50 protein-coding genes (1 of these 50 running past the window's edge) are annotated in these 57,671 nt (G+C 30.3%); 40 read left to right on the forward strand and 10 right to left on the reverse strand.

What is annotated here, in order from left to right:
- Positions 1 to 121 precede the first annotated feature (121 nt).
- A complete protein-coding gene (gene tsaD / locus ACTG3V_RS08145; protein ID WP_439131663.1) occupies positions 122 to 1,147 on the reverse strand; it encodes a tRNA (adenosine(37)-N6)-threonylcarbamoyltransferase complex transferase subunit TsaD in 1,026 nt (341 codons plus the stop codon).
- Positions 1,148 to 1,400: 253 nt separating this feature from the next.
- Between tsaD and ACTG3V_RS08150 the strand changes: the two genes are divergently transcribed.
- From ACTG3V_RS08150 to ACTG3V_RS08165, 4 genes are all read left to right on the forward strand, one after another.
- The gene (locus ACTG3V_RS08150) at positions 1,401 to 5,765 is read left to right on the forward strand and encodes a translocation/assembly module TamB domain-containing protein (protein WP_439131664.1); all 4,365 of its coding nucleotides are present in this window, start codon (positions 1,401 to 1,403) and stop codon (positions 5,763 to 5,765) included.
- A 153-nt stretch (positions 5,766 to 5,918) separates the two neighbouring features.
- The gene (gene pfkA / locus ACTG3V_RS08155; protein WP_439131712.1) at positions 5,919 to 6,905 is read left to right on the forward strand and encodes a 6-phosphofructokinase; all 987 of its coding nucleotides are present in this window, start codon (positions 5,919 to 5,921) and stop codon (positions 6,903 to 6,905) included.
- A 20-nt stretch (positions 6,906 to 6,925) separates the two neighbouring features.
- Positions 6,926 to 7,927 carry a type I glyceraldehyde-3-phosphate dehydrogenase gene (gene gap / locus ACTG3V_RS08160; RefSeq protein ID WP_439131665.1) on the forward strand — a complete coding sequence of 334 codons (1,002 nt, stop codon included), beginning with the start codon at positions 6,926 to 6,928 and terminating at the stop codon, positions 7,925 to 7,927.
- An 84-nt stretch (positions 7,928 to 8,011) separates the two neighbouring features.
- A complete protein-coding gene (locus ACTG3V_RS08165; RefSeq protein WP_439131666.1) occupies positions 8,012 to 8,374 on the forward strand; it encodes a methylglyoxal synthase in 363 nt (120 codons plus the stop codon).
- Here the strand turns inward: ACTG3V_RS08165 and ACTG3V_RS08170 are convergent.
- Together ACTG3V_RS08170 and ACTG3V_RS08175 are read right to left on the reverse strand one after the other, a co-directional pair.
- Entirely contained in the window at positions 8,367 to 8,750 is a 384-nt protein-coding gene (locus ACTG3V_RS08170) for a Rid family detoxifying hydrolase (RefSeq protein ID WP_439131667.1), read from the reverse strand. The two genes, ACTG3V_RS08165 and ACTG3V_RS08170, sit on opposite strands and share 8 nt — an antisense overlap.
- Positions 8,751 to 8,790: 40 nt before the next feature.
- Entirely contained in the window at positions 8,791 to 11,427 is a 2,637-nt protein-coding gene (locus tag ACTG3V_RS08175) for a putative LPS assembly protein LptD (protein WP_439131668.1), read from the reverse strand.
- Between the two features lie 140 nt (positions 11,428 to 11,567).
- Here ACTG3V_RS08175 and ACTG3V_RS08180 point away from each other — a divergent pair, with 140 nt between their 5' ends.
- The 13 genes from ACTG3V_RS08180 (at position 11,568) to ACTG3V_RS08240 (ending at position 25,090) form a co-directional block, all read left to right on the forward strand.
- On the forward strand, positions 11,568 to 12,668 hold the full coding sequence (locus ACTG3V_RS08180) for an N-acetylmuramoyl-L-alanine amidase family protein (protein WP_439131669.1): 1,101 nt from the start codon (positions 11,568 to 11,570) through the stop codon (positions 12,666 to 12,668).
- A 54-nt stretch (positions 12,669 to 12,722) separates the two neighbouring features.
- The gene (locus tag ACTG3V_RS08185) at positions 12,723 to 13,691 is read left to right on the forward strand and encodes an MlaD family protein (RefSeq protein ID WP_439131670.1); all 969 of its coding nucleotides are present in this window, start codon (positions 12,723 to 12,725) and stop codon (positions 13,689 to 13,691) included.
- 24 nt (positions 13,692 to 13,715) lie between these two features.
- The gene (locus tag ACTG3V_RS08190) at positions 13,716 to 15,032 is read left to right on the forward strand and encodes a 4Fe-4S dicluster domain-containing protein (protein ID WP_439131671.1); all 1,317 of its coding nucleotides are present in this window, start codon (positions 13,716 to 13,718) and stop codon (positions 15,030 to 15,032) included.
- Positions 15,033 to 15,115: 83 nt separating this feature from the next.
- On the forward strand, positions 15,116 to 15,895 hold the full coding sequence (locus ACTG3V_RS08195; protein ID WP_439131672.1) for a (Fe-S)-binding protein: 780 nt from the start codon (positions 15,116 to 15,118) through the stop codon (positions 15,893 to 15,895).
- A 3-nt stretch (positions 15,896 to 15,898) separates the two neighbouring features.
- Complete coding sequence (locus ACTG3V_RS08200; protein ID WP_439131673.1) at positions 15,899 to 16,306, forward strand: SPOR domain-containing protein; 408 nt, start codon at positions 15,899 to 15,901, stop codon at positions 16,304 to 16,306.
- A 1-nt stretch (position 16,307) separates the two neighbouring features.
- Positions 16,308 to 16,820 (forward strand): PH domain-containing protein, encoded by a 513-nt coding sequence (locus tag ACTG3V_RS08205; RefSeq protein WP_439131674.1) that lies wholly within the window; start codon positions 16,308 to 16,310, stop codon positions 16,818 to 16,820.
- A complete protein-coding gene (locus ACTG3V_RS08210; protein WP_439131675.1) occupies positions 16,813 to 18,315 on the forward strand; it encodes a PH domain-containing protein in 1,503 nt (500 codons plus the stop codon). Before ACTG3V_RS08205 ends, ACTG3V_RS08210 begins: the two co-directional genes overlap by 8 nt.
- On the forward strand, positions 18,306 to 19,238 hold the full coding sequence (gene menA, locus ACTG3V_RS08215; RefSeq protein ID WP_439131676.1) for a 1,4-dihydroxy-2-naphthoate octaprenyltransferase: 933 nt from the start codon (positions 18,306 to 18,308) through the stop codon (positions 19,236 to 19,238). Before ACTG3V_RS08210 ends, menA begins: the two co-directional genes overlap by 10 nt.
- A 23-nt stretch (positions 19,239 to 19,261) precedes the next feature.
- Positions 19,262 to 19,774 carry an SRPBCC family protein gene (locus tag ACTG3V_RS08220; protein ID WP_439131677.1) on the forward strand — a complete coding sequence of 171 codons (513 nt, stop codon included), beginning with the start codon at positions 19,262 to 19,264 and terminating at the stop codon, positions 19,772 to 19,774.
- 9 nt (positions 19,775 to 19,783) lie between these two features.
- Positions 19,784 to 20,821 carry an o-succinylbenzoate synthase gene (locus tag ACTG3V_RS08225; protein ID WP_439131678.1) on the forward strand — a complete coding sequence of 346 codons (1,038 nt, stop codon included), beginning with the start codon at positions 19,784 to 19,786 and terminating at the stop codon, positions 20,819 to 20,821.
- A 30-nt stretch (positions 20,822 to 20,851) separates the two neighbouring features.
- On the forward strand, positions 20,852 to 21,814 hold the full coding sequence (locus ACTG3V_RS08230) for a lysostaphin resistance A-like protein (protein ID WP_439131679.1): 963 nt from the start codon (positions 20,852 to 20,854) through the stop codon (positions 21,812 to 21,814).
- On the forward strand, positions 21,801 to 22,904 hold the full coding sequence (locus ACTG3V_RS08235) for an AMP-binding protein (RefSeq protein WP_439131680.1): 1,104 nt from the start codon (positions 21,801 to 21,803) through the stop codon (positions 22,902 to 22,904). The genes ACTG3V_RS08230 and ACTG3V_RS08235 overlap by 14 nt, the downstream gene beginning before the upstream one ends.
- A gap of 98 nt (positions 22,905 to 23,002) precedes the next feature.
- On the forward strand, positions 23,003 to 25,090 hold the full coding sequence (locus ACTG3V_RS08240) for a YfbK domain-containing protein (protein ID WP_439131681.1): 2,088 nt from the start codon (positions 23,003 to 23,005) through the stop codon (positions 25,088 to 25,090).
- Between the two features lie 87 nt (positions 25,091 to 25,177).
- On the opposite strand, the gene ACTG3V_RS08245 is transcribed toward ACTG3V_RS08240, so the two are convergent.
- Together ACTG3V_RS08245 and ACTG3V_RS08250 are read right to left on the reverse strand one after the other, a co-directional pair.
- Positions 25,178 to 27,220, reverse strand: coding sequence for an LruC domain-containing protein (locus tag ACTG3V_RS08245; RefSeq protein WP_439131682.1), 2,043 nt, complete (start codon positions 27,218 to 27,220; stop codon positions 25,178 to 25,180).
- 266 nt (positions 27,221 to 27,486) lie between these two features.
- Positions 27,487 to 27,882, reverse strand: coding sequence for a response regulator (locus tag ACTG3V_RS08250; RefSeq protein WP_439131683.1), 396 nt, complete (start codon positions 27,880 to 27,882; stop codon positions 27,487 to 27,489).
- A gap of 531 nt (positions 27,883 to 28,413) precedes the next feature.
- Between ACTG3V_RS08250 and ACTG3V_RS08255 the strand changes: the two genes are divergently transcribed.
- From ACTG3V_RS08255 to ACTG3V_RS08340, 18 genes are all read left to right on the forward strand, one after another.
- Positions 28,414 to 28,791, forward strand: coding sequence for an Hpt domain-containing protein (locus ACTG3V_RS08255; protein WP_439131684.1), 378 nt, complete (start codon positions 28,414 to 28,416; stop codon positions 28,789 to 28,791).
- Between the two features lie 2 nt (positions 28,792 to 28,793).
- The gene (locus ACTG3V_RS08260) at positions 28,794 to 29,180 is read left to right on the forward strand and encodes a response regulator (protein WP_439131685.1); all 387 of its coding nucleotides are present in this window, start codon (positions 28,794 to 28,796) and stop codon (positions 29,178 to 29,180) included.
- Between the two features lie 36 nt (positions 29,181 to 29,216).
- Entirely contained in the window at positions 29,217 to 30,416 is a 1,200-nt protein-coding gene (locus tag ACTG3V_RS08265) for a sugar transferase (protein ID WP_439131686.1), read from the forward strand.
- 18 nt (positions 30,417 to 30,434) lie between these two features.
- A complete protein-coding gene (locus ACTG3V_RS08270) occupies positions 30,435 to 31,181 on the forward strand; it encodes a TolC family protein (RefSeq protein ID WP_439131687.1) in 747 nt (248 codons plus the stop codon).
- A gap of 10 nt (positions 31,182 to 31,191) precedes the next feature.
- Positions 31,192 to 33,573, forward strand: a complete 2,382-nt coding sequence (locus tag ACTG3V_RS08275; RefSeq protein WP_439131688.1) for a GumC family protein — start codon at positions 31,192 to 31,194, stop codon at positions 33,571 to 33,573.
- A 10-nt stretch (positions 33,574 to 33,583) separates the two neighbouring features.
- The gene (locus ACTG3V_RS08280; RefSeq protein WP_439131689.1) at positions 33,584 to 34,942 is read left to right on the forward strand and encodes a lipopolysaccharide biosynthesis protein; all 1,359 of its coding nucleotides are present in this window, start codon (positions 33,584 to 33,586) and stop codon (positions 34,940 to 34,942) included.
- Between the two features lie 72 nt (positions 34,943 to 35,014).
- Entirely contained in the window at positions 35,015 to 36,451 is a 1,437-nt protein-coding gene (locus ACTG3V_RS08285; RefSeq protein ID WP_439131690.1) for an O-antigen ligase family protein, read from the forward strand.
- A 68-nt stretch (positions 36,452 to 36,519) separates the two neighbouring features.
- Positions 36,520 to 37,464 carry a phosphoribosyltransferase gene (locus ACTG3V_RS08290; protein ID WP_439131691.1) on the forward strand — a complete coding sequence of 315 codons (945 nt, stop codon included), beginning with the start codon at positions 36,520 to 36,522 and terminating at the stop codon, positions 37,462 to 37,464.
- Between the two features lie 46 nt (positions 37,465 to 37,510).
- On the forward strand, positions 37,511 to 38,716 hold the full coding sequence (locus ACTG3V_RS08295) for a glycosyltransferase (protein ID WP_439131692.1): 1,206 nt from the start codon (positions 37,511 to 37,513) through the stop codon (positions 38,714 to 38,716).
- 25 nt (positions 38,717 to 38,741) lie between these two features.
- Positions 38,742 to 39,815, forward strand: coding sequence for an acyltransferase family protein (locus ACTG3V_RS08300; RefSeq protein ID WP_439131693.1), 1,074 nt, complete (start codon positions 38,742 to 38,744; stop codon positions 39,813 to 39,815).
- 11 nt (positions 39,816 to 39,826) lie between these two features.
- Positions 39,827 to 40,987, forward strand: coding sequence for a glycosyltransferase family 4 protein (locus tag ACTG3V_RS08305; RefSeq protein ID WP_439131694.1), 1,161 nt, complete (start codon positions 39,827 to 39,829; stop codon positions 40,985 to 40,987).
- 4 nt (positions 40,988 to 40,991) lie between these two features.
- A complete protein-coding gene (locus tag ACTG3V_RS08310) occupies positions 40,992 to 42,206 on the forward strand; it encodes a glycosyltransferase (RefSeq protein ID WP_439131695.1) in 1,215 nt (404 codons plus the stop codon).
- The gene (locus ACTG3V_RS08315; RefSeq protein WP_439131696.1) at positions 42,197 to 42,814 is read left to right on the forward strand and encodes an acyltransferase; all 618 of its coding nucleotides are present in this window, start codon (positions 42,197 to 42,199) and stop codon (positions 42,812 to 42,814) included. Before ACTG3V_RS08310 ends, ACTG3V_RS08315 begins: the two co-directional genes overlap by 10 nt.
- A 1-nt stretch (position 42,815) precedes the next feature.
- Positions 42,816 to 44,006, forward strand: a complete 1,191-nt coding sequence (locus ACTG3V_RS08320; protein WP_439131697.1) for a glycosyltransferase family 2 protein — start codon at positions 42,816 to 42,818, stop codon at positions 44,004 to 44,006.
- A 33-nt stretch (positions 44,007 to 44,039) separates the two neighbouring features.
- The gene (locus ACTG3V_RS08325; protein ID WP_439131698.1) at positions 44,040 to 44,606 is read left to right on the forward strand and encodes a gluconate 2-dehydrogenase subunit 3 family protein; all 567 of its coding nucleotides are present in this window, start codon (positions 44,040 to 44,042) and stop codon (positions 44,604 to 44,606) included.
- A gap of 4 nt (positions 44,607 to 44,610) precedes the next feature.
- Positions 44,611 to 46,287: a GMC oxidoreductase gene (locus ACTG3V_RS08330; RefSeq protein ID WP_439131699.1), complete on the forward strand. Its 1,677-nt coding sequence runs from the start codon at positions 44,611 to 44,613 to the stop codon at positions 46,285 to 46,287.
- Positions 46,284 to 47,327 carry a cytochrome D1 domain-containing protein gene (locus ACTG3V_RS08335; RefSeq protein ID WP_439131700.1) on the forward strand — a complete coding sequence of 348 codons (1,044 nt, stop codon included), beginning with the start codon at positions 46,284 to 46,286 and terminating at the stop codon, positions 47,325 to 47,327. Before ACTG3V_RS08330 ends, ACTG3V_RS08335 begins: the two co-directional genes overlap by 4 nt.
- 36 nt (positions 47,328 to 47,363) lie before the next feature.
- Positions 47,364 to 48,404, forward strand: a complete 1,041-nt coding sequence (locus ACTG3V_RS08340; protein WP_439131701.1) for a YncE family protein — start codon at positions 47,364 to 47,366, stop codon at positions 48,402 to 48,404.
- A gap of 253 nt (positions 48,405 to 48,657) precedes the next feature.
- On the opposite strand, the gene ACTG3V_RS08345 is transcribed toward ACTG3V_RS08340, so the two are convergent.
- From ACTG3V_RS08345 to ACTG3V_RS08365, 5 genes are all read right to left on the reverse strand, one after another.
- Entirely contained in the window at positions 48,658 to 48,924 is a 267-nt protein-coding gene (locus ACTG3V_RS08345; RefSeq protein WP_439131702.1) for a heavy-metal-associated domain-containing protein, read from the reverse strand.
- A gap of 91 nt (positions 48,925 to 49,015) precedes the next feature.
- Positions 49,016 to 49,726, reverse strand: a complete 711-nt coding sequence (locus ACTG3V_RS08350; RefSeq protein ID WP_439131703.1) for a Crp/Fnr family transcriptional regulator — start codon at positions 49,724 to 49,726, stop codon at positions 49,016 to 49,018.
- Positions 49,727 to 49,805: 79 nt separating this feature from the next.
- A complete protein-coding gene (locus ACTG3V_RS08355; protein WP_439131704.1) occupies positions 49,806 to 50,498 on the reverse strand; it encodes a Crp/Fnr family transcriptional regulator in 693 nt (230 codons plus the stop codon).
- Positions 50,499 to 50,607: 109 nt separating this feature from the next.
- Positions 50,608 to 52,824 (reverse strand): molybdopterin cofactor-binding domain-containing protein, encoded by a 2,217-nt coding sequence (locus ACTG3V_RS08360; protein WP_439131705.1) that lies wholly within the window; start codon positions 52,822 to 52,824, stop codon positions 50,608 to 50,610.
- A gap of 20 nt (positions 52,825 to 52,844) precedes the next feature.
- Complete coding sequence (locus tag ACTG3V_RS08365; RefSeq protein WP_439131706.1) at positions 52,845 to 53,306, reverse strand: (2Fe-2S)-binding protein; 462 nt, start codon at positions 53,304 to 53,306, stop codon at positions 52,845 to 52,847.
- 559 nt (positions 53,307 to 53,865) lie between these two features.
- On the opposite strand from ACTG3V_RS08365, the gene ccoS reads away from it, so the two are divergent.
- The 5 genes from ccoS to ACTG3V_RS08390 form a co-directional block, all read left to right on the forward strand.
- Positions 53,866 to 54,033 (forward strand): cbb3-type cytochrome oxidase assembly protein CcoS, encoded by a 168-nt coding sequence (gene ccoS / locus ACTG3V_RS08370; RefSeq protein WP_439131707.1) that lies wholly within the window; start codon positions 53,866 to 53,868, stop codon positions 54,031 to 54,033.
- 16 nt (positions 54,034 to 54,049) lie between these two features.
- On the forward strand, positions 54,050 to 56,245 hold the full coding sequence (gene ccoN / locus ACTG3V_RS08375; RefSeq protein WP_439131708.1) for a cytochrome-c oxidase, cbb3-type subunit I: 2,196 nt from the start codon (positions 54,050 to 54,052) through the stop codon (positions 56,243 to 56,245).
- 4 nt (positions 56,246 to 56,249) lie between these two features.
- Positions 56,250 to 56,417, forward strand: coding sequence for a CcoQ/FixQ family Cbb3-type cytochrome c oxidase assembly chaperone (locus ACTG3V_RS08380; RefSeq protein ID WP_439131709.1), 168 nt, complete (start codon positions 56,250 to 56,252; stop codon positions 56,415 to 56,417).
- A gap of 11 nt (positions 56,418 to 56,428) precedes the next feature.
- On the forward strand, positions 56,429 to 57,283 hold the full coding sequence (locus ACTG3V_RS08385) for a cbb3-type cytochrome c oxidase N-terminal domain-containing protein (RefSeq protein ID WP_439131710.1): 855 nt from the start codon (positions 56,429 to 56,431) through the stop codon (positions 57,281 to 57,283).
- 33 nt (positions 57,284 to 57,316) lie between these two features.
- The coding region annotated (locus tag ACTG3V_RS08390) for a 4Fe-4S binding protein (RefSeq protein ID WP_439131711.1) crosses the window boundary (this coding region is incomplete at its 3' end): on the forward strand, positions 57,317 to 57,671 show 355 of its 474 nt. Its footprint extends 119 nt past the window's final position.

Consider the following 57,671-nt stretch of genomic DNA (forward strand, 5'->3'; position numbering starts at 1 on the left):
AACAGGCGAGCAAAAACGAAATATACAATCCAAAATAAATAATATTGGAAGTTGAAAAAGAATCTGTTTCTAAAATTTTTCAAGGGTATAAAAATTAATTGCAATTGTATTTTTGCATAAACTATTCAACTACTTTTAAGCGTGCTTGTGCAGTTACAGAAACATCAGCATAAGTGTTGTTTAAATATTTTAAATAACCAGTTATGGCAATCATAGCAGCATTATCTGTAGTATACTCAAATTTGGGTATGTAGGTTGTCCAACCAAAATGCTTTTCTGCCAATAATAGTCGTTCTCTAATCGCTGAATTTGCAGACACCCCACCAGCAATGGCAATTTGTTTAATTCCAGTTTCTTTAACGGCATTTTTGAGTTTATCCATCAAAATTTCAACAATGGTATATTGTATTGATGCACAAATGTCATTTAAGTTCTCATTTATGAAATTAGGATTGATGCGTTGTTGTTTTTGAATAAAATACAAAATTCCTGTTTTTAATCCACTAAAACTAAAATCTAAATCGCCTACTTTTGGTTTGGTAAACTGGTACGCTTTCGGGTTTCCTAATTGCGCATATTTATCAATTAAAGGTCCTCCTGGATAAGGTAGTCCTAAAATTTTAGCAGATTTATCGAAAGCCTCACCAACTGCATCATCAATAGTTTCACCTAAAACTTCCATTTCAAAATGATTTGTAACTTTTACAATTTGAGTATGGCCACCACTTATGGTTAAACAGATAAAAGGAAAAGTGGGTTTTTTGCTATTTTTGTCATCAATAAAATGCGCTAAAATATGAGCTTGCATGTGGTTTACATCAATTAAAGGTATAGCTAAACCTAAGGCTAAAGACTTGGCAAACGAAGTACCTACTAAAAGTGAACCCATTAATCCAGGGCCACGTGTAAATGCAATTGCAGATAATTGCTCTTTGCCAACATTGGCTTGCTCTAAAGCTTGCTGCACAACTGGTACAATATTTTGTTGATGTGCTCTAGAAGCCAATTCAGGCACAACACCACCATATTTAGCATGCACCTCTTGATTGGCAACAACATTACTCAATACTTTACCATTAAAAATTACAGCAGCACTTGTGTCATCGCAAGAAGATTCTATGCCTAAAATGTAAATTGATTCACTCATCATAAAAGTTAAAGAATCGCAAAATTAAGTATAAATTTAGCGATGCTTCTAATTTTTAAGAATAGATATTTAATAGTTTGTTAAATTTGCACGTTCTTTGTAAGAATTGGCAATATTTTTGATTCTTATTAAGAAATATTCAATTTCTATTAACATACATCTTATCAAAAAAACTAGAAAGAAAATACTAAAATGGCTAGGGTACTTTGTGCTCTTTTTGCTGTTGATTAGTATTTTGCTTTCTGTCTCTGCTGTGCAAACTAAAATAGGGAGTTTTTATACCAATAAAATTAACAAAGATTTTGGCACAGATTTAACCATAGAAAAAGTTGATTTTTCCCTTTTAGGGAGTGTTGAATTAAAAGGAGTTCAAATTAGAGATCATCATAAAGACACTTTAATCTTTGTGCAAAAATTAAGAACTTCGCTACTAAATGCTAAGCGAATTTTAAATAAAGAAGTTAATTTAGAAAGCATTTATTTAGAAGATGCATCGTTTTATATGAAAAAATATAAAGATGAAGATGATGACAATTTAGGGGTGTTTATTGCCTCGTTTGATTCTGGAAAACCTAAAGACTCTCTTGCAAATCCGTTTATTTTAAATGCATCAAATGTTTATGTAAATAATTTACATTATAGAATTACCAATGCCAATAGTAAAGATTCTGTAAATTACGAAGTAAAAAATGCAGGTGGAAACTTACAAGATTTAGCAATCTTTGGCCCTAATTTTTCTTCAAAAATAAGAGGGTTACATTTTACGGATAAATATGGCTTACAAGTTTCTAATCTAACCACTGATTTTTCATATTCTAAGGTAGCCATGCATTTTGTGAAAACTACCTTGCAAACTAAAGAAACCAATATTAAAGCTGATATTCATTTTACGTATGAAAGAGAAGATTTGGCAGATTTTAATAATAAAGTGCAAATAGATGCTAATTTTAAAAAGAGTAATGTTGCCATACAAGATATTAAAAAGTATTACAAAGAGTTAAATGGTAATGATTTGCTTACGCTTAAAGGAAAACTAAGTGGTAAATTAAATAATTTTGGAGTAGGTAAACTCGATTTATATTCTAAAAAAGGACTTCAAGTTAAAGGAGATTTATCTTTTGTAAACGCCGTAAACACAGAAAGAGGTTTTATTTTTGAAGGAGATTTTGATAATTTAAGAGCTACCTACAAAGAATTAATCGGTGTTTTACCTAATGTTTTGGGTAAAAATTTACCATCCGAATTTGATAAGTTGGGGAAGTTTAATATTAAGGGACTTGTAAAAGTAACGCCAGAGCAAATACAAGCAAACATTAAAGTAAATTCAGCTATTGGTAATGCTATTTCAGATTTACAAATCTCTAATATCGATAATATTGATTATGCCAAATATAATGGTGAAATTAAGTTTCAAAATTTTGACATTGGTACATTTTTTAACGATCCGTTGTTTGGAAAAATATCTTTAGTGGGCGATGTTGACGGAAGTGGTTTTAAGCTAGATAATGTCAATACTAAATTTATTGGTGATATTTCACAGTTTCAATTCAAAAATTATACTTACAAGAATATTGCCGCGAATGGAGAATATCAAAATAATAAGTTTGATGGCGAGTTAACTATAGATGATGAAAATTTTAAAATGAAATTTAATGGTTTGGCAGACTTGTCTTCTAAAATCCACAAATTTGATTTTAAATCAAACATTGCCTATTTAAATTTAAAAGAAACCAACCTTTTTACTAGAGATAGTATTGCTGATTTAAAAGGATTAATTGAGCTAGATATTGAAGGAAATACCTTTGATGATATTATTGGAAATGCTACGTTTAAAGATGTTTTTTACACCAACCAAAAAGAAGAATTTAGTTTTAAGGAGTTTAAAGTTGCTTCATCTCTTAAAGACAGCATAAAAACCATAGAATTAGTATCAGAAGATATTGCCAAAGGCTATGTAACAGGTAAATTTACTTTTTCAGAAGTTTCTAAAGTTGCCCAAAACGCTTTGGGTAGTATTTATACCAACTATCAACCTTATAAAGTAGCACCCAATCAATTTTTAGATTTTAATTTTACAATTTATAATCAAGTAGTAAATGTGTTTTTTCCTGAAGTTTATATTGATGATAATACTAAAATAAAAGGAAAAATTGCTTCCAATAAAAATCAATTAAAACTCACATTTTCATCACCAAGAATAGATATTTATGGTAATGAATTAAAAGAGATTTTATTACGAACCGATAATCAAAATCCTTTTTACAACTCACATTTAACTGCAGCAGAGGTTAATACAGAATATTATAAGGTTTCAAAATTAAATCTTATCAATAAAACAGAAAATGATACTTTGTATTTTAAATCAGAATTTGATGGTGGTTTAAAAAACAACGAAAATTTTAATTTAGACTTTTATTATACCATTAATAGTGATAAAAAATCGGTTTTAGGTTTCGAAAAATCAACTTTTGTAATTAAAAATACAGCTTGGAATATTAATCCTAATGAAAAAAATACCGATAAAATTATATTCGATTTAAAAAACAACGACTTTAATTTTAGCCAGTTTAAATTAGTTTCTGGTGCACAAGAAATAAAGTTTAAGGGCAATGTTAAAGGAACCACAGAAAAAAATCTATCCGCAGATTTCACCAAAGTAAAATTGCAAAGCTTTTTGCCAGAAATTGATAGTTTGGCTTTAAAAGGTAAAGTTTCTGGAAACCTAGATTTTATTCAAAATAATAATGTGTACAAACCAGAAGCCGCTTTAATTATCAAAGATTTTGAAGTTAATAACTTTAAACAAGGCGAATTAGCAATAAGTATTATTGGAGATAATTCTTACGAAAAATATAATGTAGATTTATCTATTAAAAATGAAAAGGTAAAAAGTATCGCAGCTACTGGTGTATTAGATTTTACAAATAAAAGACCTTTGGTAGATTTAGAAGTGTTTTTAGAAGAGTATAATTTAGAGGCATTTAGTCCCTTAGGGCAAGATGTTATTTCTTCATTAAGAGGCAGTGTAACAGGTAATTTTAATTTAAGAGGATTTTTAAGAAATCCAGATATGCAAGGGCTCTTAACGTTGAAAAATGCGGGGTTAAAGTTTCCATATTTAAATGTCGATTATGATTTTACAGGTGATGCAACAATCACTTTAGATCAACAATCATTTATTTTTGATGATATCAATTTATCAGATTCCAAGTACAAATCTAAAGGGAATTTTTTAGGAAGCATCACCCATCAAAATTTTGAACAATGGTTTTTAGATTTAGAAATTCAAACCGATAATCTAATAGCACTTGATACTAAAGATAGTGAAGAGGCACTGTATTATGGTACCATTTTCATGGATGGTTCAGTATCTATAACAGGTTTAACAGATCAAATTACTATTGATGTTAACGCTAAAACAAACCCTAACACCAGATTTGTAGTACCTTTAAAAGATGTAGAAACTGTTGATAGTTATAGTTTAATTCATTTTAAAACCGACAAAACAGATACAGAAGAAAGGCAAAGAGAGCTTGCAAAACAGGCAATTAAGGGTTTAGATTTAAATATAGATTTAGAAGTAACAAAAGATGCTGAGGCACAAGTGGTTATTGATGAAGAAAATGGAAGCCAGTTAACAGGTAGGGGTTCTGGTAATCTTCAAATACGTATTAATACTCGTGGTAAATTTGATATGTTTGGAGATTACAGAATAGACAATGGAGTGTATGATTTTAAATATGGTGGTATTATCAACAAACCTTTTATCATTCAAAAAGGAGGAACTGTATCATGGAGTGGTAACCCTTACGAAGCCAATTTAGATGTAACTGCCATATATAAAGCAAAAGCAAACCCAGGAGTTTTGTTACAAAATTTTAATACAAACAGAAAAGAAGAAATAGACTTGGTAACAAGAATTACTGGCGGTTTGTTCGATTCTAAACAAGAACTAGATATACAGTTAACCAATGTAGATCCTACCATAGCAAGTGAGTTAGAGTTTGTTTTAAACGATAATAATGTAAACGAAAAAACAACGCAGTTTATATCATTACTGGCTTTTGGTTCGTTTAGAAATCCAGATAGAGTTAATTTTGATGTAAATAATACCTTGGCTGGTACAGCTTCTAGTGCAATTGCAGGTGCATTCTCTAGCCTTTTAAATAGTCCAGATAGTAAGTTTCAATTAGGTTTAGATTATCAACAAGGAGAAGTAAATGATATTGATCGATTAAATATTGATAATCAAGTAGATTTATCTGTAAGTACACAATTAAGCGATCGAGTACTAATAAACGGAAAAGTAGGGGTGCCAGTAGGTTCAGAAACACAATCGAGTGTTATTGGCGAAGTTAAAATAGAAGTATTATTAAATACAGAAGGAAACTTTAGAGGTGTTATTTTTAATAGGCAAAACGAAATACAATACTCTCAACAAGAAGAAGGTTATACACAAGGAGCAGGTTTTTCTTATCAAGTAAACTTCAATACACTATCTGGTTTGCTTCGAAAAATTGGCTTAAAAAAAGAAAAAGAAATTCAACTAAAAAAATCAATCAAAAAAGATTCTCTAAAAACAAAAGAAAATAATTTAATTAATTTCGAAGGAAATTAAGGCTGCAAATTAAAATAAAATAACGAATCAAAACGCAAATGGTATCTGTAACAAAAAACTATTATTCCTTTTAAAACAAAGGGTTTTTAGCCTATAACGTTTTCGTAATTTTTTTATTTTAAATGATTAAAAAGCAGTAAATTTACATCATAAATTATGGAGAAAATTAAAAAAATAGGAGTCATGACATCTGGAGGAGATGCTCCAGGGATGAACGCAGCAATTAGATCTGTAGTAAGAACCTGTGCTTTTTACAAAATTGAATGTGTAGGTATCTATAGAGGTTATGAAGGGATGATTGATGGTGATTTCACAAATCTTGATGCAAGAAGTGTAAAAGGTATCATCAATAAAGGTGGTACTTTCTTAAAATCTGCAAGGTCAAAAAAGTTTATGACAAAAGAAGGCAGAAAAAAAGCTTATGATAACTTAAAAAATGCCGAAATTGATGCCATTGTTACTATTGGTGGAGATGGTACATTTACAGGAGCTTTGGTTTTTAACGAAGAATTTGGTTTTCCTGTTATGGGTATTCCTGGTACTATTGATAATGATATCTTTGGTACAACACACACTTTAGGTTACGATACTGCATTAAATACTGTAGTAGAAGTAATTGATAAAATTAGAGATACAGCTTCTTCTCATAATCGATTATTTTTTGTTGAAGTTATGGGTAGAGATGCAGGTCATATTGCATTAAACGTTGGTGTTGGTGCAGGTGCAGAAGAAATTTTAATTCCTGAAGAAGATTTAGGTTTAGAGCGTTTAGTAGATTCTTTAAAAAGAAGTAAACAATCTGGTAAATCATCAAGTATAGTTGTTGTGGCAGAAGGCGATAAAACAGGCAGAAACGTTTTTGAGTTAAAAGACTACGTAAACGAACACATGCCAGAGTATGATGTTCGAGTGTCGGTTTTAGGACATATGCAAAGAGGAGGATCTCCATCTTGTTTTGACAGAGTATTAGCAAGTAGAATGGGGGTTAGAGCTGTAGAAGATTTAATGAAAGGCAAAACAAACCTAATGGTTGGGCTCATCAACGATAAAATAGCAGTTACTCACTTAGAACAAGCTGTAAAAGGAAAATCAGAAATAAATCAAGAATTAATACGTGTGTCAGATATTATGACCACATAACATTTTAAATTAAGTATATAATGATAAAAGTAGGAATTAACGGATTTGGTAGAATTGGAAGATTAGCTTTCAGACAAACAGTTTCAAGAGATAACGTACAAGTTGTTGCAATAAATGATTTATTAGACGTAGATTATTTAGCATACATGTTAAAGTACGATTCTGTTCATGGAGCTTTTGATGGAGAAGTTGAGGTAAAAGATGGTAAATTAGTTGTAAACGGAAACGAAATTAGAATTACAGCAGAAAGAAATCCAGCTGATTTAAAATGGGATGAAGTTGGCGCAGAATATGTTATCGAGTCTACAGGTTTTTTCTTAACAGAAGAAACAGCTGGAAAACATTTAGAAGCAGGAGCTAAAAAAGTAGTTTTATCTGCACCTTCTAAAGATCATACACCAATGTTTGTAATGGGTGTTAACAACACAGAGTTAAAAGCAGACCAAAAGATATTTTCAAATGCTTCATGTACAACAAACTGTTTAGCACCAATAACTAAAGTTTTAAATGATAATTTTGGTATTGTTGAGGGGTTAATGACAACTGTACATGCAACTACTGCAACTCAAAAAACGGTTGATGGTCCTTCTATGAAAGACTGGAGAGGTGGACGTTCTGCATTAGGTAATGTAATACCTTCATCTACAGGTGCTGCAAAAGCAGTTGGTAAAGTTATTCCTGCAATGGATGGTAAATTAACAGGTATGGCTTTTAGAGTACCAACTATGGATGTTTCTGTGGTAGATTTAACTGTAAAGTTAGAAAAAGCAGCTTCTTATGACGAAATTTGTGCAGCAATGAAAGCAGCTTCTGAAAGTGGACCAATGAAAGGTGTTTTAGGATATACAGAAGAATTAGTAGTATCTCAAGACTTTGTTGGTGATTCAAGAACTTCAATATTTGATGCTAAAGCTGGTATTGCTTTAAATGATAATTTTGTAAAAGTTGTTTCTTGGTATGACAACGAAATGGGTTATTCTACTAAAATTGTAGATTTAATTGAATACGCTGCTACTTTATAGTAGAAGTTGTTTTAGATAAATATAAAAACCTAATAGTTACCATACTATTAGGTTTTTCTATTTTAGAACATAAAAATATAAAACATGGAAATAGCAATTATTGCTCATGATGGTATGAAAGCAGAAATGGTTCAATTTTTAAATGAACATAAAGAAACATTACTTCAAAAAAAGATTAAATTAATTTCTACAGGTACCACAGGTTCTAAGGCAGAAAAAGCAGGTTTTAGCGTTACTAAATATTTATCTGGCCCTATTGGCGGCGATGCGCAAATAGCAAGTAGAGTTGCAGAGGGTAAGTGTAATATGGTTTTGTTTTTTAGAGATCCACATGCAAAACATCCTCATGAACCAGATATTATTATGCTATTAAGAATTTGTGATGTACATAATGTACCCTTAGCAACAAACCCTGCAACTGCAGATTTATTAATAAGTGCTATTTAATAGCAATAAGACTAATTTCAACATTTACAAACTTAGGTAAGTTAGCAACTTCTACAGTTTCTCTTGCTGGTGCCATAGCTTCATCAAAATAGGTGCCGTAAACAGCGTTTATTTTAGTAAATTGATGCATATCAGCAATAAAAATAGAAGTTTTTATCACATTGTCAAAGGTCATTTCAGCAGCTTCTAAAACTGCTTTTAAGTTTTCCATTACTTGTTTTGTTTCTGCCTCAATTGAATCTAAAATTAGCTCTCCACTATTGGGGTTTATGGCAATCTGTCCAGAAGTATACAAAGTATTTCCGCTTAAAATTGCTTGATTATATGGGCCAATAGGAGCTGGTGCTTTTGATGTTTTGATTATTTTTTTACTCATTTGTATGATGAATTTATTTTAAACTTCTAACTTCTAACTTCTAAAACAATCTATCTGGTGGTTTATTTTTATCCCATTTTAAATCAGATAATGTTGATGATTTTACCCCAATAAAAAAGGTATAAGAAGATATTGAGCCGAAAGGAACCCAATTAAAATTAAATTGCCAACTATCTAAATCTCTCGAAAAGTTAAATCTTGAAAATGAAAAAGCACCACCTTTAATGTCATAACCAGATGAGTACCCAATTTTCCATTTAGGAGATAACTCTATATTTCCACTAAAACCTAAAGTATGATTCTGAATTTCTCCAGGGGCAATTCCTGTATTTCTATAATTGGCAGCATATACTAAGTTTATAGACCAAGGTATTTTTGCATTGTATAAGTCTGCTTTTTTGGTGCCTCCTTTTTGATTATTCATGCTTTGCTGGCCACCAGGTATTCCCTGCCTATTGGTTGGGTCTATATCAGCACCCATAGTATCTGTGGGGTTATTGGCTCCATTACCATTTTTGTCTTTTTTATCATCTTTTTTGTCAAAATCAGAGCTAGAAATAGAGTAGTTTGCAGTTAAAGTAGCATTTTGTAATCTAAAAATATTAGGGTTAAATTTATCTATTGTTCTTCCCTCATCATTTACTTGATAAGGATTTAGCGAACCATTTAAGTTTAAGGCAAGCTTATCTTTAAATAATCGTGTACCAGCATTAAAACTAACATTAGCCCAGCGTAAACTGTCTGCTGCAAAATTATAAGAAGTGTTAAAATTTAAATTATTTAAAAGCATTATTTTTTCGTCTTCTTCGTCACTATCAGGATCTTTAGGTGCCATTTTTGCTTCTAAAACATTATTTAAAGAAATACCTACAGAATTCGTTAAACCACTTCCAGGAGCTCTGTATAAACTTTGATCAAAAATTGTGTAACTTAAAAAATCATTTGGGTCATCACTTTGTTGTACTTCACGTTTAAATTTAGTGCCAAAATCGGGTCTGTAACTATAAGAAATAGTTGGTCTAAACGTATGCCTTATTGCTTTTAACCTTCCTTTTTTAAAGTTGAAAGTACCATAAATATTTGTAGATAAACTTACACCAGCATTGTATGTTCTAAAGGTTTTAAAACCTGTTAAAGTATCGGTTACAACTTCTTGTTTTGTAGCATCATATTGTTTCTCAATATAATTAAAATTCCAACTTTCTTGATAATTAACACTAGGTGATAAAGTAAAATATTTAAAAGCTTTAATGTTTGTATTGGTACCTGTTCTATGTTGTACACCAGATTTTGCTGTTTGAAACATTCTTGGAGTAAAAAATTCATCATCAGTGGTATTAATTAAATATTGCCCTTGCATATTGTAATTAAATCCTAATTTCTGAATTGGGTTTTTCTTAACACCATTTTTACCAGCAAAAGGATAAACCCTATTCATATTAAGCGTTAAGGAGGGTAGAGTCATGGTAATACTTTCTGTATTTGTATTTTGTTGATGAGATGCTGTAACAGCCATATTAAAAGGTGTACCAACAAAAGTTTTACTGTAATTAATGGATGAATTTAGTGTGTTATTTTGATTTAAAGCAGCATTAAACTGATTTAAAGATTCTCTAAAAAACTTACTACTACCCACGTTTACAGAAGCTGTAAATCTAGAATTTGGACTTGCTTTTGCATCTTGGCTATGACTCCATCGTATATTAAATCGATTATTTTTACTAAAATTATCAAATCCCCTAATACCACTTATATTACTTTCATAATTAAAATTAAAAGTTCCATTAAATCGATAACGTTTGGTATAATTTGAGCTTGCTCTTAGTCCCCAACTTCCATTAGCCCATGCATCACCTGTTAGGGTTAAATCTACATAATCATTAATAGCAAAATAATAGCCTCCATTTTGCAAACCAACACCTCTGTCACTACTTCCAGTATCAAAAGCTGGTATTAAAAAACCAGAGGTACTCGTTTCAGTCATGGGGAAATATGCAAAAGGTAAAACTAAGGGTGTAGGCACATCTGCTAATACTAAATTACTTAGGCCTACAATAATTTTTTTTCCGGGTACTAATTTTGCTTTATTGGTTTTAATATAATAGTCTGGTACCTTTTTTTCTGAAGTTGTAAATCGTATTTTACGAATGTAAATTGTGGAATCGTTAACACGTTTAGTTTTGGTTCCATAAGTAAACATTTCACCTTGTTTAGTTTTTAAACCATAGATTAATGCACGTTTACTTTTAAAATTGTATACAATAGAGTCTTGCTCAGATTCTTGGCCTCCTTGTTTAAATACAGGTCTTTGGCTATAGCCAGTACTATCTAAAATACCTTTGGCAAAAAGCGTGTTTTTTTTGTAATCTATAATTACAATACCTGCAGTTAAATCAATATCAGTATAATTTATGTTAGCCTCATTATATAAAGTTACCGTTTTTTCTTTTGCATTCTGAATCGTGTAATCTTTTGCGGTATGGATAATTATATCTTCTATAGATTCTTTAGGTTTAAGCGAATCATTAACAACAGAATCCTTGTTTTTTAATAATAACGAGTCTTTTTTTGGTAGGATTAAAGTGTCTTTTCTAATCTTTTTTAGGGTATTTTTTTGTACTATTGGAATTACAGTTTTTTCTTTCGACTTTATATCTTGAGAAAAACCTAACTCCATAATAAAGAAAGAGCAAAATAAAAGTAAGTATGATAGGTTTGATTGCAATGCTATATATACTATTTTTGTAGGTGAGTAAAAGTATGGCTCAATATTTGAATCTCAAAATTAATGATGCCAAAATTAGTTAAATTTTATTGATGAATTTTCTACAAATCCACAAATTTAATACTAAACTGAAAAACTTGTTTTTTTTAGTGATTTCTTTGTTTGTATTCTTTTCTTTATCAACAGTAAACGCACAAAAACAATATAAAATTGTTTTAGATGCAGGTCATGGAGGTAAAGATCCAGGTAATTTAGGAAATGGATATAAAGAAAAACATATCGCTTTAAAAGTGGCTTTAGAAGTGGGTAAACAACTATCTAAAGAAAAAGATATCAAAGTAATATATACAAGAAAGAATGATGTGTATCCAGAACTTTGGAAAAGAGGAGAAATTGCAAATAATGCTAAAGCAGATATATTTGTCTCAATTCACTGCGATTCTCATACCTCTAATGCATATGGAGCAGGAACTTTTGTATTAGGGTTAAGAGGTAATAAAAAAAACCTTGAAATTGCCAAACGAGAAAATGCATCAATCCTTTTAGAAGACAATTACGAAAAAAGGTATAAAGGTTTTGATCCTAATTCTGCAGAATCTGTAATTGGTTTATCACTTTTACAAGAAGAAAACTTAGATAAAAGTTTAGAGTTGGCAAGTCTTATTCAAAATAATTTTGCCTACAAATTAAAAAGGAATAACAGAAAAGTTAAACAAGATAACTTTCAAGTGCTTAGGGAAACGATTATGCCTAGCGTTTTGGTTGAATTAGGTTTTTTAACCAATAAAAACGAAGGTAGATTTTTAAATTCAAAAAAAGGACAACAACAAATGGCAAAAGCTATTGCAGATGCTGTTAAAAATTATATTAATAATCTAAAACTTAACACAGTTGTTGCTGATGAAATTAATAATGAAGAGGCTAATGCTATAGAAATAGTAGAATTTAAAATACAAATAGCATCAGGTAAAAATAAAATACCTACTAAATCCTATAATTTTAAAGGCCTAAATAATGTTCAAAGAGTAAAAGTAGGTAGCTATTATAAGTATTATTTTGGGGTAACTTCGTCATATAAAGATGCATTAAAATCACTAAAAATAGCCAAGCAAAAAGGGTATAAATCTGCCTTTATGGTCGCTTTTAAGAATGGAGAAAAAATATCGGTAAAAGAAGTCAATAAATTGCCGTAAATTTGGGATTCTCTACCAAAAATAATTAGTAATATTGTTAACAAATTTCTAAAGATGTCAAAAGAATTAAAAACAGGTATCATTGTTCTCATAATAATCATTGGTTTTTTCTGGGGATTCAATTTCTTAAAAGGGCACGATTTGTTAGATGGCAAAGCAAGAACTTTTTATGTAGAGTATTCTAAAATTGGTGGTTTAAATAAAGCTAGTGCAGTTACTTTAAATGGTTTAAAAGTAGGACAGGTTAGTAATATTGTTTTTGATGAAAGACCAGAAACAAGAGGCTATTTAATTGTTAGCTTTAACGTAGAAAGCGATTTTGAATTTTCTAAAAATAGTGTGGTAAAAATTTATTCACCAAACCCTTTGGCTGGTTCAAGTTTAGCAATTATTCCAGATTACGAAGGTAAGCCTGCGGTTTCTGGAGACACATTACAAGGTGAAATGGAGGAAAGTCTTTTTACTTCTATTGGAGAAAGGTTAGATCCTTTACAAACAAAAGTTGAAAAGGTAATTGAAAAAGCAGATACTCTTTTTGGAGGAATCAATAAAATTTTAAACAAAAAAACAATTGATGGTATTAACACATCAGTTTCAGACTTTTCTGTAATTATCTCAGAACTAAAGCAAACCATAAAGTCTGTAAATAGCTTTGTTGCCAATAATCAGGCTAACTTAAAATCTACGATTGAAAATACTAAAAATATAACTGAAAACTTAACCCAGGTTACAGATACTTTAGCAACTGTAGATATGAATGCTATTATTGCAAAAGCAGAAAATGCTATAGATAATTTTAATGAATTATCTAAAAAACTTAATGCAAATGAAGGCACTTTAGGTAAGTTCTTAAATGATGAAAAGTTATACGATAATATTGAAGCAGCCACGAAAGAGTTAGAACAATTGTTAAGAGATGTAAAATTGAATCCTAAAAGGTATGTTCATTTTTCTGTATTTGGTAAAAAACCAAAAGAATACAGGCCTTCTTTGCCTGATAGTTTACGATTAATTAAAGATTAATTCTTATAAAATATATAGAATAACATGCAATATTTACCCAACATATTTTTTGCGTTAGCGTTAATAGCTGGTATTGGTTTTTTTGTGATGAATGTCAGAAAATTATCAAGAAATATAAAATTAGGAAAAGATGTAAACAGAACAGATCGAAAACCAGAACGTTTAAAAAATATGATGATGATTGCATTAGGGCAATCTAAAATGGTAAAAAGACCATTTTCAGGGTTCTTACACATCATTGTATATGTTGGTTTTATCATTATAAATATCGAAGTTTTAGAAATTATTATTGATGGTTTGTTTGGTACGCACAGAATTTTTCTCGAAGTTATTCCTGCATCTGTATATGGGTTTTTAATCGGTACTTTTGAGATTTTAGCAGTACTCGTTTTAATTACGGTTGTTATCTTTTGGTTACGTAGAAATGTGTCTGATATTAAGCGTTTTATGAGTAGGGAAATGAAAGGTTGGCCAAAAAAAGATGGGAACTACATTCTATATTTCGAAATCGTATTAATGACCTTGTTTTTAACGATGAATGCTACAGATACTGCTTTTCAACAAGCAGGAATTGGAAATCCAATCAGTCAGTTTTTGGCACCTTTATTTGAAGGCTATTCTCCAGAAACCTTACATATTATTGAAAGAACAGCTTGGTGGATTCATATTTTAGGGATTTTAACTTTCTTAAATTATTTATATTATTCTAAGCATTTACATATTTTATTAGCATTTCCAAATACTTATTTTGCAAATTTAAATCCAAAAGGACAGTTTAATAACCTAGAATCGGTTACCAATGAAGTAAAATTAATGATGGATCCAGATGCAGATCCATACGCAATGCCAGAAGAAGGTACAGAAGAGGAAGTGCCAGAAAAATTCGGAGCTTCTGATGTTACAGATTTAAACTGGGTACAATTACTAAATGCGTATACCTGTACAGAATGTGGTAGATGTACTTCTTCTTGTCCAGCCAACTTAACCGGTAAAAAATTATCTCCTCGTAAAATTATGATGGATACTAGAGATCGTTTAGAAGAAGTTGGTAGAAATATAGATGCAAATCAAGGTAAATTTAAAGATGATGGCAAACAATTATTAAACGATTATATTACTCCAGAAGAGTTGTGGGCGTGTACAAGTTGTAATGCTTGCGTAGAAGAATGTCCTGTAAACATAGATCCATTATCTATTATTATGGATATGCGTAGGTATTTGGTGATGGAACAAAGTGCAGCACCACAAGAATTAAATATGATGATGACTAATGTAGAAAATAATGGAGCTCCTTGGCCATACAATCAACAAGACAGGTTAAACTGGGCAAACGAAGAATAATCAATTTTTTAATTAACAATTAACAATTAACAATTATCAATTACGAATTCAATTCATAATTCATAATTTAAAATTTCTATTTTATGAAAGTACCGACAATGGCAGAGATGATGGCACAAGGCAAACAACCAGAAGTGTTGTTTTGGGTTGGTGCTGCAGGTAGTTATGATGATAGAGCAAAAAAAATATCAAGAGCATTTGTAAAAATATTACATCAAGCTAAAGTAGATTTTGCGGTTTTAGGAACCGAAGAAACCTCTACAGGTGATGCTGCAAAAAGAGCAGGAAACGAGTTTTTGTTTCAAATGCAAGCCATGATGAATATTGAGGTCTTAAATGGATATGAGGTTAAGAAAATTGTAACTTGCGATCCGCATTCTTTTAATACTTTAAAAAACGAATATCCTTCTTTAGGTGGTAAATATGAAGTTTATCATCATACTCAATTTATACAAAACCTTATTTCAGAAGGGCGTTTACAAATTGATGATGCAACTTTAAAAGGAAAAAGAGTAACCTTTCACGATCCGTGTTATTTGGGTAGAGCCAATGAAGTGTATGAATCGCCAAGAGCTTTAATAAGAAGATTAGGTGTAAATCTAACAGAAATGAAACGTCATAAAGAAACAGCTTTATGTTGTGGCGCAGGTGGTGCACAAATGTTTAAGGATGCTGAACCTGGTGACAAAGAAGTTAATGTTTTAAGAACAGAAGATGCTTTAAAAACCAAACCAAATATTATTGCTACTGGTTGCCCTTATTGCAATACAATGATGACAGATGGTATTAAATTTAAAGAAAAAGAAGGGCAAGTTGAGGTAAAAGATATTGCAGAATTAATTGCAGAAGCTAATAAATTGTAGATCATGAAAAACGTATTAATAGGGGTATTATTTTTTTTAATGATGTTTTCTTGTGGAAAAAAAGAAGCATCTAAAGGGAATACAGAACCCAAAACACCAGAAATAGAAAATGTTGCACCAAAAGTTGAAGAGGTAAAAGAGGAGCCAGAGGTACAAGAATACATACCTGAATTAATTTTTACAGTACAAATTGCAGCATTGAGAAAACAAAACGAAGATTTATATAGTATTGAAGGCGTTAGTACTTACAATGAAAATGGATTTACAAAATTTCGTTTAGGAGATTTTAAAACTTATAAAGAAGCTAGAGCATTTAGAGCACAAATTTTAAATGAGTATAAAGGGGCATTTGTACAGGCCTTAAAAAATGGTGTTCCAATTTCAATTACAGAAGCATTGCAAAACCAGTAATATGGAAGAACAATTTCAAAATGATATAGTTTTAGATTTACCAGACATTACTAAAATCGAGTTTAAAAGAATTGATAAAAGTTACTTAAAAGTAATTACCATCAATTTTTTTTTAGTTTTTTTGCCTTTTTTAATTGGGCTTATTGCTTTGCACCAATTTGTTTTTACAGAGCCGTTTAATGAGTATATAATTTACATTTATATCCTCTTTTTTGTTTTTTTTGGATGTATTTTTGGATTTATTCGATTAAGTTTTCCTCTTAGAAAATATGCATTAAGAGAAAAAGATATTTCTTACAAACGTGGTTTATTGATGAAAAAAATGACAACAGTACCATTTTCTAGAATTCAACATGTAGAAATAGATGAAAAACCCATTTCCAGACTATTTGGCTTAGCTTCCTTAAGTGTTTATACAGCAGGTGATAGCAGTGATGATTTAGAAGTTAAAGGAATCCAAAAAGAAACTGCATTGCAAATCAAAGAATTTATTAGTACAAAAATAGATGCCTAATACATTTGATTTTTCTACGTTTTCAAGACAATCCCTAAAAGGGGTTTTGGTTATTTTTGTAAATCTTATTTACAAAGTTATAAAGGCATTGTGGATTTTATTATTCATTTTTATACAACGTTTTTCTAAAATTTCAGAGACCAATACAACGTATATTTATATAGGGATTGCTGCACTTTTTATATTTTTATTGGTAAGAGCTTTCTTAATTTATAAAAATTTTAAATTCAAAATAGCAAACGAACATTTTATCTTAAAACAAGGTATTCTAAAAAAAACAAACACATCAATAGCTTTCGAGAGAATTCAAAATATCAATTTTAAACAGAATCTTGTTCAACAAATTATCGGTGTTTTTGAGGTAAGTATAGAAACTGCAGGATCTAGCAAAACAGAAATATCAATTAAAGCATTATCTTTAGAAAAAGCAACTGCTTTAAAAGAATTTATTGGCAAAAATAAAGGAATTGACGCGGAAATCCTTCAAAAAGAAGAAGATAAACCCTTGGTTAAAATAGGTGTTAAAGAGCTATTTAAAGTAAGTTTAACCGAAAATCATTTGCAAAACTTGTTCTTGTTTTTGGCCTTATTGTTTGGTTTGTTCAATCAAATTCAACAAATTTTTGATGGTTTAGGAAAAACCGAAAATTTAGATGGTTTTATCCAAGAAAATACCAACGCTTTTTCAGCCAGTATTTTTTTTATATTATTTTTGTTAACTTCTCTCACAATTATTGCATTACTCACTTCTTTTGTAAGAATTTTTCTCATTCATTTTAATTTAACTACCTTCTTAAAAAAAGATGCTTTCGAAATCAATCAAGGTTTGATTACCAAGAAGTCAATAGTTTTAAAAAAGCAAAAAATACAGAATATTACCATTTCAACAAATCCTTTAAAAAGAATTATTGGTATTTCTTTTATCACTTTTAAGCAAGCCGTTAGCGGAAAACTTAATCATAAAAAGAAAGATAAATTAATACGGATTGTTGGTTGTAAAAAAGAGCAGGTAGAAACGATAAAGTCAAGTTTATTTCATCCTTTAGAGGTAGAAAATAGTGAGAAAAAATTTCCTGATTTTTACTACAAACGAAGAATTTTTATGTTTACATTTTTATTTTTGATTCTTGTTTACGGAGCATTGTTTCTTTTGTTTAAACACTACGAAGTATTTTATTCTACAATTTTAACATTGCCAATTGTTGTATTTTTAATTCGAAAAAAAGTAAAAAAACGATTCTACAAAATTTCACAAGAAATGTTGCTAGTAGGAAAAGGTTTGTTAGAAACGCATCATATGTATTTAGAACTTTTTAAAGTACAAAACATACAAATGCAGCAAACTATTTTTCAAAAAAGGAGCAATGTTGCAGATTTGGTATTTCAAACAGCATCAGGTAAAATTAGAATTCCTTGCCTTCCTTTCAACGATGCTATAAAAATTTATAATCACACTTTGTATAAAGTAGAAACAAGCCATAGAGAATGGATGTAAAGAGTTTTATAAAAGCCGCGCGTTTACGAACTTTACCTTTGTCTATTTCTGGTATTATTGTAGGTTCTTATTTGGGAGTTCATTATCTTAATAGCATAGCTAATGCCAGTGTTAAGATAATAACATGGATGACACCAACATTTTGGTTGGCCATTTTAACCACAATTGGTTTTCAAGTATTATCTAATTTTGCAAATGATTATGGTGATGGTATAAAAGGTTCAGATAAAAATAGAACAGGAGAAGCAAGAATGGTTTCGTCAGGAGCAATTACTCCAAAACAAATGAAAATGGCAATGATTATTACAACAATTATTACTTTAATTATTGCTGTTTTATTGATTTATGTGGCTTTTGGAAGTGAGAATTTTGGATATTCAATTTTGTTTTTCGGATTAGGAATTGCTTCAATTGCAGCAGCTATAAAATATACAGTAGGTAATACTGCCTACGGATATTCTGGTTTTGGGGATGTATTTGTATTTTTATTCTTCGGATTGTTAAGTGTTGTTGGGAGTTATTTTTTATATACCAAAACCATTCGTTTTGATGTTTTTTTACCAGCCATTTCCATAGGCTTTTTAAGTACAGCAGTCTTAAATTTGAATAATTTAAGAGACAGAGAAGAAGATAAAATAAATAATAAAAACACTTTAGTGGTTAAATTAGGTATAGAAAAAGCCAAAAAATATCATTATTTTTTAATTTTCGGAGCTTTAGTTACAGCATTAATCTATGTGTTTTTAAATTTTAAAAGTGAATATCAGTTACTGTTTTTAATTGCTTTTATACCATTAATGTTAAACGTAAAAACAGTAGCTAAAAATAAAATACCTGCGCATTTAGATTCGGAATTGAAAAAAGTGGCATTAAGTACTTTTTTATTCGCAATTTTATTCGGCATAGGCAGCACAATATTTTAATCGTATAATTTTTAGGATAACAAATGAAAACAGTAAAAATAATTATAGGAATCATTTCTGCAATAAGTATAATTTTTTTTGCAACAGGTTTGGTGGTAAAAGAAACTAGCTATACAGCAGAAACTACTATAAACAAACCTGTAGAAGAAGTGTTTACAGCGTTTAACAAAAAAGGAAATATTAAAAATTGGATTCCGGAAGTAAAATCTGTAGAAGTACTAAATGAAAATATAGGAATTACAGGAAGCACTTATAAAATGGTGGTAGAAAACCAAGGGCAGGAAATTACAATGACAGAAAAAGTAATGGCCTATGTGCCTAACGAAAAAATCACCTTGTTTTTTGATGCAGAAAATATGTTAAAAACAGATGATTATACTTTTAAAGAAAAAAACGGAGTAACAACAGTTACGTTAAAAGCAAGTTGCCAAAGCGATTCTTATATTATGGCGTGTTTGTTTCCTTATTTTAAGAGCACTTTCAAAACCCAAGATCAATCGTATTTAAATAATTTTAAAGCTTTTATAGAAAAGTAATACATTGTGATGAAAGCAACTTATAAAAAATACATCCTTAATTTTAAAAACCCTAGTGGCACGTCAAGAGGTGTTTTAAGAACCAAAGAAACCTGGTTTATCATCTTAAAAAATCAAGGTAAAACTGGTGTTGGAGAAACTGGGTTGTTTAGAGGATTAAGTATTGATGATGTACCAAATTATGAACAAAAATTAGCCTGGGTTTGTAATAACATACATTTGGGTTTAAATCAATTATTATCAGAACTCATTGAGTTCCCATCCATTCAATTTGGTTTAGAACAGGCTTTTTTATCCATAGAAAGTAAAGATAAATTTGAATTATTTCCATCAAAATTTACCAAAGGTGATGAATTTATAAACATTAATGGATTGATTTGGATGGGTGATAAGCAGTTTATGAAAGACCAAATCAAAGAAAAATTAAAAGCAGGTTTTTCGTGTATTAAAATGAAAATAGGTGCTATTGATTTTGATGCTGAAATAGAATTGTTAACTTCCATTAGAAACGAATTTTCATCCAAAGAAATAGAACTTAGAGTCGATGCCAATGGTGCATTTCACCCTAAAAATGCTTTAGCAAAATTACAGCGATTATCAGCATTAGATATACATTCTATAGAGCAACCCATCAAACAAGGTCAGCTTGAAGAAATGACGAAATTGTGCGAAAAAACGCCATTAGCTATTGCTTTAGATGAAGAACTGATTGGTGTTTTTTCATCCGAAGAAAAGAAAAAAATAATTGCCCAAATTAACCCACAATATATTATTTTAAAACCAAGTTTGGTAGGTGGTTTTGCAGGCAGTACAGAATGGATTAACTTTGCTGAAGCTCAAAATATTGGCTGGTGGATTACATCTGCCCTAGAAAGTAATATTGGGTTAAATGCAATTGCGCAATTTACTTTTCAATTGCAAAATAAATTACCTCAAGGTTTGGGCACAGGTAGTTTGTTTACCAATAATTTTGATAGCCCACTAGCTGTAAAAAACGGTACATTACAATACAATTTAACACAAAGCTGGAATTTTAATTTAGGATAAACTAAATTAACAACCGAAATAAATATACAAATGAATTACATACAACAAGGTTATAAAGGAGATTTAGGAATGTGGAAATACTTGGTTTTTGCAGGTTTATTTTTCGGATTCATGGCATTGAATTTTATTGGTTTTATCATCTTGGAAAATCTTGATCCGAATTTTGATGTTGAACAAATGATGAAAGATCAAATTGCGATAAAAGGTGCAAATCGTTTTTTAGCGGAAAATTTAATTCCGTTTGCTGTAGGTTTAGTAGCCTTATTATTGTGGGTAAAGTTTTTACACAAACAAACCTTAACATCGTTCACAACCTCAAGGTCTAAAATAGATTGGAAACGTATATTTTTTGCATTCTTTTTGTGGGGAATTACAACTGCTGTTTTATTATTGATTGATTTTAACCTATCACCAGAAAGTTATCAATGGAATTTTAATTTCGATAAATTTTTGATGTTGGCAGTTATTGGTATCGCATTAATTCCGTTACAAACCAGTTTTGAGGAGTATTTTTTTAGAGGATATTTAATGCAAGGTTTAGGGATTGCCACAAAAAATAGGTGGTTTCCTTTAATTTTTACTTCAGTGGTTTTTGGATTATTGCATATTGCCAATCCAGAGGTTGACAAATTAGGATACGGAATTTTAGTATATTACATTGGTACAGGTTTTTTTCTGGGGATTATTACATTAATGGATGAAGGTATGGAATTGGCATTAGGTTTTCATGCTGCCAATAATTTAATAACAGCCTTGTTAGTTACTGCAGATTGGACAGTTTTTCAAACAGATTCGTTGTTAGTAGATCTTTCTGAACCCGAATTAGGTTTTGATGTATTTATACCTGTTTTTGTGTTTTTTCCGATATTAATTTTTCTCTTTGCAAAAAAATACAAATGGAATAATTGGAAAGAAAAACTAACTGGTACCATTGAAAAACCAGTGCATTTAGAAGAAAATTATAGAGTTTTAGACGATCTTGGAACAGACTAAATTTCATAAAAACTTTAAGCTCAATGGAAAATCTTTTAATTCTGTTGATGATCTTTTAAGTTATACAAAAGTTACTTATAGTGATATTCATCAATTTTTAGAATCTTGGTTTTCTGTTGATGAAACCATTGAGGTGCAAACTTCTGGTTCTACTGGCACACCAAAACCAATTCAACTAAAAAAAGAGTTGATGCTAAACTCAGCCAAAGCTACAGGTGCTTTTTTTAATTTACCACAAAAAACAACAGCTTTATTGTGTTTACCTATACAGTATATTGCAGGTAAAATGATGATGATTAGAGCTTTAACTTTAGGTTGGCATTTGGATGTTGTTTCGCCTACTTCAATACCTCTAAATAATGTAGACAAAAACTACCATTTTTCTGCAATGGTACCTTTACAATTAGAAAATTCGCTGCTAAAAATTAATAAAATAAAAAAACTAATTGTTGGTGGAGGAGTTGTGTTGAGTACACTTCACAAAAAGTTACAAAACATCTCAACCGAAGTTTTTGCAACCTATGGAATGACGGAAACCATTACCCATATTGCTGTAAAAAAATTAAACAAATCTTTGTCTTTTTTTGGACGATTGACCAAGCCATCGTTTTCCGTTAAAGAAAACTCATTTTATAAAACCTTACCCAACGTAACTATTTATAAAGATCAAAGAAATTGCTTGGTAATTAAGGCGCCAAAAGTAGCTGATGAGGTTATTTTTACAAATGATGTGGTACAGTTAATTTCTGATACACAGTTTATGTGGTTAGGACGTTTTGATAATGTTATCAATTCTGGAGGTGTAAAATTACATCCAGAGAAAATAGAAGAACAGTTGTCTAAAATCATTAAAAAACGCTTTTTTGTTGCTGGTATAAAAGACGATGTATTGGGTGAAAAGTTGGTGTTAATTTTAGAAGATGTCATTTCGAAGGTAGACGAGAAATCTATTTTAAGTGAAATTATGAATTTGGCTTCTTTATCAAAATTCGAAAAACCAAAAGAAATCTATTGCATAGATTATTTTGTAGAAACCAAAACCGGTAAAATTCAAAGAACCAAAACTCTGCAAAAAATCTTCACTAAATAAAACGTTGTTTTTACGCCCAAAAAGAACACGTTTACTCAATTGTTATTTTTTAAAAGGGATTGTGTAGTTAGTTTTATATCAACTTTAAAACTAATACGATGTATAAACTACTATTTTACGTATTGTTGATGGTGGAAATTTCAACAATACAAGCACAACAAAAAACAATCACAGGTACTGTTTCAGATCTCTCAGGTCCTTTGCCAGGAGTATCTATTGTTATAAAAGGTACCAATCAAGGAGCACAAACCAATTTTGATGGCAAATACACCATACAAGCAGCACCCAATGATGTTTTAGTTTTTTCTTATTTGGGCTATAAAACAATTTCAAAAAAAGTTGGTAAATCAACAATCATAAATATTACTTTAATAGAATATCAACAAGCTTTGGAAGAAGTTGTTGTAGTAGGTTATGGTATTCAGAGAAAATCTCAAACCTTGGGGTATGCAGTAACTTCTGTAAAGGCCAAAAAGAGAAAGGTATATCATAATAAAATAAGTAAAGCTTTAACAGGTAGTGTAGCAGGTGTTCATATAAACCAGTCAAACACAAATAATACTAGCATAAGGATAAGAGGTGCAGCTTCTATTACAAAAACAAAAGAACCTTTATACATTGTAGATGGTGTACCAATTCAAAATAATTACAATCCACTTATTAAAAATTTAAAAAAAGAGGATATCGAAAAAATTAATGTTTACAAATCATACAAAGCAAAGAAATTGTTTGGAGCATCTGCTAAAAATGGTTGTATAGTAATTACTACAAGAAACGGAAATTATAGAATACAAAATGACGAGTCTTATGCACATATTCAAGAAAATAAATTTAAAAGAGTGTCTTTAAATCCGTTGTCCACTTTTTCTATTGATGTTGATAAAGCTTCGTATAGCAATGTAAGAAGAATGATTAATAACGGACAAAAAGTGCCATTTGATGCTGTAAAAATTGAAGAAATGATTAATTATTTCGATTATCAATATCCACAACCTAAAGACGAACACCCTTTTGCTATTCATACAGAAGTTGCTAAAACACCTTGGAATGCAACCACAAAATTGGTTAAAATTGGTTTACAAGGAAAAACTTTTGAGCAAGAAGATTTACCAGCATCTAATCTTACTTTTTTAATTGATGTTTCTGGTTCTATGGGGGCACAAAACAAATTACCATTATTAAAAGCTGCTTTTAAACTTTTAGTAAATCAACTAAGAGCTAAAGATAAAGTATCAATTGTAGTTTACGCTGGTGCAGCTGGTGTTGTGTTAAAGCCAACTTCTGGAAATAAAAAAGAAACGATTTTGAGAGCATTGCAAAATCTTGAATCAGATGGTGCTACAGCAGGTGGAAAAGGTATTGAATTGGCCTATAAACTGGCTGAAAAAAACTTTAAAAAGAGTGGTAATAATAGGGTGATTTTAGCCACAGATGGCGATTTTAATGTTGGTGCATCAAGTGATAAAAAAATGGAGGAATTGATTGTTGAAAAACGAAAATCTGGCGTGTTTTTATCGGTTTTAGGTTTTGGTTATGGCAATTATAAAGACGCAAAATTAGAAACTTTAGCAGACAAAGGAAATGGTAATCACGCATATATCGATTCGATGCAAGAGGCACAAAAAGTATTTGGAAAAGAGTTTGGAGGCACTTTACATACAATAGCCAAAGATGTAAAAATACAGGTAGAATTTAATCCAAATAAGGTGAAAGGTTATAGGTTAATTGGTTATGAAAATAGAATGTTAAATGATGAAGATTTTTTAGATGATACTATTGATGCAGGAGAATTAGGAGCAGGTCATAAGGTTACAGCTTTGTATGAAATTATTCTTTCTGGCGAAAAAAGTGAGTTTTTAAAAGATGTGCCTGAATTAAAATATAAATCATCACAAAAAATGCAATCAGTAAATAATAATGAATTATTTACAGTGAAATTTAGGTACAAAAAACCATCAGGAACTCAAAGTATTGAAATGGTTAAAGTGCAGGAGAATATCATTTTAAAACCATCACAAGAGATGCAGTTTGCAAGTGCTGTTGCGCTTTTTGGTATGAAATTAAGAAAATCTCAATACACAAAAAATATAGAAAAGGATATTATTTTAGCGTTGGCAAAAAATGGTAGAGGAGATGATGAAGAAGGTTACAGGGCCGAATTTATTCGATTGGTGAAAAGTATTTAAGTTTACTTTTCAATCAAATTATTTAAAACAATAAATCGTCTAAAAAAGAGCTTTTTAGACGATTTATTTATGTTTTAAAATATACGATTATTCGCTATAAATATTACTAGAATTTCTGTAGTTAACATTATTCTTGTACCAATCTTTATATTCAAATCCATCACTTAAAACCCAACTGATAAAATTTAAGTGAGCAGTATCTATACTTGCATTTTCAATAGGATATTCAAATTTACTTGGAAAATTAATCGCCCAAGGTAAATTATCTACTGTTTTATAATATTTACCACTGTTTGGTTTGGTATCGTCAGCAGCATCACCAAATATAGAAGTATCTGCCAAATCACTTGGTTTATAATTTGCTAAGTGCACTTCTTTACCTCTTTCTTTATTAATAATAATAAATGGATTATATGGTGCTACCCCAAAAGCATCTTGGTTTACAGGTGTTGTTAGTTTAATATTTACCTTTAACGTGTCTGCTTGTTGAAATATTTGATCTTGTCTAGTATTCGCAAAGCCATGTTTTTTGGCATTATCAAACACAATTATGGTGGCATCACTTTGGTTGGCTTCTGTTCCATTGGCATTGTTTTGTATGTAACCCTCTGTGTATTCTGTTCCAGTAACAGATTCAACTAAAGAAGGATTTATACCATCTATTGTAAATCCAAAACCATTTTCATAATTGGCACCAATAGCTCTTACAATAAATTTACCCTCTAAAGCAACTACGTTATTGTCTGCGTTTGTAATTCTATTAAAATTATAATCTATAATTAGGTCGTTAAAGTCATAATCTCCAGTTGATGGCCATAAATCTTCATAAGCTAAAGAACCAAAGTTGGTGCTATTAGGGTAATAATTATTGAATGCACGCTCAGGATCTTCTGGATAATCATCAAAACTATCAAAGACTCCATCATCATCTGTGTCAACTGGATCAGGGTTTGAAATCTGAATATTTTCAATTTCAACATTTTCTATAGGATTTGCTGATGCATAAAAAACAGCATCGTTAAAATCATTATCACCATAAGGACGAATTAAATCTTCGAAAGCAATTAAAATAACATCCCTTTCTTTATCTAAAAGTAATACAGAATGCTGACGATGTTCGATGTTTTCTTCTGGATTTAATTCTAAATTTGAATATAATAAACCCCTACCTTCTCTAACTTCTTGAGAAGGACCATGCCAACCATCTCTCATCAATACCCAACCAACAACTGTGTTTTTTTCAAAAGTACCTAAGTATACTTTATCTCCAGAGCGTAGACCACCACCAGAATATTCGAAAGATGCATTAGGAAAGATAACTGTACATTCTGTAATATCTGCAGCAGTTTTTGGAGGAAAATCTCTATCATAAGTGTAATATGCCAGTACATTTCTATATCCAGCTCCTTCAGAAACAAAAGTAACCCAGACATCTGCTTTGTCTAAAATTACCAAATTTTGTTCGTTTACACCCGTTAAATATTCAGGGTGATATTCTGGTACAGGTCTGTTTTCTGGTAAAGCCGCATTAATATCATTTAAAAAATCTCCACTAACATAGTCTCCTTCATCCTCTAAATAATTTGGTACACCATTACCATTATATCCCCCAATATAATTGATCTTAATGTTTGCATTAAATTTTCTTTGAAGTGTATTGCTTACTTTTTTGTTTACTGTGTTGTTTTTAGAACCTGCTCTAGCTTTGTTGCTAACTTTACCACCAAATGTGTAATATACGTTACCATTTTCTATAGGCACTTTTACTTCAGGAATAAAACCAATAAAGTCTGTTTTTAAAACAACATCTGTCATATCAGCTTCAAAGTCATAATTAAAGCTTAATTCACCTTGGCTATTTGTAACGCCGTTTGTTATTTCAAATCCATTTTCATCTTCTGTGTTGGTCCAAACGCTTACTTTTACATTAGCTACAGGATTATTTGCGTTGTCTTTTGTAAAGATGCTTAGTTTTGTTTTGGTAGTATTACTCCAATCAAAGTTAGCACTTGCATTTAAATTGTTAATTGTGGTGGTTTCTGGGGTTAAATCCTCTTGAGGGAATTTATTATCACATGAATTTAAAATTAAAAGAATCATTACTAATGCAATAGAGGGAAAGGTTTTCATAATCTTATGTTTTTTTACAGTTTTTAATCTGATGGTTATTATATACAGCAAAAATAACTAATGTATGTTTCTATTTTTTAAAATAGAGATTATTGAATAATTGGTCAAGTTAAAAAGAAAGAAAGTGTTGACGAATGGTATTTAGCTAATACGTACATTGTTAATGCTCATTAAATTATATTATAGTTTCATTAAAAAAATAACAGCTTGTTATAGAATCTACCTATAAAAGCCTAGATTATTTTATTTCAAATTATTTTTATTTTCTAATTTGTATTGATGTGACTTGTAATCAAATCAATAAAAACTTCTCTATCATAAGGTTTAGAAAGGTAATAATTCATGCCCAGTTCTAAGCATTTTTCTCTTTCTTCCTCTAAAGAGTTAGCTGTTAACGCTATAATTGGTGTTGTTAATTTTAATTCTTGTCTTATAGCTTTTGTTGCTTCAAAACCATCTAAAATGGGCATTTTTAAGTCCATTAAAATTAAATCGGTGGTATTGTTTTTTAAGAAGTTTACAGCTTGTTCTCCATCAGATGCTTCATAAACGTTTACGCCTAGGTCTTCTAAAACAACATTAACTACCATTCTATTCATTATACTATCATCAACTACGAGAACATTTTTACCTTTTAAAACTGTATTGCTTTTGTTTTTCATGTGTTATTTTTCGTTAACCGCTAATTAATGGTTTGTAAAAATTCAGGAATTCAATGCAATATAGTACATTATCGAATTTATAAAAGATTCTATAAAATTTATTTTGTTTTTTATTACTCAGGGTTTTGTTTGTTTAAAAAAAAAACTATCTTTATAAAGTATTCCCTAAAAATATATAGTATGATAGTTACAACATTAAAAAAAGAGTGTATTTCCCTAATTACTTTTACACGTTTATTTAATATTATCTTGTATTAATTTTGTTGATTTTTAAAGAAAAAAATTAAACTGTAAACCGAATTTTTAATACCAATTTATGTTTTAATTTTATATGTGAAACACAGATGTTTATAGATTTGTGAACCTAGTTAAAATATTTAACTAGTATAGCATTAAAAAATTAATAAGCAATAAATATGAGTTTAGCAATTTTTAGGTTTTTAGTACAATTGTATTATTTTTAAAAGAAGTAAGTTACCTTTAAAATTTAAATACTATATTTAAGGTATCAAGAATTAAATAGTTACTATTATGAATTTACCCCCAAACGCTAACAGTTCACAAATTAAGTCTTACAATCTTCAAGATGTCGATACAATGTGTCGAGGCAATAAAGATTCAATATTTAAAATGATTGAAGTTTTTATTGATCAAATTCCAAAATTTATTGAAGAACTCAACACCGCTTTTTCAGATAATGATGTCTCAAAAATCAAGAACGAAGTTCATAAAATTAAACCAACTGTTCATTTTTTTGGAGCCTTTAATCTAAAAGAACAACTTTTGGTAATCGATGAAAAAACAGTAGACGAATTAGGTGAAATCGATTTAAAGCATACTGTTAAAAACATTAATTTATATGCCAGTGAGGTTATTAATGAGTTGAAAAACGACTATAAAATAAATTAAAAATGAAAAAAACAATATTAGTTTTAGACGATGAAGTAAGTATTTGTATGTTATTGCAAAACTTTTTATCAAAAGATTTTGAAGTTATTACAAAAAGTAATCCAATAGAAGCTTTAGAGTGGCTTGATGGCACTATACCAGATCTTATTATTTGTGATATTCAAATGCCAGAAATGGATGGTTATGGTTTTTTAACCAAAGTTCGTCAACGTGGTTTTACCAAACACACCCCTGTTGTTATGCTTTCTGGTAGGTCAGAGAGTAAAGAGCGTATAAAATGTTATAGACTTGGAGCGCAAGATTACTTAACAAAGCCATTTAACCCTGAAGAACTCGAAGAGCTTGTTAAAAAGAATTTGTACCCAATTCATTATGCAATTGAGTGGTAATCATTATTATTAAAGCTATAAATTAATCCGCATATTATGGGCGCAAAACTTAACATTTTATACATTGGTAATATTAAGAATTATTTTAGTGATGCTGATGCATACAATTGCTCAATTGTAAATCTAGAAAATAGTTTAAAAGCTACCAGATATTTAGAAGCTAATAACGATATCGATGCTATAGTATGCGATTATTATTTGCCAGGAAATACCGGTTTTTTTCTTTATAAATGGATTCGTGCGCAAAGTGAATACGATTCGATACCATTTGTTATACTTTGTAAAGAATTTAGTGCTGAAATTTATAAAACAGCCTTTAAAAAACATATCGATGATTTTTATGTACCCTCTGTAACCGATCCTAAAGATATTTTAAGTAGGTTAATTTATTTAACGGAACATAAAAAACCAAAGCCTCAAAAGGCATCTAAAAATGTAGTATCAGAAAACTATAAAATGCCATTGTCAAAACGTTTGTTTGATATTATAGTCGCTTCATCAGTACTCATTATAGCCTCTCCATTTTTGTTGTTAATTATAATAGCGATAAGACTCGAATCAAAAGGGAAAGTATACTATATCTCTAAACGTGTTGGTAGAAAAACGTTTGATTTTTATAAATTAAGATCAATGCGAACAGGTTCTGATGAATTGTTAAAGAAATTAGCAGCAGAAAAAAATCAATACAAAAAAGAAGAAGTAAAAACAGAAAATAGTTCGTTAGATATTCCATGCCCAAAATGCAGTAAATTACCAGAAGGGGAAACATGTTCTCCTATCATGTATATTGATACACATCAAATTTGCGATTATTGGTTTAATATTCAAAAAAGAGAAGCAGCTAAAAACGATTCAACTTTTGTGAAAATTGTAGACGATCCAAGAATAACTAAAGTGGGTAAATTTATTAGAAACACTAGTATTGATGAATTACCACAGCTAATAAATGTTTTAAAAGGAGATATGTCTATAGTAGGTAACAGACCATTACCAGTTTATGAAGCAGAGGTGCTTACTGGTGATGATTTATCAAAACGATTTTTAGCCCCTCCAGGAATTACAGGTTTATGGCAAGTAGAATTAAGAGGTAAAGGAGGTAAAATGTCTGAGGAAGAAAGAATGAGGTTAGATAATCAATATGCGGAACAGTTTGAAGGTGATAATTATTCTTTTTGGTATGATATTAAGTTGATATTAAGAACTGTACCTGCATTATTTCAATCAGATACTGTATAATTAAAGAAGTATATTAGAATGAGTAAAATTTTTAAAATTGTATCTATTATAAGCTTACTAGTTTTACAATGTAGTAGCTTAAATGCTCAAGCATTTAATAGCTCAAAAGATACCTTATTAAGGAATGTTAGGTTTGAATTTCCACCTCTAGAGGTTATCATAGACTCTGTTATAAAAAACAGTGCTATGGTTAATTTCAGAAATCAACACGTAGGTGTTAAAGAGTCTACATTGGCTTCAGAACGCATATATTGGACAAGAAATTTTGGTATTCAGGCAGATACACGATATGGTAACTTAAGTAATTTTGCTACCGATAATGATGGTATTAATACCACTGCAGCATTAACTACAGCTAAACAATTTAATTATAGTGTAGGGGTTTATTTAAAGTTTCCAATATTCGATTTTTTAAATAAAAAAAATCAGGTAAAACTTGCAGAGCTAGAGGTAGAAGAAGCGAGAAGTATGGCAGAATTTCAAAAACAAGAAATTAGGCAAACCGTTATTAGACTTTATCAAGAAATGCTTTTTAAAAACAAAGTGCTTCAAATTAGGTCTAAAAGTTTGGCAGATGCTAGGGTAAACATGCAAATGGTAGAAAAAGAATTTAAAAATGGTATTGTAGCAATATCAGAATATGTAAGAATTAATAGCATGACAGCTAATATGGAGGCAGAATATGAAAAGGCAATGTCTGAATTTATTACATTAAAAAAAATGTTAGAGGATATGGCTGGCTTTGTCTTTGGTTTAACTAATTAAAATTATAAGGATGACTATTGTTGATTTTGTTCGCTTAATCTTAAAGCATATAGTACTACTAATTACAGTACCTATTTTGTTAGGCGTTTTGGTAATTTTACTTACAATGAACCCTTCTTTCGAGTATTCATCACAAACTATTTTATATACGGGTTTAGCTACAGGCTCATCTATTGAAATGGATAAAACGTTTAATTATCAAGCAACAAATACTGCGTTTGATAACTTAATCAATATCATTAATTCAAGAGAAACTCAAGAAGAGGTAGCTATTCGATTATTAGCATTGCACTTAATGTTGCCAGAAGCTAATCCGAAATATATATCTGAAGATTTATTTAAAGAATTTCAACAAAAAATACCAAAATATTTATACGACTATGTTGCTACTGGATATGAAAATAAAAACATTGAAAGCAAAATAAACGGAATTGATGAAAAGCTTTTTCCTGATCAAATCAATAGAAATAATTACGAAAAAACAGTTGAAAATTTAACTGCTTTTATGAAAAGTAGTAATGACAATTATGTTTACGAACTGCTAAATTACGACGAAGATGATCATTACTCTTTAGAGGCAATTTCTAAAATTAAAGCCCAAAGAATTAATAGTAGCGATTTAATTAAATTAAGTTACACTGTAAATGACCCTGGTATTTGCCAACAAACACTAGCTATTTATAATGGTGTTTGTATAAAAAACTACAAAAATATTAAAGAAAATAGGTCTGATGCAGTTGTTAAATATTTTGAAAATGAATTAAATAAGGCTAGAGTTGAATTAAAAAATGCTGAGGATAAGCTGCTAGAATTTAATAAAAGTTCAAACATTATTAATTATTACGAGCAAAGTAAAGCAGTTGCAGTTGTTAAAGAAGATATGGAAGTCGACTTTAAAAAAAATACTGCAGAATTAGCTGGTTTAGATGCTGGTATAAAACGACTAGAAGAAAAATTAGAACTGCAAGAAGTTATACAAGAAAAAAGTAATCTAATTTTAGACAAGAAAAAACAATTAGGAGATTTAAATTATAAACTTGCCTTAATCAAAGCTGATAACCAATCTAACAATAATACAGAAAACCTTAGATTAATAAACCAATTAGAAAATCAAACCCAGCAACTTAATGATGATATTAAAAAAGGAGTAAATGAATTATATTCTTATCAAAATTCAATAGATGGTTTACCTGTTTCTAAATTATTGCCAAATTGGATGGACAATGTAGTAGAATCAGAAAACTTAAAAGCCAAACTTAAAGTTTTACAAAAACAAAACAATGATTTTCAAAAAACTTACGCAAGTTATGCACCTGCTGGTGCTAATATGAAACGATTAGAACGTGAAATATCCGTTTCTGAACAAGGATATTTAGAAATTCTTCATGGTTTAAATTTAGCCAAACTAAAATTACAAGACAGTGAATTATCATCAGATTTAAAAACCATAGATGTACCCTATTATCCAGTTTCTCCAAATCCAACAAAAAGAGCCATCTTAATTATTGCAGCTGCATTTTTAGGAGGTATTTTAACATTAGGAATTATTTTTGTGATGGAGTATTTTGATGATTCTTTAAAAAATTCTCAAAGTGCTAGTAAAAAAACTGGTTTTACCTCTTTAGGTATGGTACCTAAAATAATTTTAGATCCAGGTAGTTTTAATTTAAAATTTATTAAAAATCGATTAATAGAAATTATAACTCAAAATATATTTCAATTTTTTGGTTTTCAAGAGGATACAAAAAAAACTAAAATTATAGTTGTATTTAGTACGCAAAGATTAGAAGGTAAAACAGTTACAGCAGGTAATATTGCAAAAACGTTTAAAAAAGAGGGCAAAAAAGTATTGTTACTTAATTACAAGAAAAGAAAAGAAGAAATTAAACAAAAAGGAAAATCACCAATTTTAAATAAAATTTTGGGGTATCCAGACCCTCGAATTGATGTTGATAATCCTTTTTTAGCAGATGTTTCTACGTATTTATCTCCATCTGAATATGATTATTATGATTTAAATAACGATTTTTATAACGCTAAAAGTCATACTGATATTTTTGAGTCTAATAATATCACTTTAAATAATAGTTTAGACTATATTATTATAGAAATACCTGCAATTATTTATTCTAATTACCCTACTGAGTTATTGTTTAACGCAGATTTAAACATTCTAGTTTGCAGAGCTAACAGAGCATGGGCTGATGCAGATGAATCTGCAATTCGAAATTTAAGAGATGTTTGTGGTTCAAAACTCAATATAATTGTTAACGGTGTTAATATAAATGAAGTAGAATCTATGCTAGGCGATTTGCCAAAAAAACGATCAAAATTCAGACAAAAAATTAAAGCAATATTTAAGTTTCAATTCTTTTCAAAATCTCAAATTTGATAATTGGCCAATGAATATCCTAAAAAAAATAGTGAAAGAAGATAATTTTCTATCTCTAGCAGGTAACGTTGTTATTGCGCTTTTAGGTATAAGTGGCTTTGCTTTACTAGCAAGAAGTTTATCAATTGATGTTTTTGGAGAATGGGTGTTATTTATCACTGGTGGCTCTTTCGTAGAAATGTTTCGATTTGGTATTACAAACACAGGATTAATTCGTTTTTTATCTGGTGCAGACCAAGCTTCAAGAAACAAACTTATAGGTTCTAATGCCCTAATTGGTTTAGGTGCAACAATAGGTATTGCAGCAATTTTATTGTTTTGTAATACCGTATTTAAAGATACGATTAGTAATTCTGGATATCATTTATTTTTTAAATGGTATCCACTATTAGCCTTTTTAAATCTTCCTTGGAATAATGCTTTGGTAGTTTTACAAGCAGACAGAAAATACGGAAAAATATTAATCGTAAAATCTATAAATAGTGGGTTGTTTTTTTTAACAATTGCTTTCAATTACTTTTATTTTGAAATGTCCTTAAATGAATTGGTAATTGCTTTACTAATCATCAATGCATTTACATCTTTTATCACAATAATTTTAGGGTGGGATGGTACTAAATTCATTACCAAAGCAACTTCAGCTACAAATAAAACCTTGTTAGATTTTGGTAAGTATACCACTTTTACATTAATAGGTAGTAATTTGTTAAGAAGTGCAGATACTTTAATTTTAAGTTTAAGTCCTTTAGGAAACGAGGCAGTAGCCCTATACAGTATACCTTTAAAGTTAACAGAATTACAGCAAATTCCATTACGTAGTTTTGTAGCAACTGCATTTCCAAAAATGTCTAAAGCAAGTGTACAGGGTAAAGTAAATGAGGTTAAAGATTTGTTCTACACCTACTCAGGTGCTTTAACCTATCTTTTTGTAATAATGAGTATAGGTACGTTTGTTTTTGCCGAATTTTTAGTGTTGATTTTATCAGGAGAGCAGTATTTAATAGTAGACCCAGTTACTGGTTTTAACGTAGTAAATATTGTAAGAGTCTTTTCTATTTATGGTCTTTTATTACCAATTGATAGAATGACAGGTATAGGATTAGATAGTATCAATAAACCCAATATCAATGCCATTAAAGTATTTGTAATGGTGGCAGCAAATGTTATTGGTGATTTTATAGCCATTTTTATTTTTGAATCATTAATACTTGTAGCAGTAGCCTCCATAATTTTTACTTTGGTAGGTATTTGGATGGGTATGTACTTTTTAAATAAAGAGCTGTCTTTATCTTATAAGGAAATTTTTGTTAGTGGAATTGATTTTTACAAAAACTTAAAAAATAAAATATTAAAAAATCGATTTGCCTAATTGTAGACCTATTAATTAAATATACTAAATATATTGAATATAAATAATAGAAATATAAACCCTTTTGAAAAAATGTCAGGTTCTGCTGCCTTAGCAAATCCTAAGGTAATTGTATTATTTTTTGCTGGTATTCTATTCGTTGCTTTAGTACTAGCAAAACTCAAATTGGTGGGTGTTGGTATTTTTTTAGCACTTGTATTTGGTGCTGTATATTTAAATCTATTATTTAAAAATCCGGTTTTAGGCTTTTACACTGCAATTGGGCTAAACTTTGTAATACTTGGCATTGGTAGATATATCAAAGGATTACCACTAGGTTTTGCTGTTGATGGTATTATGATTACTACATTTTTAGCGCTTATTTTTTCTAGATTTAAAGAGCGGGTAGATTGGTCTCCAGCTAATAAAACAATTACAACTTTAGCAGGGATATGGTTGTTATATTGTATTTTTCAAATAGTAAACCCTGAAGCTAGAATGATAGAGCCTTGGATTGCAGGTAGAGGAGTAGGTTTTTATTTCTTTTTCTTTGTGATTTTAACTTTTATGTTAATTGATACCAATAAAAAGCTAGATACATTTTTATATGTATGGGGTGTTTTTTCAATTCTTGCTACTTTAAAAGGCTTTGGGCAAATGGTTTTTGGGGTTGATTATGCAGAAAAAGCTTGGTTAGATAATGGTGGGGCTGAAACCCATGTGCTTTTTGGTAAACTTAGGGTTTTTTCTTTCTTTAGTGATGCAGGGCAATTTGGTGGAAATCAAGGTTATGCAGGAGTTGTGTTTCTTATTTATTCAATGGCTAAAAAAGGAATTCCTAAAATATTTTTTATCACTGTAGGGCTTTTAGGGTTTTACGGAATGATGATTTCTGGTACAAGAGGTTCAATCGCTGTGCCATTTGCAGGATTGATGACATTTTTTGTCCTCAGAAAAAACATAAAAGTCTTGAGTGCAGGTGTAATTTTTGTAGCGCTTATTTTCGTGTTTTTTAAATATACCACCATTGGAAATGGAAACTACCAAATAAGAAGAATGCGTGGCGCATTCGATCCTAATAATAAGTCACTTCAAGTAAGGTTAGATAATCAAAAAATCTTAAAAGCTTATTTAGCTTCAAGGCCTTTTGGTGGAGGTATTGGTCATGCAGGAGACAAAGCACAACGTTTTTTGCCTCACGCATTTTTGTCAAATGTAGCAACAGATAGTTGGTATGTAATGATTTGGGCTGAGTTGGGTGTAATTGGTTTAACATATCACTTATTTGTTTTATTTTTTGTGTTGGGTACTGCTTCTTATAAAGTAATGTTTCGAATTAGAGATCCAATAACAAAAATAAAAATGAGTGCCTTAATTTCAGGAATGGCAGGTATAATGTTAGCTTCTTATGGTAATGCTATTTTAGGGGGTATGCCAACAGCATTGTTGTTTTATGCTTCAATGGCAATTATGTCTACACCAGAAACTTTTGAAAAAGAAAGAATAGAAACCGAATTAAGTACAACATAATAAACATTAAGATTTCTAAAAATCTTTAATTAAAATATCAACTATAAAAACCTCTTAAATTATATATTATGAATTACAGAAATATAAAGGATTTAAACAATATTATACTTAAAAGATTAAGTATTATTCCACGTGATTTCGATTTAATAGTAGGTGTGCCAAGAAGTGGTATGTTACCTGCCAACCTTTTATCACTTTATTTAAATAGGCCTTATACAGATATTGATTCTTTTTTGAATGGTCATATATACAAAGCAGGAGCAAGAAGTCAGTTTTTTGAAGCAGGTGGCGAACATAAAAAAGTTTTAGTGGTTGATGATAGTATTGCTTCTGGCTCTGCAATGATAGAGTGTAAAGAAAAATTAAAACATCTCGAAGATAAATTCGATTTAAAGTATTGTGCCATTTTTATCATTCCTGGAAAAGAAAAAATGGTCGATTATTTTTTTGAAATAGTGCCTTTACCTCGTTATTTTCAATGGAATATTTTAAACCATACAACATTAGAAAAAGCGTGTTTTGATATTGATGGTGTTCTTTGTGAAGATCCATCACCAGAACAAAACGATGATGGTGAAAAATATATCGACTTTATTTTAAACGCACCTCCTTTATTTATACCTGGAGCTAAAATTGGTACGATTGTAACTTCTCGTTTAGAAAAGTATCGAAAAGAAACAGAAACTTGGCTTGCAGCGCAAAATATAAAATACAACGATTTAATCATGTTAGATTTACCAGATATGGCTGCAAGACAAAAGGCAAACAATCATGGAGATCATAAAGCAAAAGCCTACATGTCTAAACCTTATGTGTTGTTTATAGAAAGTGAATTGAATCAGGCCTTAGAAATTAATAGGATATCAAAAAAACCAGTTTTGTGTACGGCTAATTTTGAAATGATATTTGAATCAGAATCTTTTATGTACAATCTTAAAAGTGGTAAGCATTTGCCTTTTTTAAGAGAATTTGGTTTAAAAGTGCGTAATAAGCTAAGAAAACTGAAAAAATAAACGAGTACAATTCTTTATTTTTCTCATCAACCAATTACTATTTACTATGTTAGTATTCAATATTATACAAATTATTCTACTAGTTGTTTTAGGACTAGCAACTTTATATATTTTTATTTTTTCTGTGGCAAGTCTTTTTTACAGGCAAAAAACATATTCTGATAATGGAAATATAAAAAAAATGGCAGTTTTAGTGCCTGGTTACAAAGAAGATGGAGTAATAGTAGAAGTGGCAAACTTAGCATTACAACAAGATTATCCATCAGATTTATATGATGTTGTTATCATTGCAGATTCTTTTCAAGAACAAACGTTGGCAACGTTAAAAACATTACCAATAAAGTTGATTGAAGTAAGTTTTGAGAAAAGTACTAAGTCAAAAGCGTTAAATAAAGCTATGGCTACTCTTGATGCTGACTATGATATTGCTGTGGTTTTAGATGCTGATAATGTGATGGCTTCCGATTTTTTAAAGAAAATTAATGCAGTTTTTGAACAAGATTTTATTGCAGTTCAAGGTCATAGAACAGCAAAAAATGTAAATAATTCTTGGGCTGTTTTAGATGCAATTAGCGAAGAAATTAACAATAATATTTTTAGAAAAGGACATAGGGTATTAGGGCTTTCATCTGCAATAATCGGTTCTGGTATGGCATTTAGATATCAATATTTTAAAGATTTGATGGCTACAGTTACGGCTATTGGTGGTTTTGATAAAGAAATTGAACTAAAAATGCTAAAAGAAGGTCGTAAAATTATGTATTTAAATGATGCTATTGTTTATGACGAAAAAATACAAAAATCAGAAGTGTTTGGTAATCAAAGACGTAGATGGTTATCTGCACAATTCCATTATTTCAGAAAAGATATTTTATCAGCCATTAAACATTTAATTATTAAAGGAAATGTAGATTATTTTGATAAAGCCATTCAATTTGTACAACCGCCAAGAATCTTGTTATTAGGAGCAGTGAAAATATTTACTATTGGCTTTGTGATAGCAAACTATTTTTTAGAAAACGAAATCATTTACTCAAAATATTGGATTATTTTGGCAGTAACTTGCATACTTTCATTTATTTTTTCTGTACCAAGATCTTTTTACAACTTAAAAACCTTAAGCGCTTTGGCAAGTTTACCAAAAGGCATGTTTATGATGTTGTTATCATTATTAAAAATAAAAGGAGCTAATAAAACATTTATTCACACGCAACACACTTCTAGCTCAGAAGAAATACAAGAAAAAAAATAAGAGCAAAAAGTTTTAAAATCCCCTAATGAAAAATAATAAGCTAGCAAAATTAGAGGCCATTCGTGGATTTTCCGCGCTTTATGTGGTGTTTTTTCATATGCTACCACAAAAAATATATGTTTTCGGAATTAACATCGGATTTTTATTTCGATTTGGTTCTGAGGCAGTAATTATGTTTTTGATTTTAAGCGGATTTGTAATAAAATATACTTGGGAAAAAAACTCGAATAAGACATTTAAGACCTATTTTTTAAAAAGGTTTGTTCGTATTTATGTTCCACTTTTATTTATATTTATTTTGGCTTATGTGATAAAATGTTTTGCAGAAGGTGGCCTTGCAAATCCTGATGTAAAAACTCTCTTGGGAAATTTGTTGATGCTTCAAGATGTAATTTCATTAAAACCAAATGTAATTTCAGCTACTTATATGGGTAATGGGGTACTTTGGTCTTTGTCTTATGAATGGTGGTTTTATATGTTGTTTTTTCTGTTGTCAAGTCGTGTAAAATCAACAAAACTAAACAAGTATGTTAATATTATTACAGTTATTGCAACAATTTCATACCTGTTTTACCCTTTTATTTTAAACAGAATTGTAATGTATTTTGCAATTTGGTGGATAGGGGTCAGATTTGCTGAAACCTACTTAAACAATAAAACCTACACATTTTCAGCAATAAAAAACTATACCTATATTTTACTAATTATCTTGGGTCTTTTAGGACTAAATTTATACATCAATTTTGAGTATACTAAAACCTATAAGTATCCTTTAGTGGCATTTCCTTTTGTAGAATTAAGACATTTTACATTTGCCTTTATAGCGATGTTTACTGGTGTTTTATGGAATAAATTAAACTGGTTTGGTTTTGATAAATTATTTGGAATTTTTAAGTACATAGCGCCTTTTTCTTATGTAATATACATTTCTCATCATTATTTAGTAGTTGAGGCATCCTACTTAAGTTTTATCAATAACAAGATTGTTGAATATACATTATATTTTCTTTTAATGCTGCTGTTTTCGTATCTTGTAGAGGTGGTTTTTTATCCAAAAATTAAAAAAAGAATTATGAGTTATTATGCAATTAACTTTTAAAATATGGCATTATGAAAATAGGTATTGAAGCTCAAAGAATTTTCCGTAAGAAAAAACATGGTATGGATATGGTTGCTTTAGAATTGATTAAAAATCTTCAGTTGATTGATCATAAAAACGAGTATTTTATTTTTGTAAAACCAGATGAAGATAATTCTATTCTTAAGGAAACAGCCAACTTTAAAATTATTGAATTAAATGGCGGTCCATACCCAACTTGGGAGCAAATAGCCTTGCCAAAGGCAGCAAAAAAATATGGTTGCGATGTGCTACATTGTACAAGCAATACAGCACCTTTTTTTACAAATATTCCGTTAATAACTATTTTGCATGATATTATTTATATGGAAAGTAGTTATGCTAAAATACTAACGAGTAGTGCAAGTACGTATCAAAAATTTGGTAATATTTACAGAAAACTAGTAGTGCCAAGAGTTGTAAAAAAGAGCAAAAAAGTAATTACAGTTTCACATTTTGAGAAAAATAGAATTGGAGATTTTTTTGGGATAAAAGGCGATGAAAAATTAGACGCAATTTACAATGGTGTAAGCGAGCATTTTAAGCCGATAACGGATGCAAAAGAATTGAAAAGAGTAAAAGATAAATACAAATTGCCCAATCAGTTTTTCTTTTTCTTGGGTAATACAGATCCTAAAAAAAATACCAAAGGAACTTTACAAGCATTTTCAGATTTTTTAAAAGAATCAGGTACAAATCATAAATTAGTAATGTTAGATTATGATTTAACAGAGTTAACTAAACTTTTAAATGAAATTAAAAATCCTGGATTAATTGATGATATTTTACTAACGGGTTATGTTGTAAATACAGATTTGCCTGCAATTTATGCACAGTGCGACGCGTTTTTATATCCATCATTAAGAGAAAGTTTTGGTATTCCAATGTTAGAAGCTATGTCATGTAATGTGCCTGTGATAACCTCGAATACCTCTTCTATGCCAGAGGTTGCAGCAGATGCAGCGCATATCATAGATCCATTTAAACCTGAAGAAATTACACAAGGAATCGTTAAAATAATTAATGATAAAAATTATAGAGACGAACTTTGTAAAAAAGGTTTGGCTCGAAGCAAACAGTTTTCTTGGCATAATATGGCTAAAGATTATTTAAAACTGTACGCGTTAATTGATGCTGAAAATTCTAAAAATTAAAGAGATGATTAAAGGTAAAGATATTATTGTACTTGGTATACAAGCTTGGGATATTGAAATAGGAAGCAATTGTAAAAACATCGCTTCAGAATTTGCAAAAAATAATCGTGTTTTATATGTAAATCCGCCAATGACTCGAGCTGTGATGAATAGTCAAAAAGATAAGCCTAGTATTCAAACAAGAATTAGAATTAAAAATGGAGAAGAAGATGATTTGGTAAAAATTGATACTAACTTATGGAATTTATATCCTAAATCTTTGGTAGAGTCTATCAATTCGGTTCCAGTACATTTTCTATTTAAATTATTAAATAAAAGAAACGCATCTATTTATGCAAACGACATTAAGAAGGCAATTTCTAGAATGGATTTTAAAGATTTTATTCTTTTTAATGATAGTTCTATGTTTTTGGGTTTGCATTTAAAAGACTTGTTAAAACCCAAAGTGTACGCCTATTATATGCGAGATTATTTGGTAAAAGTACCATATTGGCAAAAACATGGGGAACGTATAGAACCTCAGGTAGTTCAAAAAGCAGATGTGGTGTTAACAAACTCAGCGTTTTTCGAAGATTTCTGTAGAAATTACAATCAACATAGTTATATGGTTGGCCAAGGTTGTGATGTTTCGCATTTTAGTGATGAAGATAACAACATAAAAATACCAGATGAGTTTAAAGAAATCCCATCACCAGTTATAGGATATGTTGGGTCTTTAACAAGTTTGCGATTAGATATAAAGTTGTTAGAATTTATTGCTGAACAAAGAAAAAACTGGAGTGTAGTTTTAGTTGGGCCAGAAGATGATGATTTTAAAAAATCGAATTTGCACAACATGTCTAACGTTTATTTCTTAGGTCGAAAAGATGCCTCTCAGTTACCTAATTATGTAAAAGGGTTTGATATTGCTACAAATCCGCAATTAATAAATAACCTAACTATTGGCAACTACCCAAGAAAAATTGATGAATATTTAGCAATGGGAAAACCTATTATAGCTACACAAACCAAAGCAATGCAAATGTTTAAAGAAAACGTGTATTTGGGAGAAACAAAAGAAGATTATGTAGCTTTAATAGAAAAGGCTTTATCCGAAAATTCGGAAGAACTTAAAGCGAAAAGAATAGCATTTGCAAAAAGTCATACTTGGCAAAATAACGTAAAAGCCATTTACGAATCAATTATTAAAGCAACCAAACACCATATGCAATGGGATTAAAAGAAAAAATAAAATCGAACGAACGCATCAAAAAATTGGTGCATTGGTCTATCCTTATTCCTAAACAAACAAGACCAAGATTATGGATTAAATGGTTTGTAAATCCCTTTTATCACAAAAAAGGAAAAGGAGCAATTGTAAGGCCAAGAACTAGAATGGATGTTGTACCCTGGAATAAATTTGAAATGGGTGAAGATTCGACCATTGAAGATTTTTCTGCCATAAACAACGGAGTTGGTCCTGTAATTATTGGTGATAGAACTAAAATAGGACTAAGCAATACCATTATTGGGCCAGTAACAATAGGTAATGATATCAGACTGGCTCAAAACATCACATTATCAGGATTAAATCATAACTATGAAGATGTAAGTTTACCCATTCATGTGCAAGGCGTATCAACTTCCCCTATTGTTCTCGAAGATAATTCATGGATTGGCGCAAATGTAGTTGTGGTTGCTGGTGTTACAATTGGCAAACATTGTATAGTGGCTGCTGGTAGTATCGTAACGAAAGATGTTCCTCCTTATTCTGTGGCTGTAGGTAATCCTGCTAGAGTTTTAAAACAGTATAACCACCAAACTAAAGTTTGGGAAAAAGTAAAATAATATGAAAACACTAGAAATTGTTTTTTGGGTCTTATTATTCATTATAGTCTACACTTATGTTGGCTATGGAATACTATTATATGGTATTATTAAAATCAGAAGGATTTTTAATATCGGACAAAAAAAAGCCATAGATACCACTTACGAACCCGAAGTTACCTTATTTATTGCAGCTTATAATGAAAAAGATTATGTGGAAGCTAAAATGAAAAACTCATTAGAATTGGAATATCCAAAAGAAAAATTAAACATTATTTGGGTTACTGATGGTTCTGATGATGGTACTCCAGATTTGCTACAAGGCTATCCTAATACAGCTGTGCATCATTTGGATGCAAGAAATGGTAAAATTGGCGCTATGAATCGTGGAATGGAATTCGTAAAAACACCCATTGTTATTTTTAGTGATGCCAATACAAACTTAGGCAAACAATCTATTAGACGCATTGTTAATTTGTTTAGTCATCCAAAAGTGGGTTGTGTTTCTGGAGAAAAAAGAATTGTTGATAAAGAAAGTGATGTGGCTTCTGGAGCAGGTGAGGGTTTGTATTGGAAATACGAATCTACCTTAAAAAAATGGGATGCAGAATTGTACTCAGTAGTGGGTGCTGCTGGAGAATTATTTGCGATTAGAACCGAGTTGTACAGACATGTAGAAAAAGATACCATTCTCGATGATTTTATCATTTCACTGCGTGTTGCTCAAGATGGTTACACTATTCAATATGATCCTGATGCTTATGCTATAGAAACAGCTTCTGCTAATGTGAAAGAAGAATTGAAACGTAAAATTAGAATTTCAGCAGGTGGTATTCAATCTATTGTAAGGTTACGTTCTTTATTAAATGTTTTTAAATATGGAACCTTATCATTTCAGTACATTTCACATCGTGTTTTGCGTTGGAGTTTAACACCTCTATGTTTAATTCTTTTGATTCCTGTTTTATCCATGTTAGCAGTAGATGAAGGCTTGTTTACATTGTCAATGTATCCTGTGTTTTTTTGGTTACAGGTTCTTTTTTATGCAGCTGCATTATTAGGTTGGTTTTTAGAGAATAGAGAAACAAGAATTAAATTATTATTTGTGCCTTATTACTTTTTTATTATGAATTTATCGGTTGTATTAGGCTTTTTTAGATATCTAAAAAAATCGCAATCCGTAAATTGGGAAAGATCAAAAAGAGCAGCTTAAAAATATCAATTTAGAAACAAAATAAAATCAATTATGGATAGAAGAAAAGCGATTGGAGGTATTTTAGCCATTACAGGCATAAGTTTCGCTTCTTATAAAGGGATTCGTTTTTTTTATGGAACATCGAATAGAGGAAAATTAAATGATCATAAAAGTTTAATCGCAGAATTGGTAGATGTAATTATTCCGCCCACAGATACACCTGGTGCAAAAGAAGCAAATGTGCAAGATTATATCATCGATTTTATGGAAGCTTGTTCATCAAATAAAGAGTTTAATACTTTTTTTAATGGATTAAGCGATTTGCAAGAAACTACTTTAAGCGATTACGATACTACTTTTGAAAACTGTACTATAACACAAAAAACAGCATTGCTAAAAAACCTTGATACAAATAGTGATCCAAATAGTATATTGACTAAAATTGATACTAAAATAAGAGGAAGATCTTTTTTTAAAATACTTAAAACATTAACAGTAGAAGGATATTGTACTTCAGAAATTGGAGCCACACAGATGTTAGCTTATGATCGTGCTCCAGGAAAATATATAGCAATTACAACATTACAACCAAACCAAAAAGCTTGGGCAACAAGATAATATTATGATGAAAACACAAACAGACAAAAATACTTTTGATGCTATAGTTGTTGGGTCTGGAATTAGTGGAGGCTGGGCAGCTAAAGAACTCACAGAAGGCGGACTAAAAACATTGGTTTTAGAACGTGGTGGAGATAAAGAATTTAAAACCTCTTCCAACGATCCTTGGGATTTTAAATATAGAAATCATTTAACTAAAGAAGAGTTAGAAGAAAGACCAATTCAAAGTAGCCACTGTGATGCTGGTAATAAAGATTTTTATGTAAATGATAAAGAGCATCCTTATATTCAAGAAAAACCTTTTAAATGGATACGAGGTTATCAAGTGGGTGGTCGCTCTTTAACTTGGGGGCGTTTAAGTTATCGATTGGCAGATATCGATTTTGAGGCAAACAAAAAAGATGGTTATGGAGTTGATTGGCCTATTCGATATTCAGATTTAGAAAAATGGTACGATTATGTAGAAGAATATGTTGGGGTTAGTGGAAGTTTGGAAGGATTAGAACACGTGCCAGATGGTGTTTTTTTACCACCAATACCAATGAATGCTGTAGAAAAACACTTAAAAGAAAGTGTGGGTAAACAATACTCAGATCGCGTAATTATTAATGGTAGAGTTGCAAATTTAACAGAATATAAAAAAGGGAGAGGTAGATGTATGTATCGTAATTTGTGCAGTAGAGGTTGCCCATATTCTGGTTATTTTAATAGTAATACATCAACACTTGTAGACGCAAACAATACTGGCAAACTAACCTTAAGAGAAAATTCAATTGTAAAAGAAGTTCTTTATGATAAAGACACAGCAAAAGCTGTAGGAGTTTCCATTATTGATGCTATTACCAAAAAAGAGATGAATTATTATGCACGCATCATTTTTTTAAATGCTTCAACAATAGGTACAGCATCGATTTTATTAAACTCTGTATCAGAGAATTTTCCAAATGGTTTAGGGAATTCTAGCCTTCAAGTTGGCCATAACTTAATGGATCACATTGTAAATGAAGGTACTTATGGAACCTTTAATGGTTTGTTAGATAAATATTATAAGGGGAGATCTCCAGGTACTATTTATATTCCAAGATTTCAAAACCTAAATGATCAAACACAAACTAAAGATTTTGTAAGAGGATATGGAATACAGGGAAAAGGAGAAAGAGAAAACTGGGAATCGAAACCCACAACTGGTTTTGGTGCTGAATTAAAAGCGCAATTAGAAACTCCTGGAAAATGGAAAATTTCGTTGGGTGGTAGAGGAGAAGTATTACCTTATTATGATAATAAAATTTCTTTAGATAAAAATAATGTAGATCAGTGGGGCTTACCACTTGTAAAAGTTCATTTTGAGTATGGACCCAATGAAAAAGCAATGATGGAACATATGACTCAGGCCAGCGAAGATATGCTAAGAAAAGCAGGTTTTGAAAATGTGGGCAGTTATAGAACCAGTCCACCTCCAGGATCTGCAGTACATGAAATGGGAACAGCAAGAATGGGGAATGACCCTAAAACATCAGTTTTAAATAAATATAATCAAATGCATGACGTGAAAAATGTATTTATTACAGATGGTAGTTGTATGACTTCTTCTGCATGTCAAAATCCGTCTTTAACCTATATGGCGCTTACAGCAAGAGCCTGTAAATATGCAATTGAGCAATTTAAATCTAATATTTTATGAGAAAATTAAAGGCAGTAATCGTTGTTCTAGGATTGTTTTTTTTAGGCCTTGTAGTTTTTTATTTGATGAAACAACCTACCTATTCCATTAAAACAGAGGGTACACTATACATCGTTAATAAGGTAAGTAAGAGCGTTACTATTTTCGATTTGTTAAAAGGTAAAGAAGTAAAAGAACTCTCAATAACAGTAGAACCTCATGAAGCAGCATTTGTTAAAAAATTAAACAGTATAGTTGTCACTAATTATGGGGTTTCAGACACAAACGAAAATAATTTAACTGTAATTAATCCAACCGATAATCAGATTACCCATAAAATTTCATTGGGTAAAAGCTCTAAACCCCATGGAATTATTGCACTTAAAGAATCTAATAAAGTAGGTGTTGTAACAGATATTGGGAATCATTTATCTATTGTTAATATAGAAACAGGTAAATTAGAAAAGCAAATAGCTACACAACAAAAGTTTAGTCATTTATTAGTGCAACATCCTATAAAACCACTAATTTATGTTTCAAATATAAATTCTGGTTCTGTAAGTGTTATTGATATGGAGCTAGATTCCGTTGTAAAAATTATTCCATTTACCAATAAAGTAGAAGGTATTGATATTTCTTTAGATGGTTCTGAACTTTGGGTAACTAATATTGAAGAAAATTCGATTGCTGTCATCAATACAGAAACTTACGAAACGTTAACAACTATCCCTACAGGCAAAGAACCTTTACGATTAAAATTTTCTACTGATGGATTGTACTGTTTGGTTTCTAATTCCAGTGATGGAACAATTTCTGTTTATGATGCTAAAATGAAAAAACAAATTTCTACCATAAAAATACCTGGTAAAAAAAATATTGTTGAAAAAATAGTGTATCGTACACCACGTCCAGTAGGAATCCTGATGCATCCTAATGGTTTGTATGCATTTGTTTCAAATTTTACAGCTGGTAGGGTAGAGGTTATTGATATGAAATCTTTTAAAATTGTAAGTAGTATTAAAGTAGGACAAATGCCAGATGGCTTGGCAATAATTAACTAAATTTGCGAGCTAAAAAATATTTTTTTAAAAAAATTAATGAAGCGTTTAAAATATTTAATACTATTTTTTGGGTTATTCTTTATAATACTTAGAATTGCTATTCTTATTTTTAGATTACCTACTTATAACATTAGTACCAATGGTAAATTGTATATTATAAGTAAGTTAAGTGAAGATGTGCAAGTTTTTAATTTATCAACAGGAGAAGAAATAAAAGAAATCCCTATAGATATGCTATCCTATGAAGCTGTAGCAACCTCAGACAATCAAAATATAGTTCTTACAAACTATGGGTCTGATATTGATTTTGACTTAAAAATTATTGATACAAAGTTAAATAAAGTTAAAAAAAGAATAGATTTAAAAGAAAATATAAAAGTTAATGGTATTGTTCAATATCCTGAGCCTAATAAAGTGGCTGTTGTAGATTATGTAACGAACAAGTTGTTGGTGTTAAATATTGAAACTGAAAATGTAGAAAAAGAGATTAAAACCAACCAAAAAAAGAGTCACCTTGCTGTATTTCATCCAAAGAAAGCCATTGCTTACACAACGAATATAAATTCAGGTACTGTAAGTGTCATCGACTTAAACACAGATAAAGTAATTAAAATTATTTCTTGTGGTATTGGTAGAAAAGGAATTGATATTACACCTGATGGTTCTGAACTATGGGTTACCAATACCAAAGAAAACGAAATAACAGTTATTGATACCAAAACCAATAAAGTTATACATACTATAATTTCTGGCAACGAATCTTTAAAATTAAAGTTTTCTGTAGATGGTAAATACTGTCTAGTAGTAAATGCCACTGATGGTACAATAGATGTATTTAACCAACAATCTAAGGAGAAGGTTAAAACAATTATGCTTCATGGAAAAACAACAATTATTGAAAAATTATTATATCACACACCACGTCCTGTAAATATATTAATGCATCCTAATGGTAAATATGCATTTGTATCTAACTCTAATGCGAATAAAATTGAAGTGATAGATATGAAAACTTTTAAAATTGTAAGTACCATTGGTACTGGTGATGTGCCAGATGCTTTAGCCTTTATTCAATAGCGTAATTAAAATTTAGGTGTTCAGTAACAATTGTACTAAATTTTTTAAAATTTAAATTTTCGAATTTAAGTTACTCAACGCTAGTGTAATCTGTTTTTCGTCTTTTAAATAAACTAACGAACAATTAAGCTAAAAACATAAGTCTTTGAAAAGCTAAAATAAGTAGGTGTATTTTGAATTTTATAATCTGAAGAAAAAATATAAAACGTTTACTTATTGATTGAGTAAAGTTTATCAATAAATACGTATTGAATTAAGAAGGCTCATCAAAAGGAAAATAATCGGCGTCCACATTTTTATTTTTAATCAAGCTAGTGTCTTCAGTAATTGGGTATCCAATTTTGCTTAAATAAAAACGTAAGCCTTCCATTGCGTTGTGGCTTCTATAGTCAAAACTTAGACTCCCTGTTGCAATATCAATGGTAAAATTACTAATGCCTTTAAACCTTTCAACAGCTGTTGCAACTGTTTTTTTACAATCATCGCATCTTAAATTTTCTATGATTACAGTTGTTCTCATTTTGTTTCGTTTTAAAGATGTAAAACTAATACCAAAATGAAGGGCAAAAAATGACTTTTGTCATTTAACTTAAATTGATTATAAACAAAGATTAATAATCAAAATCTTCAATAAATCGTTCTAATTTTTTAGAATTGATAATTGCTATTCTTTTTTTTGATTGTTTAATGTAGCCCTCTTTTTTAAACATAGAAATATTTCGAATACAGGTTTCTACAGCTGTGCCTACAACATTCGCTAAATCTTCGCGAGACAAACTTAGGTTTAAAAAACCTTCATCATCTTCGCCATAATTTTTTTGAATGTATAACAAGGCTTGTGCAATTCTTTGTTTAACATTTTTTTGAGATAAACGAAGTATGCTTTCGTTAGATTCATTCAATTCTTTTACCATAGTTTTAAGAACACTCATGGTAAATTCTGGGTTTGCTTGTAATGGTGTTGCAATTTTTTCTTTTGGAATAAAACAAACCTCCATATCATTTATGGCAGTTGCACTTAGTTTTGAAGTTTCATCAGAAATAATAGAACTTTGCCCTAAAACTTCACCTTTAGTAACTAATTTAATGATTTGATCTTTTCCATTAGAGCTTAGTTTAGATACCTTAGAGACTCCATTTCTAACGCAGAATATACCATTCAATTTTTCTCCCTCCTCAAAAATTGTATCACCTTTTTTTATTTTTTTTGTCACTTTTGCATCAGAAACTAATTTTAGTTCTTCTTTACTTAATGCACGTAAATTATTAAACTGTCTTACAATGCAACTTTCGCAACGTTTTTCTTGCTCTTCATGTGCCATAAATCTATAAAATTTAGATCTACACAAATATAAAGGCTTAAAAAAAATAAAACCTATAAATTTATAGGTTTAACATTCTTTATTTAGAATTGATAAATATAAGAAGTTCTTTTTTTGAGTTAATTTTAATATTATCTCTTTTAAGACTTATGTAATTTTTTTCTTTAAAAGAAGTTAATAAAGAAATTACATATTCGTTTGTAGTCCCCAAAATATTGGCCAAATCTTTTCTTTTAGGAGCCACATTTAGCCAACCTTTTTTCTGTGTGCCAAATTTTTTAGATAAATATAATAACAAACCAGCTAAGCGAATTTTTAGTTTTCTGTTATTTTTAAAGTAAGTAATTGTCTCAGTTTCATCTTCGGTATCATAAATAAATCCTTTTAAAACATCTTGACAAAAGGAGTTGTTTTGCTCTAAATTTTGTAGAAAAGTATTTTTATGTATGGTATAAATTAAAGTATCTGAAATTGCAGTAGCTGTAAATAACGCTCCTTTATTACTAATTATTGAGTGTCTGCCCATAAGATCACCTTTACCTAAAATTTTGGTAATGTGTTCCTTGCCTTTATCATCTATAAAGGTAAATTTACAGGCACCTTCACAAATGGCATAAAGTGTTTTTAAACGGTCGTTTTCTAAGAAAACAATTTCATCTTTTTTTAATTTGATGAGCTTACTTTGCTGAAAAAATGAGTCTTTTTCAGCGGTAGATAAACTTTTTAAGTAGTTAAATTGCTTGCCAATACATACTTGATTATTGTTAATCATAAATAGTAGATTATTATGCAAAATTATAACCGAATGCAAAAGGAAAGCATGACTTTTATCACATGTTAAATGAAAAAGTTAAAGTGTTACGCTTAGAAATTTTTAATAGTTACCCTAAAATACGTTCTTTTTTAAGTTGATTGATAAATGGCTGACGATACATACGTTTTCCTAAAGCAGCATTTATGGCGTTAGCAACTGCACCACCTGCAGGTGGTAAACCTGGTTCTCCTAATCCTGTTGGAGATAATTCATTTTGCACAAAATGAACCTCAACTTTTGGGGTTTCCTGCATTCTAATTAATCTGTACGTATCAAAGTTTTTAGAATCTGGTTTTCCGTTTTTAAAAGAAAAATCAGCATACATGGCATGTCCAATTCCGTCTAAAACACCACCTTCAACTTGATTTTTAGCACCTGTTGGATTTACTACAATTCCACAATCTACAGCAACAGTAACTTTTTGTATTACAGGGAAACCATCTTTTAAAACAATATCTGCAATTTCTGCAACATGTGTATTATGACTATAATATGCAGCAAATCCTTGATAAATTCCATTTTGTAATTTCCCCCAGTTTGCTTTTTGTTTCACTAATTGAATAACATCTTCCATTCTTTGACCAGAATATCGAATTTTCTTATCGTTTGTGTTTTTTACGTTTTGCAGTAAATCTAAACGCAATTGTATGGGATCTACTTTTAATTCTGTGGCTAATTCATCAAAAAAACTTTGTTCTGCAAATGCTAAAAAATTGGTATAAGGTGCTCTCCAAGCTCCTGTGGTTATATTAGAATTATAGGTTGCTGTTTCTACTTTAAAATTAGGGATACATCCTGCAGGGAAAAAGTGAGCAATAGAACCATACATACTATCATTCACAACTGCTTCTTTTAAATGATAGCCTGTAACTTTACCATCTTGTATGGCAGCCTTAATTCTATATTTTACAGCGGGTTTGTAAACACCTGTAGTCATATCATCTTCTCTAGTTGAAACCATTTTTATTGGTTTATTTATTTTGTCTGATATTTCTGCAGCTTCCATAGCAAAATCAGAATACAATCTTCTACCAAAGCCACCACCCATTCTGGTCATTTCTACATTAATTTCGTATTTATTTCTATCCAAAAGTACTGCTACCGATTTTTGAACTTCACTTGGTGTTTGGGTAGGTCCAACCAAATCTATTTTGGTTGCAGTTACATTTGCATAAAAATTCATGGGTTCCATGCAGTTATGAGGTAAAAAAGGAGAGGAATATGTTTTTTCTAAAATAGTATCTGCTTCTTTAAATGCTTGTTTAATATTACCATCTTCTCTTAATACATTACTTTTTTTACTCTCTAAAATTGCAGTTAATTTATTGTGATGTAATGCTGTACTTTCTAATTCAGTTGAGTTTTTCCAGACTGCTTTTATCGCTTTTTTAGCTTTTATGGCTGCCCAAGTAGAAGTAGCTATAACAACAACCTTATCACTTTTACTCAACGCTACTGTCCAACTTACATAACCTTTATCTAAAAAACTTCTTGCTTTTTCACCAATTGTAATTACATCCACAACTCCAGAAATATTTTTTGCTTCAGTAGCATCAAACGACTCTAAAACTTGCCCAAAAGAAGGAGGTCTTAAAACGGATACATACAGCATACCTTCTGTTTTGTAATCTAAGCCAAATAAAGGTTTTCCTGTAATAATTTTATCAATATCCACATTAATAGCATTGCTACCGATAATACTAAAATCTTTAATTTCTTTTAAGGTAATTTTTTCAGGAACTTCTAATAAAGCAGCTTCTTTTACAACAGCACCATAGCCTAATGTTTCACCATTTGCATTGGTAATTATTCCTTTTGAAGCCTTTAAAGTGGATGCATCTACACCCCATTTTGCAGCAGCTGCATTTATTAACATCTGTTTTGCTGTAGCACCTGTTTCTCTTAATGCAGTCCAACTAGATCTAATAGATTGACTTCCGCCAGCAATTTGCCTTCTATAATTTTTGGTGTCTAAAACACCTTGTGCTACGGTTACATTTTTCCATTCTACATCTAATTCTTCTGCAATAATCATTGGCATAGAAGTTTTTACACCCTGCCCAATTTCTGGATTTGGCGAAAAAATAGTTACATAACCTTCATCAGAAATTTTAATAAAGGCATTAAAATCGTTAAAATTTAAGTTTGCTATATCTACTGGCATTTTTGCTTCAGACCTACATGCTGTTAAGAAATTAAAACCAATTAATAATCCACCACTTGCTAAAGCTGATGTTTTTAAAAAATTTCTTCTACTAAAATTTGTATTGAGTTGAGATTTCATTTTTATCAGTTTAAAGTGGATTATGACATTTTTTCTGAAGCTACTTTTACAGCCTTTTCAATTCTATTGTATGATGCACATCTACAAATATTTCCATGCATGGCTTTTCTAATTTCTTCTTCAGAAGGATTTTTATTTTCTGATAAAAAAGCTGATGCTGTCATAATTTGTCCTGCTTGACAATAGCCACATTGAGGTACATCTAGTTCTTTCCATGCTTCTTGCACTGGATGTTTTCCATCTTCAGATAATCCTTCTATAGTTGTAATTTTTACGCCATCTAAAATAGATACTTGCATTTGACAGCTTCTTGTAGCTACACCATCTATATGAACTGTGCATGCTCCACATTGTGCAATTCCACAACCAAATTTTGTGCCTACCAAGTTCAATTCGTCTCTCAAAATCCAAAGTAAGGGCGTATCAGCATCTGCAGTTACACTGCGTTGTTTTCCATTTATGAGTAATGTATAGTTTGGCATTAGAACTGTTTTAATATTGTTGGTGTAAGTTACAAAAAAATAGATATCAAAATTTATAGAATTAAAAATTGCTTTGACTTTAAGATTGATTTAACAATAGAATTTTAGTTAACCTGTTTTAAATTTTAGCAAAAAAAAGTGATTATTGTTAGTGCGAATAATATTGAAATATTGAATTTAAAATATTTTTTACCTGATTATAGAGCAATAACGAAGCGAAAGTATAGAGAGCACTGATTTTTAGCCAAATATCTTGTTCTAAATTTTGACTTGAAATTTTCTCAAATAAAAAAATTGTTTCATTATTAATTTTTAAGGAATACATGTCTAAAGTTTTTTTTACGCTATTCTAAGACCATCATTCTCAATAAATATGTATTTGTTATAACTACATTTGTTATAGTAAAATGGTTATAAAGTTGCCACAATCATAATTTTTTATGCGTTTGTATTTTGTGAAGATTTATATTTTTTACTTAATTTTTTAAATTATGACAAATGTCATATTTTAAGAAAACGTTCACATTTATCTTTGAACCATCAAATTATCAGGCAAGATATGAGCGTAATATACCTACTACTAACACTAAGTATAATAGTGGCCATTGTATTCTTTATTGCATTTATTTATTCAGTAAAAAAAGGGCAGTATGATGATTCATACACACCTTCTGTACGAATGCTCTTTGATGATGAATTGATAAAAGATAATAAGAAAATCAACTAGAATTAAATACTAAATTATGGAAATGCAACAGTTTTATTACGATAATAAAATCGTTAAAAAGTTTATCTATGCTACCTTGTTGTGGGGTATAGTAGGCTTTACAGTAGGTCTACTACTAGCTTTTATGTTTTTGTTCCCAAATCTTACAGAGGGAATTTCTTGGTTAAGTTTTGGGCGTTTAAGACCATTACATACAAATGCCGTTATTTTTGCCTTTGTAGGGAATGCTATTTTTGCTGGGGTTTATTACTCGTTACAAAGGTTATTAAAAGCAAGAATGGCGAGTAACTTTTTAAGTAATTTTAATTTTTGGGGTTGGCAGTTAATTATTGTAGCTGCTGCAATTACATTACCCTTAGGATACTCAACTTCTAAAGAATATGCAGAATTAGAGTGGCCAATAGATATTGCTATTGCATTGGTTTGGGTTGCATTTGGTGCAAACATGATTTGGACTATTTTGCAAAGAAGACAACGTCATTTATATGTGGCTATATGGTTTTATTTAGCAACATTTGTTACTGTAGCTGTTTTGCATATTTTTAATAGTTTAGAGTTACCTGTAACAGCTTTAAAAAGTTATTCTGTTTATGCAGGTGTGCAAGATGCACTTGTACAATGGTGGTATGGACATAATGCTGTGGCATTTTTCTTAACTACTCCATTTTTAGGATTAATGTATTATTTTGTTCCTAAGGCAGCAAATAGGCCAGTATATTCTTATCGTTTATCAATTGTACACTTTTGGTCTTTGATTTTTATTTATATCTGGGCAGGACCTCACCATTTATTATATTCTGCATTGCCAAACTGGGCGCAAAACTTAGGTGTAGCATTTTCGGTAATGTTAATAGCTCCATCTTGGGGAGGTATGATAAACGGATTATTAACTTTACGTGGAGCTTGGGACAAAGTAAGAACTGATCCTACCTTAAAATTTATGGTTGTTGCAATTACTGGTTATGGTATGGCAACCTTTGAAGGGCCAATGTTATCACTTAAAAATGTAAACGCAATTGCACACTTTTCTGATTGGATTATTGCACACGTGCATGTGGGTGCTTTAGCTTGGAATGGTTTCTTTACTTTCGGTATGTTGTATTGGTTAATTCCAAGAATGTTTAAAACAACATTGTACTCTAAAGCATTGGCAAACTTTCACTTTTGGATTGGCACCTTAGGTATTATTTTATATGCTTTACCAATGTATGTAGCCGGTTTTGTACAAGCTTCAATGTGGAAACAATTTAATCCAGATGGTTCTTTAACTTATGGTAACTTTTTAGAAACTGTAAACGAAATAATACCTATGTATTGGATGCGTGCAATTGGAGGAAGTATGTTTATTCTTGGAGCAATTGTTATGCTATATAATGTTGTTAAAACGGTTAGATCTGGTAGTGGTGTAGAAGACGAATTGGCAGAAGCTGCTGCATTAACAAAAGTATCTAAGTATAGAACTAAAGGAGAAGGGTACCATACTTGGTTAGAAAGAAAACCTGTTAAGTTAACTTTATATGCTACAGTAGCAATTTTAATAGGTGGTGTGGTTCAAATTATTCCAACATTACTAGTAAAATCTAATATTCCAACAATAAGTAGTGTAAAACCTTATACACCTTTAGAGTTAGAAGGGCGTGATTTGTACATTAGAGAAGGATGTGTAGGATGTCATTCGCAAATGATTCGTCCTTTTAGAAGTGAGGTAGAACGTTATGGTGAGTATTCTAAAGCAGGTGAATATGTGTACGATCATCCATTTCTATGGGGAAGTAAACGTACTGGGCCAGATTTGCATAGAGTTGGTCAAAAATACAATGACAGTTGGCACTTGAATCATATGTACGATCCACAAAGTACATCTCCAGGATCTATAATGCCTTCTTACAAATGGTTGGTAAGAAATAAATTAGACAAGTCAGATACTGAAAGTAAAATGGAGGCAATGGTAAGTTTAGGTGTTCCATATACCGAAGAAGAAATTGCGAATGCACAACAATTAATGGATGCTCAAGGAAAGAAAATCGAAGAGAGTTTGTATCAAGATCCTGATTTTGCAAAGAATTATGAAGATGATAAAAAATATGCCAAGGAAAATGGACAAGATTTTGTGGAAATGAAAGACAGAGAAATTGTTGCAATAATAGCCTACATACAAAGATTAGGTACAGATATTAAAGTAAAAGACGAACAACAACTTTCAAAAAATTAAGACGATGTTAAAATTTGTAAAAAATCATATGGAAAGTATAACTGGTATAGAAATATATCCGCTTATATCATTAGTTATCTTCTTTACTTTTTTTGTTGCCTTGTTTTGGTGGGTGTTTACCGCAAGAAAAGATTATATCAGTAAGGTTAGTAACATTCCTCTAGACCATTAAAATTATTAGAAATGAAAAAAAAGATTCAATCAACAGTTTATATACTATTTATTTTAGTAACATTTTTTGCACTGGTTAATGCATTTACAGCGTATAAAAATCCTTTAAATATTTATGAAAACCCATTAGTTTGGTTAGCACTTATAGGCTTTGTAGCAGTATTGGTGTTAAAAGAAATTGTAAGTGTTATGGCTATGAACAAAGCCAAAGAGTTACAAAATGAAAAAGAGGGGATCATCCCTGAAGATCCAAATCTTTGGATAAAAAAATTATTGGTAAAATGGACTAGAGCAAAATCGATAGACCAAGAAGAAGAGATTGTTTTAGACCATAATTACGATGGAATTAAAGAGTTAGACAATTCACTTCCACCTTGGTGGGTCTATATGTTTTATGCTACTATTGTATTCGCTGTAGTTTATTTAGTTCGTTTTCATGTTTTGGGAGGAGATTCACAAGAAATGGAATATCAAAAAGCAGTCGCTGAAGCTAGAATAGAAATTAATAAATATAAAGCCTCTTCTCCAGATGTTTTTGACGTTGCAAATTTAACTTTGTTAACAGATCCTTCAGACTTAAAAAGAGGAAAAGCAATTTTTAATTTAAACTGTGCTTCTTGTCATTTAGCTGATGGAGGAGGACAAATAGGACCTAATTTAACAGATGAATACTGGATTTTAGGAGGTGGAATTAAAAACGTATTTAATACCGTTTCTAAAGGTGGTAGAGATGGTAAAGGTATGATTGCTTGGAATAAAACCTTAAAAGCAGAAGATATTGCAAAAGTATCTAGTTATGTGTTGTCTTTACAAGGTACAACACCAGCTAAAGCAAAAGCACCTCAAGGAGAAATCTGGGAAGAATAAATGTTTTAATTAAGTTAGTAATAAGTAGTAAGTATGGAAGCGCCCAAGAACGAACAATTTAGAGATAGTATTGGTACTATAAACGAAGAAGGTAAACGTTCTTGGGTATTTCCTAAAAAGCCAAGTGGTAAGTTTTATAAATATAGAAGTTACGTTAGCTATTTATTGCTGGCTATTTTATTGTCCTCTCCATTTATCAAAATAAATGGCAATCAATTTTTATTATTTAATGTTCTAGAAAGAAGATTTAATATTTTTGGATTCCCATTTTGGCCACAAGATTTTCACTTATTGGTAATCTCCATGATTACAGGTGTTGTTTTTGTAATTCTTTTTACAGTTGTTTTTGGTCGTATTTTCTGTGGATGGATTTGTCCACAAACCATTT

The organism is Polaribacter sp., assembly GCF_965660385.1.
Taxonomy (GTDB): domain Bacteria; phylum Bacteroidota; class Bacteroidia; order Flavobacteriales; family Flavobacteriaceae; genus Polaribacter.

Excerpts from the sequence above, each read along its gene's own strand:
- tsaD (WP_439131663.1), bottom strand. The coding sequence starts at position 1,147 with ATGAGTGAATCAATTTACATTTTAGGCATAGAATCTTCTTGCGATGAC.
- gap (WP_439131665.1), top strand. The coding sequence starts at position 6,926 with ATGATAAAAGTAGGAATTAACGGATTTGGTAGAATTGGAAGATTAGCT.
- ACTG3V_RS08165 (WP_439131666.1), top strand. The coding sequence starts at position 8,012 with ATGGAAATAGCAATTATTGCTCATGATGGTATGAAAGCAGAAATGGTT.
- ACTG3V_RS08170 (WP_439131667.1), bottom strand. The coding sequence starts at position 8,750 with ATGAGTAAAAAAATAATCAAAACATCAAAAGCACCAGCTCCTATTGGC.
- ACTG3V_RS08175 (WP_439131668.1), bottom strand. The coding sequence starts at position 11,427 with ATGGAGTTAGGTTTTTCTCAAGATATAAAGTCGAAAGAAAAAACTGTA.
- ACTG3V_RS08180 (WP_439131669.1), top strand. The coding sequence starts at position 11,568 with ATGAATTTTCTACAAATCCACAAATTTAATACTAAACTGAAAAACTTG.
- ACTG3V_RS08185 (WP_439131670.1), top strand. The coding sequence starts at position 12,723 with ATGTCAAAAGAATTAAAAACAGGTATCATTGTTCTCATAATAATCATT.
- ACTG3V_RS08190 (WP_439131671.1), top strand. The coding sequence starts at position 13,716 with ATGCAATATTTACCCAACATATTTTTTGCGTTAGCGTTAATAGCTGGT.
- ACTG3V_RS08195 (WP_439131672.1), top strand. The coding sequence starts at position 15,116 with ATGAAAGTACCGACAATGGCAGAGATGATGGCACAAGGCAAACAACCA.
- ACTG3V_RS08200 (WP_439131673.1), top strand. The coding sequence starts at position 15,899 with ATGAAAAACGTATTAATAGGGGTATTATTTTTTTTAATGATGTTTTCT.
- ACTG3V_RS08205 (WP_439131674.1), top strand. The coding sequence starts at position 16,308 with ATGGAAGAACAATTTCAAAATGATATAGTTTTAGATTTACCAGACATT.
- ACTG3V_RS08210 (WP_439131675.1), top strand. The coding sequence starts at position 16,813 with ATGCCTAATACATTTGATTTTTCTACGTTTTCAAGACAATCCCTAAAA.
- menA (WP_439131676.1), top strand. The coding sequence starts at position 18,306 with ATGGATGTAAAGAGTTTTATAAAAGCCGCGCGTTTACGAACTTTACCT.
- ACTG3V_RS08220 (WP_439131677.1), top strand. The coding sequence starts at position 19,262 with ATGAAAACAGTAAAAATAATTATAGGAATCATTTCTGCAATAAGTATA.
- ACTG3V_RS08225 (WP_439131678.1), top strand. The coding sequence starts at position 19,784 with ATGAAAGCAACTTATAAAAAATACATCCTTAATTTTAAAAACCCTAGT.
- ACTG3V_RS08230 (WP_439131679.1), top strand. The coding sequence starts at position 20,852 with ATGAATTACATACAACAAGGTTATAAAGGAGATTTAGGAATGTGGAAA.
- ACTG3V_RS08240 (WP_439131681.1), top strand. The coding sequence starts at position 23,003 with ATGTATAAACTACTATTTTACGTATTGTTGATGGTGGAAATTTCAACA.
- ACTG3V_RS08245 (WP_439131682.1), bottom strand. The coding sequence starts at position 27,220 with ATGAAAACCTTTCCCTCTATTGCATTAGTAATGATTCTTTTAATTTTA.
- ACTG3V_RS08250 (WP_439131683.1), bottom strand. The coding sequence starts at position 27,882 with ATGAAAAACAAAAGCAATACAGTTTTAAAAGGTAAAAATGTTCTCGTA.
- ACTG3V_RS08255 (WP_439131684.1), top strand. The coding sequence starts at position 28,414 with ATGAATTTACCCCCAAACGCTAACAGTTCACAAATTAAGTCTTACAAT.
- ACTG3V_RS08260 (WP_439131685.1), top strand. The coding sequence starts at position 28,794 with ATGAAAAAAACAATATTAGTTTTAGACGATGAAGTAAGTATTTGTATG.
- ACTG3V_RS08265 (WP_439131686.1), top strand. The coding sequence starts at position 29,217 with ATGGGCGCAAAACTTAACATTTTATACATTGGTAATATTAAGAATTAT.
- ACTG3V_RS08270 (WP_439131687.1), top strand. The coding sequence starts at position 30,435 with ATGAGTAAAATTTTTAAAATTGTATCTATTATAAGCTTACTAGTTTTA.
- ACTG3V_RS08275 (WP_439131688.1), top strand. The coding sequence starts at position 31,192 with ATGACTATTGTTGATTTTGTTCGCTTAATCTTAAAGCATATAGTACTA.
- ACTG3V_RS08280 (WP_439131689.1), top strand. The coding sequence starts at position 33,584 with ATGAATATCCTAAAAAAAATAGTGAAAGAAGATAATTTTCTATCTCTA.
- ACTG3V_RS08285 (WP_439131690.1), top strand. The coding sequence starts at position 35,015 with ATGTCAGGTTCTGCTGCCTTAGCAAATCCTAAGGTAATTGTATTATTT.
- ACTG3V_RS08290 (WP_439131691.1), top strand. The coding sequence starts at position 36,520 with ATGAATTACAGAAATATAAAGGATTTAAACAATATTATACTTAAAAGA.
- ACTG3V_RS08295 (WP_439131692.1), top strand. The coding sequence starts at position 37,511 with ATGTTAGTATTCAATATTATACAAATTATTCTACTAGTTGTTTTAGGA.
- ACTG3V_RS08300 (WP_439131693.1), top strand. The coding sequence starts at position 38,742 with ATGAAAAATAATAAGCTAGCAAAATTAGAGGCCATTCGTGGATTTTCC.
- ACTG3V_RS08305 (WP_439131694.1), top strand. The coding sequence starts at position 39,827 with ATGAAAATAGGTATTGAAGCTCAAAGAATTTTCCGTAAGAAAAAACAT.
- ACTG3V_RS08310 (WP_439131695.1), top strand. The coding sequence starts at position 40,992 with ATGATTAAAGGTAAAGATATTATTGTACTTGGTATACAAGCTTGGGAT.
- ACTG3V_RS08315 (WP_439131696.1), top strand. The coding sequence starts at position 42,197 with ATGGGATTAAAAGAAAAAATAAAATCGAACGAACGCATCAAAAAATTG.
- ACTG3V_RS08320 (WP_439131697.1), top strand. The coding sequence starts at position 42,816 with ATGAAAACACTAGAAATTGTTTTTTGGGTCTTATTATTCATTATAGTC.
- ACTG3V_RS08325 (WP_439131698.1), top strand. The coding sequence starts at position 44,040 with ATGGATAGAAGAAAAGCGATTGGAGGTATTTTAGCCATTACAGGCATA.
- ACTG3V_RS08330 (WP_439131699.1), top strand. The coding sequence starts at position 44,611 with ATGATGAAAACACAAACAGACAAAAATACTTTTGATGCTATAGTTGTT.
- ACTG3V_RS08335 (WP_439131700.1), top strand. The coding sequence starts at position 46,284 with ATGAGAAAATTAAAGGCAGTAATCGTTGTTCTAGGATTGTTTTTTTTA.
- ACTG3V_RS08340 (WP_439131701.1), top strand. The coding sequence starts at position 47,364 with ATGAAGCGTTTAAAATATTTAATACTATTTTTTGGGTTATTCTTTATA.
- ACTG3V_RS08345 (WP_439131702.1), bottom strand. The coding sequence starts at position 48,924 with ATGAGAACAACTGTAATCATAGAAAATTTAAGATGCGATGATTGTAAA.
- ACTG3V_RS08350 (WP_439131703.1), bottom strand. The coding sequence starts at position 49,726 with ATGGCACATGAAGAGCAAGAAAAACGTTGCGAAAGTTGCATTGTAAGA.
- ACTG3V_RS08355 (WP_439131704.1), bottom strand. The coding sequence starts at position 50,498 with ATGATTAACAATAATCAAGTATGTATTGGCAAGCAATTTAACTACTTA.
- ACTG3V_RS08360 (WP_439131705.1), bottom strand. The coding sequence starts at position 52,824 with ATGAAATCTCAACTCAATACAAATTTTAGTAGAAGAAATTTTTTAAAA.
- ACTG3V_RS08365 (WP_439131706.1), bottom strand. The coding sequence starts at position 53,306 with ATGCCAAACTATACATTACTCATAAATGGAAAACAACGCAGTGTAACT.
- ccoS (WP_439131707.1), top strand. The coding sequence starts at position 53,866 with ATGAGCGTAATATACCTACTACTAACACTAAGTATAATAGTGGCCATT.
- ccoN (WP_439131708.1), top strand. The coding sequence starts at position 54,050 with ATGGAAATGCAACAGTTTTATTACGATAATAAAATCGTTAAAAAGTTT.
- ACTG3V_RS08380 (WP_439131709.1), top strand. The coding sequence starts at position 56,250 with ATGTTAAAATTTGTAAAAAATCATATGGAAAGTATAACTGGTATAGAA.
- ACTG3V_RS08385 (WP_439131710.1), top strand. The coding sequence starts at position 56,429 with ATGAAAAAAAAGATTCAATCAACAGTTTATATACTATTTATTTTAGTA.